Source organism: Sphingomonas sp. GW821-FHT10F09 (assembly GCF_058809195.1).
In genome coordinates this window covers 114,253-167,295 of the sequence record NZ_JBXASI010000007.1, presented here as the reverse complement: position 1 = coordinate 167,295, position 53,043 = coordinate 114,253, and the positions used below count along the sequence as shown (strand labels likewise).

The following is a 53,043-nucleotide window of genomic DNA, read 5'->3' as shown; positions in this document are numbered from 1 at the left end:
CGCGGGGTGGAGCAGCCCGGTAGCTCGTCAGGCTCATAACCTGAAGGTCACAGGTTCAAATCCTGTCCCCGCAACCACTGGTATCACAAAAGCCCCAGACCCCACGGTCTGGGGCTTTTTTGCGCTTGGCGCACACGCTCCTTCCGCGAACGCCAGCATCCGGTACAGATCGCCGTACAGCTGGATCGGGCGGCGTTTGCCGCCACGTGCGCTGCCCGGCTGCACCACGATCTTCTCGATGAGCGGGCGGATGGTCTGCCGGGCGCTCGCGCCGTCGTTCGAGGCGAGGTGCGCGTCGAGTTCGGCGATCGCGCGCGTGTACAGGCTCTCGTAGTTCGCCGGCAGTCGCACGACCGGCGACGCTGGCGTTGCAGCGATGATCTCCTCCAGTCGCCGTTCCTCGGCTTCCAGATCCTTCACCCGCGTCGTCAGCGCGCGCGGCGCATCCTTGTCGTTCTCGATGCGGGTGACGAGGTTGGCGATCCTAGCGCGAGTTTCCGCCAGGGCATGCTCGGCCTGCGCGCGCTCGGCGTTTCCGGCCTGCGCCGCGACGGCGAGTTCCTGCTGGAGCAGAGCGGCGAAGCGCTTGATGAGTGCTGGCGTCAGCAGCCGCTCGCGGATGCCCGCCAGCGCGCGGGTTTCGAGTTCGGTCGTGGTGATCGAGCCGTTGTCGCATGTCCCCGTGCGGTGTCCCTTGCAGCGCCACCAGCCGGCGCCGGTGGCCAGGAACGGGGCGCCGCACGCGCCGCACGTCACCAGCCCGGACAGAAGGTGGGTGGGGCGCTTCGCGCCGCTCAGAGGATTGCCCGTTAGCTTGAACTTCGCGTCGCGCGCGCTGCGGGCTTCGGCTTGCCGCGCCTTCACCTGTTCCCACAGCGGCTGGTCGATGATGCGCAGCTGCTGTTCGTCACGGATGATCCACTCCGCCTCCGGATTGAGGCGCGGGCGGCGCGAGAACCCGCGGCGCTCGTTGGGCACCTCGACCCAGGTGCGGCGGTTGAAGATGCGGCGGCCGATGTAGAGCGCGTTGTTGAGGATGCCTTCGCCGAGCGTCACGTCGCCCGACAGCGTCGAGGGGTTCCAGACCCCGGCATTGTACTTTCCGCGCTCGCGGGCGCGCGGGGAGGGGATGCCGTCGGCGTTGAGGGCGTTGCAGATCCGCTTGAGGCTCCAGCCCTCCGCGTACAGGCGGAAGATCCGGCGGACGAGTTCGGCCTGTTCGTCGTCGATCGCGAGCTGGTCGAGCTCGCGTCCCTGCGCATCCTCGCCGGTGATCGCGCGGCGGTAGCCAAGCACGCGACCGCCCGTGGCGCCGCCGCGCGTCGCCTTGCCGCGCAGGCCGCGCCGGGTCGTGTAGGCGATGCGCATCCGCTGTTGCTCGCCGATGATGCCCTTGAACGCGAGCACGAGGTCGTCGACCTTGCCCGCCACCACCGTATGCACCGCCACCTGATGCAGCCGGAACAGCTTGACCATGTAATGCAGATGCTCGGCGTCGCGGCTCAGCCGGTCGACATCCTCGATGATGAGGTTGCGGACCTGGCCGCTGGTAATGAGCTTCAGGACCTGCTGTAATCCCGGGCGCTCCATCGTCGCGCCGGTGATGCCATCGTCGCCGTGGAAGGCGATGACCTCCAGTCCGCAACGCTCGGCATAGCTCTGCGCGAACAGCTGCTGGTCATCCACCGACGACGTCCGCTCGTCGGGGTCGTCGAAGCTCTTGCGACCATAAGCGACGGCAGCGTGGGTCATCGGGCGGCACCTTGCAGCGGATGGAGGCTCAAGAGTGCGAATCCGGCCGCGCGGAATCAAGCCGCGGTTGTGCGAGCTCCGTCGCCATATCGGCTTCCGCTTCCAGCAACAGCGCACGTGCGAGCCGCTTCGCCAGCAGGAGCAGCAGCGCCTCGTCGACGGCGGTCAGACATACCCGCGGCTCGGCGGTGCTGATCTTCGAAGAGGTGGCGGGACCGGCCATGACGGCGTTTTGGGAGAGGCTTCAAGGCCGTGTGCAAAAACCCGACATTCGGCTGTTCAACTATTTAAGCCGCGTATAGGTGTGGCGCGGTGTCCCAGCCGGATCGTCCCAGCCGCATGTTGCTGCCGCGAGGCGCTGTCCGGCTGCGTGCCGATCTTGGCGAGTTCCTGAAGCGTCATCGTCAGGGCAAGCTGGAGGGTGTGGCATACGGGACCCAAGCCCAGGTCGCCGCACGTGCCGGCATCACGCGTGGGGCGCTGTCCGATATCGAGCGTGGTGCCGCGTGGCCGGGGCCTGCAACGCTCGACGCCTTGCTCGACATCCTCGAGCTCGGCTGGGAGCATGTCGCGCATGCCGTCGAGACGGATGCCGACCCCCGCAACTTCGTCAACGACATGCCGGGGGGAGGGCGGCTCGCCAGCGTGCCGGCCGAGGAGGCGCCGCGACGGCACCGTACCTTCCTTGAAGGCGTCAAAGACAACCAGATCATCGCGCTCGGCGAGCGGGTCAGGTTCGCGCGGCGTCAAAAAGGGATGACGCTGGTGGAAGCGGCGCAGGCCGCCGAAATTTCTGCCGCGCTGCTCTCACGCCTCGAGCGGGGGCAGCTTCGGCGGTCCGGTGTGTTCGCGTTCGTTTCAGCTGCTGAGCCACGCGTCCCGCCGGTGTTGGTGATCTGCAATCCGTGGATCGCAAAGCTTTGTGACGGCGGTGAAGACAACGTAAGTTGACGACCCGCGGCCCCGTCAGCGGTGCGGCGAGCAGGCACCGAAAGCAGCCGGTCCGCTTTTGGTGGTGAGCGGCCTGGCCGCTTTCGGGCATTAGGTTGCCTTAAGCAGCCATCCATTCAGGTATCGATGCTCGGCCGCTAAGGGCTGACCGCCCAGCATTGGATCGGGACCTCCGATCATCGAACCGACCCCAGTTGCCGACGCGCACCGATCAATCGAGTTGCGGGCCAAGCCGGGCCGCGTCTAGCCTGCGTCCGGAGTAGGGGACGGACAAGATGGTAGCGGCGATAGTCGAGGTCGAGGATGGGGTGGACGGCCGCGAGGCGGCCGACCGCCTGGCGAACGACTGGGAGAATCGGGATTGGGTCCCAGCCTCGCCATCGCCGGCGTGGGCACGGGCCGCGGTAATCCGCTTCGGCGAGATCATGGCCGAGCAACCGTCGATCTTCCAGGCCAGCATGAGGCGCGCCGACAAGGGTGCCAGCACGCTGAGCCCGCGGCCCTTCCAGGGCATACTCGAGTGCCTGCAGAACGCCGACGATCTCGGAGCGCGGCACCTTCGCGTCGCCTTCCGTAACCGCGGCAGACCGGAACTGCTCATCGCCCACGACGGCGAGCCGGTCACCTTGGCCAACGTGGGCGCGATGATGATCCCATGGCTCTCGACCAAGGATGGCGACGCGGACGCCGCCGGAAGGTTCGGCATCGGGCAGAGGACGCTCAACGCGCTAGGCGGCCCAATCGAACTCCATGCCTCACCCTTCCACTTGGTGATGGGCACCGACGGGCCGCGACCCTGCGATCCGGAATCGGACGTACCCGGAGTATACGACGGGTCGCGCCGCGACACGATGCTCGTCATACCTTTGTCGCCGAAGGTCACAAGCGAGGCGATCGCCGTGGCGGTGGGGGAGCTCAGCGCAGAGTCGCTGATCTTCCTGACCAGCGTCCGAGAGCTGACCTACGGCGACCTCGAGGATCCCGCCTGCAACCTCCGCTTCGCCGTGGAGGTCGAACACGTGCACAAAGGAAGCGTCGACTTCGACGGCAGGTCCACCGACGTGGCGGTCCACGATGTCCGTGTAGTCGCGGGGGCGACCAGTGGCCTCGCGCCCTCGTTCCGACGCTACTCGACCGGGCGGCCAGTGCCGGATGGCGAGGCGCGGGCCAACAAGGAGACGGGAGCGAGCACGCCACTCGGGATCTGCGCCCCGCTGACCGGCGGGCGTCCACGAGGGCTCTACGACCGAATGCCGCTGCCGATGTCTACCGGGTTGCTGATCGGCCTCAACGCGCAATTCGATCCGGACGCCGCCCGATCGACGCTGATACCGAACGACTGGAACCTCGCCCGCATAAAGGACCTCGGTCGACTGGTCGGGTGGGCTGCGCTCGACGCCTTCGCACGTGAAACCGCGATCGGCTGGACCCACGTCCCGCTCGCAAGCGAGGCGGGCGGCGAGGACGACTGGGTCGACGCCGCGGTGCGCGAGCACGTCGTAGACACATGCCGGCTCCTGCTGCAGAAGGAATTGGCCCTGGAAGTCGGCGGGGAGGCCGTCGACCTCGGCCAACTCGCATTCGAGTCCGAGGGCCTTGAGCGGCTCCTGACCGAGGGGGATGTCGAGACCATCGCGCCGGACGCCGTAGCGCTACCGCGCAGCGCCCGGGATCCAGCTGGACGGTGGCGTCAGGTGCTCGAGGAGCTCGGCGGGCCGGAGGAGATCGGCGCCGAGGAGGCGCTCGGGATCATTGATGGCGACCCATCGCGCGGTATCGATTGGCATGTCGCATTCGCGGCGCTGGCCCACCGCGAGGGCCTGCAGCGACCGTTCCTAGCGAGGCCCGGCATCATGCTGGCGGACGGCACGCTCAGTCCAGGCCCCCGCGCCAACGAGCCGTGGGTCCTCGTCAAGGAGGCATCCCTTACCGCGTTGGCTCCACGTCTCGGCATCGCCAGACGCCTCCACGCCGAATACGTTCGAGCGGGCTCGCCGACCGCCCAGTTCGTGGCCTACCTCGAACAGGCCGGAGCGCTATACCCGAACCGGGACGATCCCGCCGACGTCTTCGCGATCATCGACCGTGGCGACTGGAACTCGAGCGACGCAGAGCCGATTCGCCTGGGTAACGAAGACCTCCTGGCCCTGCGTGACGGCTGGTCGCAGCTACCGCGCGAGCGTCGACAGGGCCTCGGCACCCGCATCGGCCGCAGCGTGGCGATCAGGTCGACCTGGATCGACGATAAGGGTGCCCGCCAACGCGGCTGGGACAGGCCTGCCGATCTATACCTGCCGGTCGCGATCGACCGCGAGGTCGACAGCTTCGCGAAGGCGGCGGACCGGACACCCGGCCTCAGGTGGGTCGACGGCGACTATGCGAAGGTGCTCAAGCAGGCAGCCGGGCGCGCCGCGATCGGCGCTCAGAAGCTGCTGTCGGCCTGGGGCGTCGCCCGTGAACCCCGGCTGGTCAAGCCTGCCGACGAGGCTACGCGCTGGGCGCGCGATACGACTGCCGCGAGCCCCGTGGTCTCAGACATGCGGACGGCCGACCACCTGGCCGCCATCCGGTCTGTCGCCAACTACACGCACCTCATCGACGACCACTGGTCCCCCGACGCCGACGCGGTGGCGGCGGACATCGCGCGCGCGCCGGTCAAGAGCCGTCGAAAGCGCGCGCTGGCCTTCCTCAGCGTGCTCAGCCGCAACTGGGACAAACGCTATTCGGATCTGTCGACGGCCCGCGCGGCGGTGGCATACGCGGGCTGGAACATCGGTGCGGAGGTGCGCGCCACATGGCTTGCGCGTTTGGCCAACATCCGCTGGTTGCCTGACGCTGGCAATGGTTACCAGCGACCGGCGGACCTCCAGCTCCAGGTCCCCGGCAGCCCGCCGCGCCCGTCCGACCGGTCGTCGACGATAGCGAAGGTGGACCCGCAGATCCTGAGGACTGGCGTGCTCACGGCTCTGGGCGTCAAGGCTGGGCCCAGCCAGCGCGACCTGATCGAACGCCTCCGCTCGCTGAGGTCCACGCCAGTCACGGCCGCGGTGACCGAGGAGGTGCTCGACACCTACCAGCTGCTGGCCGCATCGCTCCGTGACAGAAGCGATGCGGCGCCCGACGAGCGCATGCCCCCCGCCAAGCTGCGCAATGCTTTCCGGGCAAGCCCCAACGAGACCGGGCTGCTGCTCATCGATGGCATGTGGCTTTCCCCCGAAAGCGCGAGGCGAGGCCCGCCGGTCCTCGGCCACCGCAGGCCGTTCGCGCCTCACGTCGAAGGCTTGGAGCCGCTATGGAAGGCCCTCAACATCGAGCCGCCGTCAGCTGGGGACGCTATCGCCGTGCTGAAGGAGATCGCCTCGGGCAGTCCGTCGGAAGTGGACCAGGGGATCGCCATCCGCGCGTTCTCCATCATCGCGGACGCCTTGCCGACGATGACCGCGCAGTTGCGGTCGACCCTCCGTCGCCTGCCGCTCTGGACCGGCACCGCCTGGACGGCCGTCCGCCCGCTCCACGCCCTCGACGGCGACGCGCTGCTCCACACCGCGCCGGCGGACCTGCCAGTCTGGCGTCCAGGCATAACCTCCTTCTCGCCGATAGCGGCCCTCCTCGAGCCACTTGGCGTAATCCACCTCACGTCGGCCGACTTCCGGGCGATATCCTTCCCTACATACGGAGTCGCCGAAGGGGAGGCGCTGCGACCGACCTTCGCCCGCGCGATGGCGCTGCTGCGCCAGGAACTGGTGAGGGCGGACCAGAGGCTGCTGGACGCACTGTCCGTCGATTGGGACGAGCTGGCGGCGGCTTCGGTACTGATTGACCCCGAACTGTCGATCACGGCGCAACTCGGGTCGGGCTCGCTCACCCTTCCGGCCCGCGCGCACGTGACCCGAGAGCCGCTCTCTTTAATCGTCCGAGATGCGACCGACGCCGCAAGCGCAGAAGGTGCAGGGGCGGCGATCGCGGCGCTCTTTGAAGGCGACAGGCAGAAGGCGGCATGGGCATGGGCGGCGATCTGGCCGCGCGCCGTGGCGGGCGAGCAGGCGGAAGGCGCCGTGCTACCGAAGACGAGGGCCGAACGCGGGAAGGGATCGGAGCGTCTGTCGAAGCTAGCGCAGCAAGCCGCGAAGCGGACCGGTTCGAAAAAGGAGACTTCCAAGTCCACGGCCACGAATGACAAGAAAAAGGAGCAGCAGGTCCAGATACGGAAGCTGAAGGACCCATCGACACTGAAGCCGTCCGCCGGCGTGATAGTGAACGAGGGTGCGTCGGCGACCGGGAATCCCGTCATCAACCAACGCCGCGTGAAGCAGAAACCGCGCCGCTTCTCGCCCGGGCAGAACGGCGGGGGCGGCCCGGCATCGCCAAGAACTGTCCTGCCACCGACCAGCGACCGGGAGAGGATTGCGCTGGACGCGGTGCGAATTGCGCTGGCGCTCGACGTCGAGCAGTTCAACGACCTGCGCGCTGAGCGTGGAGTGGGTGTCGACGCGATCGACGAACTGCGGCAATGCTACGAGATAAAGATGTGCTCGGGCTCGGCTATGCCGGCCGATGTCACGCTCACCGCATCGGAGATCGTCGCGGCCCGGGATGATCCCGATTTCTTCCTCGTGATCGTAACCGGCCTAGAGGAGGGCGCCGGCAAACTCAGGGTCCGCTTCATCTTTGACCCGCTGCGGCAACTCGACGTGAGGGTACGGACCGACCTCACCCTGACCGGGGTCGACAAGGCCGAGGCACTTGAGTTCGAGTTCGAGGCGACATCTATCGAGGAGGCGGACTGAGCCGCTTCTCGCAAACCCGCCCAGGCGCCTACGGCGGTTCCGAGCGGAACATCTGGCGGCACCGGTCACCCACCGGTTCAAGTCGCGCTGGCACGGGCGGCGGCGCAGTGGCAACCTGCGGACGCCTTGCCCCTCGGGCAGGAGGGAGAACGACGCTGCTTAAGGAGACACCCGAACTCGCCGCACTCGTAGCTGCCGGCCGCGAAGTCATGTCGGTCTTCCCCGTCGTCCCCGGGGCGTGCGTCATGATGAGCGCGCTCTACGCGTCGCGCCTGCGCGCGATGGGTCACGCGGATGCCCGGCTCGTTGGGGGCACGCTGTCCATCGCGGGCAGGCTCGTGTTCGGCCGCCGCGAAGCCCGACACTCGTTCGCTCAGACCGACCTCGAGTGGGACGGTCACGCATGGGTGTGCCTCGGCGGCCTGATTGCCGACGCGTCGCTGCTCCGCACCGGCAGGTCGCCAAGGGCACCGTCCAGCCTGCGCGCGCTAGTCAGCGCCCGCTTCGGACCCAACCAGGGGCTCTACATAGCCACGGCCAAAGCGGCGCTGGAGGACGGCCTCTGCTACGGGCCGCAACACACGTTATCGGACGCCGCGCTCGACGCCTGCGTCCGCGGCGCAACGACGTTTCTGGAGAAATGACGCGGGGCGCGAAGCGCGGGAGCCGCCGCGGCAAGGGACGAGGCGGCGCCCGCGACGGGCCGAGGCGGCCGGACAAGAGGGAGGGGAAGCCGCGGCCACTCTCGGAGGCGATCCTGAGGTTGGAGGGAGCCGATCCGCCGGCGACGGCGGCCGATGCCATGGCGGAAGCGCCAACGATCGCGCAACTGCTTTCCTCGGTCGACGGCAACCGCCTCGCCGATCTACTGAGCGGCCTGCTGACCGTCCCGGAACTCCAGGCGAACGCTGACCGGCTGGAATGGGCCGTCCGGCTTGCGCTGGGCGCGGGGGGACACGGCCGCGCGCCGCGCCGCTGCGACCTCGAGGCGCTACTCAACGCCGCGCTCGTGGAAGCCCGCGTGGATCGCCGCGACGACCCGGTCGAGGACTTTTTCGTCGCCCCCGTGCTGACGCCGTGGGGCGAGTTCCGCACCTTCCCGGGCCGATGGGAGGGGGCCGTCCCGGCGACCGAGGACCTTCTCGCCGGATTCCTCGAACTCCCGGAGTGGCCCGGCAAGCAGCCCACCGTGGTCGAGGCCCTCTCCCTGCTGAGGCTCGGCGACGCCGTGGCCGAGCGGGCGCGGCTCGGCCGGCACGCGGTCGGGTCGGGCGACCCCTGGGCAGCGATACCGCTCCCATCCGACGAGAGGCTCGGGCGGATCGCCGCGAGGACGCGGTTTTCCCCCGCCGACCTCGACCTGCTCGGCATCCCAGTCGATGCCCTTCGGCCGTTCGTGCTGGCAGACGGCGAGCGGGAAGACATGCTGTCCCGCTGGGCGGGCGACACGCCGCTTGAGCAGAGGCCGCTGAGGGAGCGTCACGGCGGATACTCGCTGACGCTGCCGAGCGGCGTCACGACAGCCGTGCGGGGACACCTCGTTTCCGCGGCGTCCGCAATCGGACATCTCGACGAGCTGCACTGGCGCCTTTTCGTGGCCCAGTCGCACCGCGTTGACGACAGCGGATATGCCAGCCTGCCACCGCCGCGACGGCGCGCCGACGGACAGATGATCCGCGAGGCCCTGGTCGTCCTGTCGGCGACGCGCGTCATTCACTTTCTCCATACCACCGCGGGCTTCGAGGGCTGGCCGATCGCCAGGTTCGGGTCACGCGTGGCGATGGACGAGGGGTGGCATGCGGCCGTCAGGCAATCGGTGGAGCGCGCCTGCGAGTGGGCCGAGGAGCGGAAGCCCGGGACCGAGGTCGTCACGATGATGATAATGGGCGGGTGGGGCGGCGGCCGGGAATACGAGTTCGATCACAGGGAGCGGTGTCGGCTCGTGGGCGTGCCGCCGGAGGCGCTCGAGATCCTCGAGATGGGTGATGACGGCGCGCCAGAGGACATCTTCCGTCTCCAGGACCAGCTCGACCGGATACGGGCGTTGGGCTTCGAGGTCACGGATTCCAACGGGCTCGCGAACATGGTGGCCTGGTGGCAGCGGACCGACCACGCACTCGTCCCCGGCGACGACTCAATAGAGCCGCCGTTCACAGTGATGGTGCCGATCGACCTCGTCCTCGCGGCCCGCGTCGAGGCTGCCCACCACCTTGACGCGCGCTCGCTGCCGCGTCCGGAGGGTCCGCACCTTCGCGCGATAAGGTCGGAGCCGCATCCCGCAGCCGGAGATCCCCGCGACACCTACGTTGCGACCGCACCGCTCGCCGCTCGGGTCCTGCTCGGTGCGGCGGTCGCGGCCGACGAATGCTGGTGGATCGATCTCGTCAGCGACGCGGCGGACACCACGGCGCGCGAGACGTGGAAGGCGGCGCTCCAGTGGCTCGGTATTTGCATGACCGCTGTACTGGGGTCAGCGGACGGCGCCCCGGTCGACGCGATCGCGATGAGGCTGGCGGTCGAAACCCCGGAAGAGGCGGTGTTTGACCAGCTCCGCGCCGATCCCTGGGACCTTACCATCACCGATCGGGACGGCTGGGGCGGCCCCCTCCTCACGGTCGGGGCGGGCTGGCAGCGGGCGACGGCGCGCGCGCACAACGACGCCGAGATCGCGCTAGCGGCGACGATACTGTCCATCGCAGCCAGCCTCCGGGACGATCCCCTCGCCATCGAGCAGGCCCACGCCATCGCGCTCGCGGCGGCCGGCTCGCGGGACATGCGGTTCCGGCACGCCCTCCACGCGGAGGGCGCGCTGGGCCTGATCGCAGGACACGAGCTCATCCCCGACCACCGGCGGATCCCGACCTCCGCCGGCGCACTCCTCAAGTGCGGCTCCGCATACCTCGTCCGCGCGCAGGATGCCCCGCGGCGCATCGAAGGCAAGGGACCCTGCCTCGACTTCCTCCAGGCATACATTGCGGAGCACTGGCGGCTCCTTCTCGATGCCGTCGCCACCTTCGACCGCGCGCCACTCGTCGTCGCCGCGCTCTCGCGCTTCCAGGCGGCGGCCAACGAGCAGAGACGCTGGAAGTCGACGGCCGCGGCGCTCCGCGCTGTGCACGGCGCGGACGCCGACCGGGACGCGAGCCACGATGTCATGGTCCATGCAAACGGCACAATGCGCGCCTGCTCTTTGCTCAGCGAGATCGCCGCCTCGCAGGCGGCCGCCAGCGGCGGTCTGGAGCCGGGCGTCATGGACGTCGACGACCTCCTGGCGAGGACGCTGATGCTGTTCCTAATCGAGGACACGGCGGCCTCGATCCGGCTCGACCGCGCGAAGTCGCTGCTCGGCATAGGCCCGACCGGCGAAGTCCTGTTCGAGCACGAATTCGAGACGCGGACACTGCGACACTCGTCGGGCATCCGCCACAAGGAGGCGCGGGACGACGACGTGTCCGCCTACGCGCGGAACTTCGAAGAGCCGCGGGAAGGCTTTGAGACCGATCCAGAGCTGGCGGCCGCGATGGAAGCGGAATACGGCGCCGACTTTCTGGCGTTCGTCGACATGTCGTTCGCGCCGGCGCAGCTGGCCATCGACGCCGGCTCGTCCGTGGTGGTTGGGTTAAGGTCCGCCATCGTCCGGTCGCTCGAGGCGCTTGAGCCGTTCGCTGGGAAGCGCCTCGACGCCCTTGTCTCGAACCTAACCCTGCCGTCGCGCCGGGGATGGCGCGACCACCCCGCCGGCACCAGCGCGATTGACTTCGACATAGCGCGGTTCGACCGCCGCTGGTCGATGTCGGCACGACCCATCGTCGCGCTCGACGACGAGGAGGACCCGATGGTCGCTCTCGCGCCGGGCGTCGTGCAGCGCGCGGTGATGATCGCGCTCGGCGGCGCCATGTCGGGCTCGCTCCAGAACTCTTTCTGGCGGTCGGCGGAGCTTCGGCGTTATGCTGGCGTCCGGGGCGGCGAGGCCGGCATGGCCTTCAACCACAAGGTCGCCGACGCCGCGCGCTCCCTCGGCATGCGCGCCGAGGTGGAATGGGGCGTGGCTCGGAGCACCGACGCGATCGGGAAGCCGGAACTCACCCGCCTCGGGGACTTGGACGTGCTCGCCGTCTCGCCAGACCGACGCCGCGTCTGGGTCCTCGAGGCCAAGGAGCTCAAACTGTGCCGCACGCTCGGCGAAGCGGCGCGGCGGCTTTCCGAATATCGCGGCGTAGCCGACGCCGCTGGGAAGCCAGACAAGCTGCTGAGGCACTTGCGCCGCGTCGCCCACCTCCGCAAAAACGCGGCCGGCCTGATGCGCTCGCTGGGTCTCCCGGCACTGCCGTCAGTGAGCGGCGCCGTCGTGGTCGGAGCGCCGCAGCCGATGCAGCTGGCACCGGCTAACGCGGACCCCGACGGCACCGTCGTCCGCCTCGCCGAGCTCGGCGACGTCCCTTGGAACAGCGGCTGGCCGCCGACATAGTAATCTGAGTTGTATCTGTTGCCGGCCGAGCGCTACTCTCCAAAAACGGCATCAGCAGAATCCCCTGCCTCGTGCTAAATCAGACCTGCGCTCGGTCAACATCAAGCCTTCGCCGTGTCGCTCTTTTCTCTTTCAGGATAGCGAGGGACATGTGCGACTAGCGAAGCTGAGCGTGAGGAATTTCCGGAACTTCGCGTCCGTGGACGTGGCGCTCGACCGCAACGTGGTGCTGCTCGGCGAGAACCGCGTCGGCAAAAGCAACCTCCTATTCGCGATCCGCCTGGTGCTAGACCCGACCCTCCCGGACTCGGCCCGTCAGCTAAAGTTGTCGGACTTCTGGGACGGCTGCGACCTCTCGTCCGGCCCAGCCATCGAGGTCCACGTCGATTTCGCGGATTTCGAAGGCAACGACGATCTCGTGGCGCTGCTTACCGACTTCCGCACCGCTGCGGATCCGACCATCGCCCGCCTGAGCTACGTCTTCCGTCGTAAGGCCACTGTGGCTGGCGCTTTGACCTCTGGTGAGGACTGCGAGTTTTTGGTGTTCGGCGGCGGTGACGAGGGGCGACCGGTGCCGAGCGGGGTGCGACGCCGCATCGCGCTGGACATGCTCGACGCGTTGCGTGATGCCGAGGGACAGCTCGGCTCGTGGCGAAGTTCGCCGCTGCGACCGCTCCTCGAGGACGCGATCTCTACGATCGGCAAGCCCGATCTCGACCAGGTGGCGGCCGACTTGGAGACCGCGACGCGCAGGTTGGAGGGCTTTCCCGCCGTCAAGGAGCTAGAGGACTCGCTGCGCGCTGGCATCCTTTCGCTCGCCGGGACGGCGCAGGACATCGGCGCCAGACTAAGATTCGCGCCCGCCGATCCGCTGCGATTGTTTCGCTCGATCGCCATGTACATCGACGACGGGCGGCGCGGCATCTCCGAGGCCAGCCTGGGCTCGGCCAATGTGGCGCTCGTCGCGCTGAAGCTCGCCGAGTTCGCTTGGCGTCGGGCCAAGAACGAGCGCAACTACTCGCTGCTTTGCATCGAGGAGCCTGAGGCGCACCTGCATCCCCAACTTCAGCGCTCCGTCTTCCGCAAGCTGTTCCGGGACGACGACGTCTCGCAGGCGCTCATCGTGACGAGCCACTCGCCGACGCTGGCGGCGGTGGCACCACTGAGGTCGATCGTGACGCTGAGGTCAGTCGGCGGAGCGACCCACGCCCATTCGCTCGCCTCGATACCGCTCGGTGCCGAGGAACTCGACGACGTCGAGCGTTACCTCAACGCCACCCGTTCCGAACTGCTTTTCGCCCGCGGGGTGATCCTCGTCGAGGGCGATTCCGAGGAGGCGCTGCTGCCTGGCTTCGCCGCAGCGACTGGCCGCGATCTCGACGAACTCGGCATCACGGTCGTGAACGTCGCCGGCACGAACTTCGCGCCCTACGTGAAGCTCGTCGCAAGCCTAGGCCTTCCGTTCTGCGTCGTCACGGACTGGGATCCCCTCGATGGCCTCGCCCAGCCCCTCGGGAAGGCTCGCACTATCGGCATCCACGACGCGGTCTGCCAGGTCACCGCAGCTGTCCCACTGGCTCCCGAAGCCCGCGCCCACTGGCTTGCGGCGGACTTCGCGGCGTTCAGCGCCGGTTGGGCATCGGCGGGTGTGTTCCTCAACGACCAGACATTCGAGGTCGCGGTCGCGGCGACCCCGGGCCTGCAGACAGCACTGCTGAATATCCTCGCCGAACAGGGCTTTGGTCCACGTCGGACCGCTCGGATCGAGGCCTGGCGGTCTGGAACGCCGGTCGACCCCGAACAGCTGTTGGCGATGGTGGCCGACATCGGCAAGGGGCGCCTGGCCGCCAAGCTGGCGCGCAAGGCGCCGCTGCTCGCTCCGCCACCCTACATCGCGGCCGCGATAGAGTTCGTCGCGGCACGTGCCTAATCACGCGGCGCTCGCACAGGCGCTGGAGGACCTGCGTCGCAACCCCGAGCAGCTCGACGCCGCGCGGGCCACGGGCAACGTCGTGGTGCTGGCGGGACCAGGGAGCGGTAAGACGAAGACGTTGACGACGGCCATGGCAAGGACGTTGGTCGAGGACGTCGCCGAGCCGCGCGGCGTTGCGTGCATCACTTACAACAACGAGTGCTCGATCGAGCTGGAGGAACGGCTCGCTCGCCTCGGGATCGAGAGCACCGGGCGCGTATTCATCGGCACCGTCCACGGTTTCGCGCTCTCGCAGGTGCTGTCGCCGTATGCGCGCTGCGTGCCGGAGGTGCTGCCCGCCGAATTCAGGGTCGCGACCACCCAGGAGGCGCGGGCGGCGGTCGAGTTCGCGTATGAAGAGGTGTTCGGCGGCTGGGGCGATCCGCATTCCCGCTGGGGGTTCGCGGCGGAGAAGCGCCGGAGGGATGTCGACCGGAGGCTCCCTGCCTGGCGCGGACGCAATCCCGAGCTCGCCGACTTCATCGAGGCGTATGAGCAACGCCTCCGCGCGCTCGGGCTGATCGACTTCGACGACATGCCGCTGCTGGCCTACCGCTTGATCCGCGACCATGCCTGGATACGCTCGGCGATGCGGGCGCGGTTCCCGATCCTGTTCGTCGACGAGTATCAGGACCTGGGACACGCGTTGCACGAGCTGGTGCTGTTGCTCTGCTTCGACGCGGGAGTCAGGCTGTTCGCCGTGGGCGACGTCGATCAGTCGATCTACGGCTTCACCGGCGCGAACCCCGAGCTGCTGCATGGCCTGACCGAACGTCCGGACGTGACCACCATCAGGTTGCGCTTCAACTACCGGTCGGGCGCGAAGATTATCCGTGCCTCGCTCGGTGTCCTCGGAGAGGAACGCGACTATTGCGGGATCGATGGCGCCCCGGAGGGCGAACTGTCGTTCTGGCCCGTGACGCTCGGTCATTCGGATCAGGCGCGGCACATAGCCGAGAAGGTCGTGCCTGCGCTTCTCGCCAAGGGGATCGCACCTGATCAGATCGCGGTCCTCTACCGAACGGCAGGGCACGGAGACACAGTCGCCGCGGCTCTCGAGGCGGCGGGGCTGCCGCTTGTCCGTTCCGACCGGAACGCTCTGGTCAAGCGGGGGTCAAGGCTGGCGCGGTTTGTCGAGGCGTGCGCCGATTGGGTGACGGGCGGCTGGCGGAACGCGGATCCGCCCTACGGCAGGCTTCTGAGGCAGGCCATCTCGCTGGTCCACACGGGTCGCGTTACCGAGGCGCAGCAGCAGGAGGTCTCTGGCCAGCTCATCGCCTTCCTGCGCGCTGGGATCGACTCCGGCGAGACGACGAACGAATGGCTCCGCCGGTTCTGCCGCGACCTCGCCGGTCCTTGGCAGGCTATTGCAACGAATCAGCAGCAGGAGTGGGAGGTCTGCTCCGAGATGGTCGCGAGGACCGATCCGGCTCAGGGGCGGGACATGCCGCTGAACGTCTTCTCCGGCAGGATCGAGGGCAGTGGCAGGATCACGCTCAGCACGCTTCATAGCGCCAAGGGCCGCGAGTTCGACGCGGTCGTGATGTTCGGTGTCAATGCCGAGGATTTTCCGGACTGGCGGGACCGGAGGACGGAACGCGGGATGCGAGAGGCGCGCCGGCTGTTTTACGTCGGCGTGACCCGCGCCCGGCGTGAGGTCTGCCTTGTCTTCCAGCAGGCGCATCACTCCCCCTGGGTGGCGGAACTGTATCGACGGAGTCAGCAGGTTTAAACCGATCCCGCTCCGACGAGGCTGGTGTAGGACGACGCCTCGTTCTAGCTTCGTTCGCATGATCAAAGATCGCAAGGAAGCCACGCCGGATGCCGCGGCGGCGCAACGCCCGACGCCTTCCGGATTCATGCGCCAGATGCGGCCTGAGCTCTACTCCGACACCGTCGATCGCCCGCTATACGTCCTCGACCGCGCCATGCTGGAGTTCCAGCTCGAGAGCATCACGTCGCGCAACGAGCATCAACGATTCGAGATATTCTGCCGAAAGCTCTGCCAACGGGTGATCTGTCCGAACATCCGGCCACAGAGTGGCCCGGAGGGTGGCGGCGACGGCAAGACGGACGCCGACACCTTCCCGGTGGCGGACGAGATCGCGGACCTCACCTACGTCGGTAGCGGCGGTCCGGGACGGGAGGACTGGGGCTTTGCGTTCAGTGCGATGAAGGACTGGAAGCGCAAGGTCGTCAAAGATGTCGCGGGCATCGCAAGCACTGGCCGGAAACTTGAGCTCATCTACTTCGTCACGAGCCGGCCTGCGCGTGCGGCGGATCGCGCCCGCATCGAGGCCGAATTGGAGCTGGCTCACGGCGTCCCGGTGAAGATCCTCGACCGTGCGTGGATCGTCGAGGAGGTGATCGACAACGAGCGCAAGGACATCGCCCACGACTATCTCGGCGTCGGACAGGTCGTAACCGACCCGATGCGATTGGGTCCCGATGACTATTCCCGAAGGCGACGCCTCGACGATGTTGAACGAGCACTGGAAGATCCCGCCTCGTTCGACGGGATGGAGCGCCAACTCGTCGCTGAGGCGATGGTGGCCGCCCAGCTTTCGCGCAATCTGGAGCTGCCGCGCCACGAGACCGACGGTCGGCACGCGCGGGCGATCCGCCTCGCCCGGAAACATGGCACCACGCGCCAGCAGCTCGAGGCGCGCCACGATGCGCTCTGGACCGCGTTCTGGTGGTTCGACGACGCTGCGGCGGTCTCCGACGGCTATGCCGACATCGAGGGGGAAGCGCTGGGTGCCGACCATGCTCGAAACATCGAGTTCTTGGTCCAACTCCACCAGTTGCTGGTGAACGCAGCGCTCTACCGCATGCTGCCGCCGCATCAGATCGACCTCTCCGAGCGATCGGAGCGGCTCGAGGCTGCGCTCGAGGCGATGACGCGCGACGAGGGCCGGCCCAACCACCGTCTCGAGGCGCGGACGTCGCTCGCGGTCGTCCGGCTCGGGCGTTACTTCGCTGAGGGCAGGACCGATCAGCTGCCCGGGCTTTGGAACGAGCTGGGATCCATTCTCGATGAGGCGGCGGGACTCGCGGAGTTCGACGCAGACCGGCTGGTCAGGTTGATCGATGTCGTATCGATCCCCGCAGGGCGGGATCCGACCTATCGTGCGGTCGCGGAGCGTCTCGCGGACTTCGTCGCCAAGCGAACCTCCGACGCTGAGGGTGCGCTCATCCTGCTGAGGCAGGCGCTCCGCCTCGACCTCGATGAGCGATGCGAGCGCATCCGCCTTTTGGGTCGCGCCGCGGTGCGGCTGGCCAAGCGGGAGCACACCGAACAGCTCGTCGAAGCACATCAGCACCTCGCCATCGCCTATCGCGGGGCCGACTTGCATTGGGCGTCGAGGTCGTCCCTTCTGATGGCGGCGGCGGGCCTCGCCGCCGAGGGAGAGGAGTCGAGCGAGCTGCCGGTCGGCTTCGTGCCGACCGTGAAGATATGGGCCTGGGTCGCGCTGCAGCTGCGGCTGCTCCCGGAGCTGCTTCTCGCATTTCGCCTTTTGCGCATGTCGGTCGCGACGCTGCCGCTAGACGACGCGTCGAAGGCCCGTGTGATGGAGAGCCTCCAGGAGCTGGACGCGGGTCTCGGCAGCAATATTCTCAACATGACCGATGCGGAGGTGGCGTCACTGTCCTCCATGCCCGACGCGCTCGCCGCCGCCGGAATGCCGATTTCTCGCATGGTGCTGCTCCACGCGCTCGGCCACGAGGATGTGCTGCGAGAGGATGAAAAGTATCGGCAGCTCGATGCTGAAGGCGGACTACCAAGATTTCTCGGCCTGCTGAAGTCGCAGCCGGTGTCGCGCGATCTCCTCGGGAGGCTGACCCTGAATTCGCCGGCAGGTCAGGTTCTGGAGACGTGCATTTGCGGTCTCACGGTGGAGGTCGCAACCTCGGGGACCGACGCTGGGATCGTGGCGGGTCAGGCGCTTGTCGCGACAATCGAGGCGATGCTTGCCACGATGATAGAGGACGGGGTCGGCCCCCACACCGAGCGTTTCCGTATCGATATAGTCGAGACGGACGAGACCGTGCCGAACGTCCGGACGGACCATCGGGGGATGCGTTCAATGGTCGAGTGGCCCCGATCGCTTCCGGTTTGGGATTTCCCGCGCCAGTCCGACATCGGTTCGTTCCTGATGCAGGTCGTCGCGGAGATGCTGGCGGCTACGTTCGTGCTCCCCGACCTCAAGACTGCGCTGGAGCGCCTTTTCGCGCGAGGCAACGCGCACGACCGAGTCTCGAGCGTCCTCGCGTCGCTCAGCGGGCTTCAGCGCATCGCTGGTCGGCCGGTGGTACGCGTCGACGGCGATGGGCGAGACTATCCCATGCGGGAGCGCCCGGAGGTGGAGAATGTGGAGCCGTTGAGTCCAGCCGACGAGGATGCCGGAGGATCCGGACGTGGAGTAACGGATGACGGGCGCCCGACCGTCTCGCGGCACCGCAAAGTCAAGGTACAGTCGGTCATCGACATGCACAGCTGGGACGAGGCCGTCTGGAGGGGAGTGCTCTACACGACGCTCGGCGACGACGTGCCGCCGGTCTTCGCGCTGGCGTTTCTCAACGGTGCAGCCGCGCGACGGATCTTCGAGCGATGGCGCGAGCGCTTTGGCACGAAGGACGTAAACCACGAGATCAGCATCTCGATCATCCGCAACCTGCCGGGCCACCCCTCGACGCACTACGCCATCCAGATCACGAGCCGACGGCCGGACGACGGGGACTGGGAGCCGGGCGCGCTGTATCAGACCGTCTCCCGCATCCATGTCGTCGAACCGGACGACAATGTGAATCTGGAGGGGTTCCTCGCACTGCTTGATGCGGCTGGATGCTTCATCCTGGCCCCCGCGGTGATCTCCGGCGCGGAGCCGGACCTCCTGACCGACCTCGTCATCCTCAAGAGGTTCATCAACGTGGTCGATGCAGCGGGTGTTGCGGATCACGACACCGAACACGTCGCGCTGGAGATAATCGCGAAGCGTGACGCAGCATGAGCGATCATGTCGCATCCTACGACGCGCAGGCAGAGCGCCTCGCTGCCGAGTATGAGGCGCTGGACCCGACGGATTACCGCGCGACATACGAGTCGCTTCTCCCGTCGGGAACCGACCTCCTCGCGCTGGACGTCGGTGCGGGTTCTGGCCGTGACGCCGCCTGGTTGTCGGTGCTCGGCTACGAGGTGGTTGCAGCCGAGCCGTCGGCGGGGATGCGTTCGGCGGGCATGGCCTTTCACCGTGATCGGTCGCTCCGTTGGATAGATGACAGGTTGCCGGGTCTGGATGCCACCCACGCGCTCGGTGTCTCGTTCGACGTGGTGCTGCTTTCCGCCGTGTGGCAGCATGTCGCGCCGGGTGACCGGCGCCGCGCATTCCGTAAGCTCGCGACTCTGCTGAAACCGGGCGGCCTGCTGGTGATCACCCTGCGCCTGGGCCCGGCCCCCGTGGATCGGCCGATGCACGAGGTTTCACTCGGCGAGGTGGAGGGTCTCGCTCGCGAGTTCGGCCTGATGGTCGCCAAGGTCGAGCATCGCTCCGGAGATGCAAGGCGACGTCCCGGCGTCGACTGGATCACCGTCGCGATGAGACTGCCTGACGACGGGGCGGGTGCCTTGCCGTTGCTCAGGGGCATCATCCTGAACGACGACAAGTCGGCGACGTACAAGCTGGGACTCCTCCGTTCTGTCGCCAAGGTCGCCGACCTGACGCCGGGACTCGCTCGCCATCATCCGAGCGAGGACGCCGTGCTGCTGCCGCTCGGCGTCGTCGCGCTCAACTGGGTACGGATGTATCTGCCCCTCGTCGCCCGTGGCCTTCCGCAGATGCCGCGCAACAGTGGACCGGACGGCCTCGGTTTCGCGAAGGATGGCTTCAGGGCTTTGATGTCCAGCGGACTCGCACCTCTCGACCTGCGGGTGGGCGCGGTCTTCTCGTCAGAGCGGGCGGCGGCGGTGTCGGGAGCGATCCGTGAGGCTGCGCAAACGATCGCGACGATGCCGGCGAATTTCACGCGCTATCCGAACTCCAGCACCTCGGTATTCGCGGCGACTGCGGTCAGCCCAAGATTTCGAGGTCCGATCGCGCTCGACGCCGAGACGCTGACCGCCTTCGGCACACTGACCGTTCCCGGGCACGTGTGGCGGGCGATGCAGCGGCTCGGCCCATGGATCGAACCGGTGCTCGCCGCCGAGTGGGCACGCATGGTCCACGGCTATGGCGAGCGTCAGGGCCACACCTACGCTCCGGGCGAGATCGAGGCGGCGCTCGCCTGGGTGGAACCCGTGCGCGACGTGAGGCTAGCGCGCGACGTGGCGCTATCGCGGATGGCTGCGGGGTCGGAGGTGTCGTGCGTGTGGTCCGGTCGTCGACTCTCGCCGGATACGTTGGACATCGACCACTGCCTACCGTGGTCCGCCTGGGCTTGCGGCGATCTCTGGAATCTGATGCCCGCACACCGGACGGTCAACCAGCGCCAGAAGCGTGACTTGCTGCCAAGTGCCGCCGCAATGGCGGCGTCGAGGGAGATGATTGTCGAGTGGTGGGATGCGGCATGGCGCGGTCACGGTGCGCTCGGCGAGCGCTTCGGGCGCGAGGCCACGGCGGCGCTGCCGGTGGCGCCGGGAAGCGCGAGCCCCGAGGTTTTCGACGGACTGAGCTGGCGCCGCCTGCGCCTGCAGCAGGACCAACGCCTTCCGGAATGGCCCGGCGTGGCAACGGTCTCCTGACGTCGTGGAGGGCTTCCCGAAGGGCGCGGTATGGCCGGCGGAAGACGACGACTCGGTGCAGATTCGCGAGGTGTACTCCCGCTATGGTTTGGCGATGTATCAGGCGCAGGTGCTTGAGCACGGGATGGTCAATGCCGTCATCATCGCGCGCATGCTCCCAACCATGCGATCGCACCCTGACCGTTCGGCGTGGGAGGACGCGTTCGATCAGGCCTATGACGTGGAGCTGGCAAAGACCTTCGGCAACATGCTGAGGGCGCTCGAGCCGCTGGATCTACCTGCCATGCTTTTGAAGCGCTTGCGGACCGCGAAGGTTGAGCGAGACAGACTAGCCCACCGGTTCTTTCGGGAGCACGACGAGCATTTCCTAAGTGCAAGCGGACGCGCTCTGATGATCGGAGAGTGCGACGATGCGATTGAGCTGTTCTCCAGGATCGATGCCGATCTGGAAGAACTTATGCGCCCGCAGCGCGAACGGTTCGGAATCACAAACGACTGGGTCTATAAACTAATGGCGGCTGCACTTGACGCTGCGGGTGACGATTCAGCCTAGGATCGTGACGCTGTTCTCGGCCTGGAGCAACCTTGCTGACCATGTTCAACGGTCAGCGATCGTTGAACATGGTGTCGCTGAACGAACGGCCGCCTTCGGCCGGTGTAGATGCTACCTCGAATGTCCAATTGTGGGTCGGCTCTATGCGGACATTTGTCGAGCTGCTCCCGACAAGGTAGGGAGACCGCATGACACTTGCAGCAGCCTATCGGATCGGCAAGGTGCCAATCCTATTATCTGATACCTTGATGAGCGGCGTTGGCGATAAGCCGCATCAGCCGATCGCAACCCGGGTGGACTTGGAGGATCCCTTGCCCGGCGATTGGCTCGTTCCCGTAACCGGGCTTACGCGTAAGTCCGTGGTGATTGGGACAAACCTTGCAGTAGCGGTGGCCGGAAACGGGCTGGGTGCCGCCGACGTCTGCAATCGGCTTGAGGCGGTTCTGGACGGACGCGTACCGGATATCGCTATGCTGTCCGAGGGACTTCGCTCGATCAATGACCTGCTTTCGGAAGCGACCTCCTGCGCCCTTGTTGGCTGGCTTGGGGATGTTGACGAGTGCAGGTCGTTCAACTGGGACAGCCGAACGCCTGAGGCGATCCGCTGGGACGAGGACTTCATAACCGGCAGCGGCGAGCAACTTCTTCGACAACTGGCTTGGAATTCGAGGCAGCGTGAGATGCCAATCTCGACCTTCGATCACGCACAACATTACGCGCTCCAGCAGGTATCTAGCTTGTTGTTGAACGAGATCACGAACGGCGCTCCCATCACTAACCTCGTTGGCGGCGGATATGACGTCTGGATATGGGATGGCGCACGCTTCCGACACGGCGCTGAGGTAAGCTTTCTTTTCCTCTCCATAGAATGGCTGCGCTCGCGGGTGAAGATGATGCAAGACCCCGCTCCTGTGCTGATCACCCAAAAGCAGCTTGAGGAGTGCTTGGTCGTGCGGGCTGTGCTGCCGCCTAACCAAGTGGACGCAAAACCTGATCGAGGCGAGCGGGTCGCAATCATCGCCCCGCTGTCAGCCGTAGGCCGTAAGTACCTCTTCTCTCGACCTCACGATCAAAGCGAGACGCCGCACTTTGGCGGCCGCGTGTTCGTGATAATCACCGGCATGGGTCCCAACGGACCGGAGCATTGGTCCGCAGGCGTCGATCACGCCCAGGCGAACCTGTTTAGGCTGGAGAGCGACCCCGCGAACGGAAAAGTTCGGTTCTGGCTGCCCTCCGAAGTTCTGGACGCGATGGCCGCAGCCGCGGAGCGCCAATTCAACCGACAGTAAATTATCCGTCACGTGCAAATGCGACTGTCTCTCGAGCTGAACGGATGTCCGAAGCTGGGTATCGAGTCGGGCGTACTAAATGTCGCCTTCTGGGTCGGTCACCGCGGCGACCGCTTGCGACCAAATTAGGTGGCTCACATTCGTATCGATCAACGTTCGGTCCTGACGGAAGCTGCCGATCGGACAGATCGAAGCGGACGATTGGCAACGCGCCCATACTCGATGTGCGATGCTAGTTTACATGTGCCTTAGAGCAGCCGCCTGCTACCGCTGCGATCCGCTGCCGGTCGCGCGGCGTTGACATTGCGGAGTGTGCCACGCTTACCCGGATGATGGTCCGATCCAAGCACAGCAAATGGCTCCTCCCAGCATTCACGTTGGCCGCCGGCGCGGCGGGTTACCGCCGATACCGGGCCGGTCGAACCTCGATCATTACGCACCTTTACCAGATTGATGTCAGTCAGATTCGGTCTGGCGACATCCTTCTCTACCGAACCAAGAAGACGTCCGTGATTTCCGCCGTGGTAAGGTGGCGAACAAGCAGTCCCTATTCGCACGCCGCCATTTATCTCGGCGACGGACAGATCCTTGAAGCGGTTCATCCCAGAGTCCGGATAACTCCGCTGAAGATTCCCCGCAGCGGTTATATCCGCGTTATTCGGTCGCAACTTGGGTTTGGCCCTGAGCGTCAGGAAGGGTGACAGGCGTACCAGGTATTTCTGTTCGGCCCTCGTGGCGAGAATATGGTGTGTCGTCGGGATCGCCGACGCGAGTGCGTGGCATCTTTTCCTTCAGGATTTGATCTCGCCGGGCGGCATCGTCGGCGATGTCAATTTTGGCTGGTTCCTCGGCTACCTTGTGCCGCCGGGTATGACGGTGCCTGACAGCGACCCGCTGCAACGGGGGACTGCATGGAAGGATGTGGTCGCTGTTAGGCCGGCACCGTAGCCTAATCACCCTTGGCGCTTCACATCCAAGAGTAAACCGAATGCTCCGGCCAGTGGCTGCCATTCCGTTAGGCGCCACGACGTTCGATCTAGGCGCGCGGACGACATCACCAGTCGTCCCGGTCGTCGCCGTAATCGACCTCGACGTAGCCGAAGTCCACGGAGAGAGAGGAGGCGTCGGTCTCTAATTCGATGACATCGGGATCGGGGCCGTCGTCGTCGCGGGCGACGGTCACGACTACTTGCACGTCGAACTCCTCGGACTTGCTCGCCTGTGCCCCACCGATGCCGACGTCGTCCTTGTCGATGCCGTCCCGCACGGTGAACGAAAATGATGCGTGGAACGTAGCCTTGACCCCAACGGAGAATGCCACCGTCACGAAGTCGGCATCCGAAGTGAGGACGTCGAAGCGCGTGTCGGCGATTAACCACTCCTCGATCGTCGCGTGCTCGTCCTCGGATTCGTAGTAGTAGGGTGCATTCGCCTCCACGTCGAAGATTTCGACTGAGCTCTCGAGCGCGCTCTGGATACTGGAGCTCAATGACGCAGCGGTGCCGCCTGCCAGGTTAGCAGCGAGGCGCGCGGCCACGAATGCGTCGTCGCCGTTGAACAGGTTCAGGGCGGCCGCTAGCTGCGGCATGCAAACGATATGCAACGATTGCTCGGCGAAGCGCGCCCAGTCTCCGTCGCCGCTGACAGCCAGCACAAGCCCTCCTTGCTCGGCAGCCCAGTGCTCAAGCGACAGGAGGGCGATCGCGTCGGGGAACTCGCTTTTCTTGTCAGCCTTGGTCGAGAAGGGCGGTCTCGACCCGAAGTATAGGTCGTGCAGCTGGCGGACCGTGGCGCCGTCGTCCACGCGCAGCCGTTCCGCCCCGACGGTCGCGACGTAACCGTCGAGCAGCTCGGTCGAGCGGGCGGTCACGTCTTCGGGGATGCCGACGTCGACCATCGCCTGCTTCGGGTCCAGACCGAGACCGGCGGCCCTGCCGACCTGCCGCAGCGCGCTGCGCAGCAGGTCGGACTTCGCCTTGAGGTCGTCGCTTACGTGACGATGCACTTCGTTGAGAACGACCTCAGAGAAGAGCAGCGTCACGTCGGTCCCGGCAAACTGCCCGAGCGCCTGCAGGATTTTCGACTGGTAGTTGTATCCGAGATGGTGGAATTCGGTGGTGTCGAGGGTGAAGCCGGCGATCTTACCGTCGTGCACTAGCTGCGCGAGCTCCTGTTCGGTCTTCTTGGGCATAGCTGTAGAGTAGCCGTCACGCGCGGTTCGGGCGAGCTCTTTCAACGCGCCCGGCTTGGCCGTTCGCTGCGGCTACGGACGCCGGCTCAAGGGATTCGCGGCCGTCGCGCGCCTTAGGATTAGCTCAAGGCGTTGACTTGACCGAAGCAATGTCCGCTCCTGCCGCACGCTGACCCTCGTCGCTGCGTGCGAATAACGGGTTTGTCCCAATTCTCCCCATTTCACTTGGCGCCGTCGGCACAGATTTGCTTACATGAACAAACGGCCGGAGTTGGGAATAGGAAATTGGCCGGTGAATGGCTGAAAGTGGGTCGAGTTGCTTGTTTACTAGTGTTTAGTCCTGGCATCTGGTGGATCGGGTCAACGATGAACCGGTCTGGCTCTGACGTCCAGATCTTGGCGATGTACTCGTAGGGTGTGAGCCCGCTGAGCGTCTTCAGCCGGCGGGCGAAGTTGTAGGCGGCCATGAAGTCGGCGAGGTGCGTGCGAAGCTGGTCATGGCTATCGTAGTGGAAACGTTTGACGGTCGCCTCCTTGATGGTCCGGTTCATTCGCTCGACTTGTCCGTTGGTCCACGGATGGTTCGGTTTGGTGAGCCGGTGCTCGATATTGTTGGCCTCGCAGATCATGTCGAAGCGCATCTGGCGGGACCAGGCGGTGTTGCGGTTGCGGGGCTGCTCGGCGAACTGGATGCCGTTGTCGGTTAGGATAGTGTGGATGCGGTACGGCACGGCTTTCAGCAGGTGCTCGAGGAACTCCCACGCTGTGCGCCTGTCAGCCTTGTCGACCAGTTGGGTGACGGCGAACTTGCTCGTGCGGTCGATGCCGACGAACAGATAGAGCTTGCCTTCGGCAGTCTGCACCTCGGCAATATCGATGTGAAAGAAGCCAATCGGGTAGCGCTTGAAGCGCTGACGCTTCGGCTTGTCGCCCTCGACATCTGGCAGGCGGGAGATCCCATGCCGCTGCAGACATCGATGCAGTGCTGACCGGGTCAGGTGCGGGATCGACGGCTGCAACGCATAGAGGCAGTCGTCGAGCGGCAGCAGGGTGTGGCGCCGGAACGCCACAACCATCGCCTCCTCCGCCTCGGACAGGGTCGTTGAATGAGGGGCCTTCGGCCCGGTCTTCAGATCCTCGACCGTCGCCCTCTTACGCCACTTCGCCACCGTCTTGGGGTTGATCCCCAGCTCCCGGCTCAACGTCGCGAGCGAAGCCTGCGATCGCTGTATTGCTGCTCGGATGGCGTGCGTGGTCGTGGCGCACCCATGACGTACCTATCCCATACGGCGTCCTTCCATTCCAACGAAAGGATCGCACCATCAAACCGTGGGATCAAACACCTAGGTAAACAGCACCCAGACGGCATCAAGTGCAGCGGGTCGGGACGCGCAGCCAACTGGGAATCTTGCCCGGAGGCCTTCCAGCCCTGTCCCAACCTGGCGATTAGATGGACCGGCTGCCAGACGCGCATAGCGCGATGGCAGGGACGCGAATGAGGTTTATGCCGCCTAGGGGCAAATCTACCAGTCATTGAGTATTTTCGGACGATATGGCCGGGCGTGCCGCAGTGATAGTCACTGATACCATGACCAATGACGATTTCTCGCAAACCGTGCAACAGATCGGCGCCCAAGAGCGAGGCTATCTCCTGAAGCGTGCTGAGGATCATCGTCAACTCGCCGAGGAGAGCGCCGAGCCAGGCGCGCGATCCCTGCACATTCGCTTCCAGCAACTCTATCTGAAGCGCGCCAACGGCGACTTGGGTGGTACTTTCGAACCAGACGTGCCTGCAAAAATACCAGGAACGCGGCCTCCTATCGAAGGTTGAGACGCCCGAGCCGGTCGCACCCAAGCGGATCCGGCCAAGGGAAAAGCGTATGAAGATGTTGGCTGTGGCGTTGACGGGCGCCCTGACTTTGACCGCATGCGCTGCCCCTGCGACCCGCATTTCAACGGGTCTTCAACGCTATGGCATGGATGCGCAACGGGCGGACTGCGTCGGCACCCGGTTGCAGTCGGATCTGTCGCTCGGCCAGCTCCAGCAGTTGGGCCGCGCTGCGGCGGCCTATCGCAAGGGCGACACCGCGCCCGGCGTGTTGACGGTCGGCGATTTCCTACGGGTCGCGGGAGAGCTGAAGGATCCTGCGATCGTGCTGGCGGTCGGCAAGGCTGCCGCAGGCTGCGGTGTCGCGCCGTAACCTTCATTTCACCAAGGAAACGATCATGAACAAGGATGAATTTCAGGGCGGCGCCCGCTATGTGGGCGGCAAGGTTGAGAAGGCGGTCGGCGATGCCGTCGACAGCCGCGACTGGAAGGTCGACGGCGTGGTCGATCAGGTCGCAGGCGGCGCGCAGCATAGCTACGGCCGTGCCAGGTCGATCGTCGGAGACGCGATCGACAGCGCCCCCGAACTGGCCGAGGAAGCGCGTGAGCGTCTGAAGGCGGCCGGCGAGCGGGTTGCCGACGGTGCGCAAAAGGGTGGCAAGATCGCGGCCCAGACCGTGCAGGATCAGCCCGTGATCTGGGCCCTTGCCGCGGCAATGGTCGGCTATGGCCTTGCCTGGCTCGTCCACGGTCGCCGCGACTGATCCGTCATGGCCGAGGCTTCGTTCAAATCCCTGCGCGAGACCGCGGATCTGCGCCACCTGCGCCAGATCATCGTCGGTCTCGACGAGGGCGTGATCCTGATCGATCCCGACCAGAGCCTGCTCTGGGCGAACGACGCCGCCTTGGCCATGCACGGCGTGCAGGACATCGTCGATCTCGGCGCGACGGTGGATGAATATCGTTCACGGTTTCAGCTGCGCTACCGCAACAATCACCGTCTCGAGGCCGACGATTATCCCATTGAACGCGTGGTCGCCGGCGACGCCTTTTCGGAAGTCGTGGTCGAAGTGACCGTCGCGGGCGAGGATGCACCGCGCTGGGTGCATCAGGTGCGTAGCCTCGTCCTCAACGATGCCGACGACGCCGAACCGGCCTGCCTTGTGCTCATCATGCAGGACGTGTCGGCGCGCTTCGAGGCGGAAGACCGCTTCGAGCAGTCGTTCAACGCGAACCCCGCGCCTGCGGTGATCTGCCGCCTGAGCGACCTGCGTTTCGTGAAGGTCAACCAGGGCTTCCTCGAGATGACCGGGCACGACCGTGATCAGGTGCTGGGCAGGACGGTGTACGACATCGACGTGCTGCGTGCCGCGGACCAGCGCGATCTGGCCAAGGAACGTCTCGCCGAGGGGCGGACCATCCCGCAGATGGAGGCCGAACTCGACTTGCCCGATGGCGGAACCAGGCTCGTCATCGTGGCAGGGCAACCGATCGACATGGGCGACCAGCCCTGCATGCTGTTCACCTTCGCCGACCTCGAGCCACGCCGGAAGGCGGAAGGCGCGCTGCGGCATAGCGAGGAGCGGTTCACGCGCACCTTCCAGCTCGCGCCCGTGCCGATGGCGATCGGCGTGCGCGATGGCCATCTGCTGTGCGAAGTCAACGCCAGCTTCACCGAGATGACCGGCTACGATGCGGCCGAGATCATCGATCGTCCGCTCGGCGAGATCGAGCTATGGGAAAGCGACGCCAAACGTCGCGAGATAGAGGCGTCGATCGACGGTGGCCATGACCTTCGCGGCCACGAAGCGCGCGTTCAGGCCAAGGACGGCACCACGATCGACTGCATCGTCTCCACGGAAGCCATTCGGCTGGGTGACGACGCCTGCGTCCTCTGGGCGTTTCAGGACATCACGCAGCGAAAGGCGACCGAACTCGAACTGGTCGAGGCGATCGAGGCGGTGATGAAGGATACGAGCTGGTTCAGCCGCTCGATCATGGACAAGCTGGCTCGGCTCCGCGCCCCCCAGCCCGACGTCGCGGGGCCCGGTCTCGATGACCTGACCACACGCGAGCGCGACGTGCTGGCGCTGATCTGCCGCGGCTACGACGACAAGACGATCGCACGGACGCTCGACGTGGCTGGCAATACCGTGCGCAACCATGTGGCGCGCATCTACGCCAAGATCGGCGTCAATCGTCGCATCGCCGCGGTCGCCTGGGCACGCGCGCGTGGCTTCGACGGCGAGGGCGTTCGACACGAGAAAACCGAACAGGAGACGGCAGCTTGACGGCTCGACATAGCGGCCCGCAAAAGCCGACCGAGGACCGAACGAAGGCTGCCGCGACCCGCGAGGCCAAGGGGTCGGTGCAGGAGGCGATCGGCAAGCTGATCGGCGACGATGCCGTGCGCAGACGTGGCACGGCCGAGAAAGAGGCCGGTGCGGCCGATGCCTCCGACATTCCGGAATCATCGCGGCCCTGACCGCGGCGACACATTCGTTTCAACAGGAGATACTATGGCGACCCGCGTAACCACCGGCCTCGCGCCGGTCGATGAAGCACGTCCCGGCAAGACCCCGACCCGCCTGTCATGGGGCGCGATCTTCGCCGGTGTCGTGATCGCCGTCGCGGTGCAGCTCGTCCTCGGCATTCTCGGCGCCGGGATCGGCCTGACGATGGTCGATCCGGTCGACGGCACGACGCCCGGAGCGACGGGGTTCGGCATCGGCGCCGGCATCTACTGGCTCATCACCACGATCGTGGCGCTGGGCGCGGGCGGTTATGCCGCGGCGCGGGTCGCCGGCGTCCACGAGCGGTTCGATGCGCTGGTCCACGGTCTCGTCGTCTGGGGCGTCACCCTCATCCTGACGCTGTATCTCCTGACCTCCGCCGTCGGTGGGATCATCGGCGGTGCCTTCCGCACGGTCGGCGCGGTCGCCGGCGCGGCGGGGACGACGGTCGGCGTGGCGGCGCCCAAGGCGGCGTCGATCGCCGGCATCGACGAGGGCGACGTGCGCAGCGAGGCTGCGGCCTATCTGTCGGACGCGCCGAGCGATCCGGCGCAGATGACGGCGGAACAGGCGCAGACGGAAATCGCCAGGCAGCTCCCCGCGCTCGCGCGTGGCGGCAGCGACGGCCGGCAGGCCGAGAGCCGCATCGTCGATATCGTCGCCGCGCAGCGCAAGATCAGCCGTCCCGAGGCGCAGGCCGAGGTGACGCGTGCCAAGCAGCAGTTCGTCCGGACCAAGAACGACACGATCGCGACCGCCAAATCGGCGACCGACAAGGCGGCCGGCGCGGCGGCCGGCACCTCGTTCGTCCTCGTGCTGGCCTTGCTGATCGGCGCAGCGGCTTCAGGTTTTGGTGCAACCGCAGCGACCCGCCGCCGGCTGCGCTGAGCGTCCGCGGCGGGTCCAGCGTATCGGATCCGCCGCATCCATTGTCGTATGGAAGGAGAATGCCATGACAACGAAGAAGATCGGCCTCGCGCTCGTGCTGGCCGGCATGGTGTCGCTCGCGGCCTGCAATACGGTCAACGGCGCGGGCAAGGACATGAAGTCGGCTGGATCGGCCGTCTCCGAAGCGTCCGGCCAGAACAAGAAGAAGTGACCGGTTGCGGCGGGGCTTTTCCTCTCGATGCGTCACGCGGGCCGATGATCGTCGCTCGCAGGCCCATCGCGGGAACGCTGCCTCCGCACATCGGTTTAGATCGCAGCCGTAACGATCGGCGTATCAAAATGGAGATTGGCGATGGGTGAGTTCACCGACAAGGTCAGCGCTGCTGCCAACAAGGTTGCCGGCAAGGTCAAGGAAGAGATTGGCAAGGCGACCGACAACGAGCGGCTGGAAGCCGAGGGCGAGGCCCAGCAGTTCAAGGGCACCGGCCAGGACGTCAAGGGCAGCGTCAAGGGAGCGTTGGGCGACAAGATCTAAACGATCGGGACCGCTTACCCGGGCGGTCCCATCGCCTTCGCCTCGGAAAAACTACCCGCATGAACATCCTTGAGGCGATCCTCATTCTGCTCGCGGTGGCGTTGGCCCTCACGCTGCTCGCGCGTACCCTAGAGATCCCGTCGGCGGTGATGCTCGTGCTTGGCGGCATCGTGTTGGCGTTCGTGCCGGGCACGTTTCACATCGCCTTGAAGCCGGAACTGGCGCTCGCGCTTTTCCTGCCGCCGCTGCTGCAGGCGAGCGCCCTGCGAACCGACTGGACGATGTTTCGGGCGAACATCGTGTTCATTGCGTTGTTGGCCTTCGGAGCCGTCCTGTTCACCGCTGGTGCGGTGGCGCTGGTCGCCCGCCATCTCATTCCAGGGTTGGGCTGGCCTGCCGCGATCGCGCTGGGCGCGATCGTCGCACCGCCTGATGCGGTCGCTGCGGCGTCGGTGCTCAAGCGCTTCAAGCTGCCCAAACGGATCGTCGCGGTTCTGGAGGGCGAGAGCCTCATCAATGACGCATCCGCGTTGGTGCTGTACCGCTTCGCGCTCGGCGCGGCGGTGGCGTCGACGGCCAGCTTTGGGGCGATGGCGGGCGGTTTCGCGCTGATCGCGCTGGTCGGCACGGCGGTCGGCATTGCAACCGGCTTCGGCGCGAACTGGCTGATGCGCCGGCTCAAGGACAAGCATCTCGAGATCGTGGTCTCGTTCCTCGCCGCCTTCGCCGCCTATCTGATCGCCGAGCGGATCGAGGGATCCGGCGTTCTCGCCGCAGTCGCCTGCGGCGGGTTGATCGGCCGGGCGCAGGTGAAGCTCGCAGCGACCACACGGCTCGAAGGCGCAAGCGCTTGGCAACTGGTCGAATTCGTCCTCGCCAGCCTGGTGTTCTTGCTGGTCGGCCTGCAGCTGCACGGCATCCTGGCGCGCCTCACTAACTATAGCGGCTGGCAACTCGCGGTCTTGGGCCTCGGCCTGTCGGCGACGCTGATCCTCTCGCGGTTCGTCTGGGTGTTCGCCACCTTCTATCCTGCAACGGCGCTGGTCGCGGTGATACGCGGTGGAAAATTCACCCCATCGCTAAGCTATCCGACGATCATCTCCTGGACCGGCATGCGCGGCGTAGTGAGCCTCGCGGCCGCACTGGCGCTGCCAAGCGATTTCGAGGCGCGCGATCTCATCGTCTTCCTCGCTTTCTGCTCGATCCTGTCGACGCTGGTGCTGCAGGGGATCACGCTGAAATGGCTGATCCAGTGGTTTGACCTGCGCGAACCAGAGATCGAGCGCGCGAGTCCCGCGCTGGTCGCGGCCCGCGCAATCGTGGCGGCAGCGATCGCCGGTGTCGGCGCGCAGGGCAGCAAGACTCGCGACATCTTGGAACAGGTCCGGCATTCGGAGGAAGAGGGCGCGCGCGCCGGCCACGCCGTCGATCCCGAACGCCTGCGCAGCGTGATGGAGAACCGTCTGGCCGCGCTCGATGACGCTCGCGCTCGCCTCCGCGAGCACCGCGACGAACTCGACGGCGAAACGCTGGCCACGCTCGTCCGAGAACTTGACCTCGAGGAGGAGCAAGTCCGACTCGCGATTGACGACTCCGCGCCGGCGAAGGCTTGAAAGTTGAAACAACCTGTTAGCTGGTCATGCTTGTAACCGTGCAGATGGGGTTAAACTTAATGATCTCATCGCACCATGCAACGCATTCTTGATGTCGAGGATCGTTCGATCGCCGGTATGAGCTTGCTTGAACGAATGTCCGAAACCGGGAAGTGCATATCGCGCACATGATGTCCGTAGCTGGGTCTTACCGCTTCGAGCGTAGAGCTATTGGTGTGGTCTCATGCAGGGTAAGCGATCTCACCATCTTCGCGGTGGCGGTCTTGTATTTAGCAAAGTGAGGTGATTTCAGGTGCGCTTCATAAGCGGACTGATCGGCGTAGATCTCCATCAGCCGAACGTGACTGGGAGAGTCTTTCAAGGCGACCGCGTTGAGCGTCAGAACGCCAGGCTCAAGACGCACGGAAGCTTCGATCTCCTCGCGCAGTAGCACCAGGTAGGCGTCGAGCTGCGCCGGGACGATCTGAAGTTCGGCAAGCCGGACGACCGGTGGCGAGTGCGTCATCTCTTTCCTCTTTTTCGGCGGGGCCGCCGCGATCAGCAGTAATTCCAGCGCCAACGTCGCGACCCTGACAAGTTGATTAAAAGCCCTCGGCATAGGTATCGGCCGTAGCAGCACGGCTCAGTCGCCGTCCCGAGCGCGGGCGTATTGCGCATCCGTAACCGGCTCGAGCCATTCGACGTTTTTGCCGTCGAGCGCCTCCTGGACGGCGATGTGCGTCATGGCTGTCGTCGGGGTGGCTCCGTGCCAGTGCTTATGGCCTGGTGGGCACCAGATCACGTCACCGGCGCGGATCTCGACGATCTCCTCACCCTCGCATTGCGTCCAGCCACAGCCAGCGGTGACGATTAGCGTCTGGCCAAGCGGGTGAGTGTGCCAATGCGACCGCGCACCAGGTTCGAAGGTGACCGCTGCGCACGAATGTCTTGCTGGTGCAGGCGGGGCGTTCAGTGGGTCGATACGCACCGTACCGGTGAAGTAGGTGGACGGTCCGGGCTGCGAGGGCTGCGATCCTGCGCGTTTGAGTTCCATATGGCTGATCCTTGCACGTTTTGACGTGACGCTCCTGAGTGGCGGCTGGTGTGCCTGGATTAGGCGTCCTTCAGTGCGTCCCGAGCGACGTTGACCGCCGTCATTGCACTCGGCCAACCCGCATAGAATGCGGTGTGGGTGATCGCGGCGATGATTTCGTCCCGGGTCAGGCCGTTCTCCAGGCCCTTGCCGAGGTGGAAGCCGAGCTCGTTGTGGCGGTACAGCGCGACGAGGGTGGTGATCGTCACCAGACTCCGGTCGCGGGGGGAAAGCGTGTCGTCGGTCCAGACATTGCCGAACAGCACCTTGTCGGTAATCTCGGCGAGCTTCGGCGCGATATCGCCGAAAGCTTCGCGGGCGTTGGTGGGTTCGTCAGCCATGAAGATGCTCCTTTGTCGGTGCGAGTAGGCAAGTGGTGGGTCGAAATTAGGCGGCGGCCCAGTCTGTGCGGCAGAAGAACGCAATTGCCGCCGCCGCCACAAGGATCGTCGCGCTGCCGAGAAACTCGGTCCTTGGCCCAACGGCGTCATAGGCCAGGCCGCCGAGGGTCGCGCCCGACATGATCGCGAACTGGACTACGGCGACCATCAATCCGCCGCCAGCTTCGGGATGGTCGGGTGCTGCTCGCGTCACCCAGGTCCACCAGCCGACCGGTGCCGCGGTGCCGACCAGGCCCCACACGGCAAGCAAGGTCGCAACGATGGGGACCGACGTGCCGAACAGTGCGAGAGTGATCGCGGCAAATGCCATGATCGCAGGGATCGCCGCGAGCAGAAGGTGGAGCCTGCGGCCGATCAGGCGGCCGATGAGCGTCGTGCCGATGAACCCGGCGACACCCACGATCAGCAGCAGGGTCGATAGCGTGCCCAGCCCGACATGCGTCACCTGCTCGAGGAACGGTCGTAGGTAAGTATAGAGCGCGAACTGGCCCATGAAGAGAAACGCCGATGCCGCCAGACCGAGCAGGACAGTTCGGCGCTTGAGGAGAGCCAGCATACCGTCGCCGCCGTTGCGCCGCTCAGTAGGCAGCGCCGGCAAGCCCAGAGCCTGCCAGACAGTGGCGGCAATCGCCATTGGCACAACGCAGAAGAAGGCGCCGCGCCAGCCGATCAGGCCACCCAGAAAGCTGCCGAGCGGCGCCCCGATCACGGTGGCGAGCGCGTTGCCACCGTTGAGCATCGCGAGCGCCTTCGGCACGGACTCCGAGGGCACCAGACGCATCGCAATCGCCGCGGACATCGACCAGAAGCCACCGATAGCGATCCCGAGGACCGCCCGGCCCAGCATCAGCATCCCGTAGCTCTGCGCGAAGGACACCAGCGCGCCCGACACGATCAACAGAGCGGTGAGCCCGAGCAGCACAAGGCGGCGGTCGACACCGTCGATCAGGCGACCGAGCGACAGGCTGGCAATCATCGCGAATAGGCCGGAGATCGCGATCGCCTGACCCGCCTGGCCTGCCGACAGGTGAAGGCTGTCCGCAATCGGGCTGAGCAGGCTGACGGGCATGAACTCGGATGCCACGAGCACGAACGTGCAGAGCGTCATGGCGTAGATCGCGCCCCAAGCTGCCGGCTGCGCGGCATGGGAGTCGTCGGTGGCGTCCGCCAGGGCGACTGTCGTCACGGAAATCTCCTCGAGCCGAGCGCAGGGGCGCGTCGTTATACTCGAGGTAGGCCTCCCGACCGGCGGGGATTAGCCCCGCTGTTCTCCATGGGCTTGTGAGCAGCGCTCAACATGGCGGGTCAGAGCCCGAGTGGTCGCAGCTCCTTGATCAGGTCAATCAGCGCCCTGAGCCCAGTCGGCACATGGCGCCGGCTGGGATAGTAGAGCTCATAGCCCGGACCGGTAGTCGACCATGTCTCCAGCACCAGCGACAGCGCGCCAGATGCTACATAGGGAGCGAAGAGCGGCTCAACGCCATAGACCAGCCCCGTCCCGCTGAGCGCCATCGCCAGCATGGCGCGGCCATCGTCGGCGGTGATGCGGCTGGCAACCTGTACAGCGAACTCCCCGTCTGGTCCTTCGAACTCCCACCGGTAAATGCGATCGTCACCAAGCCGCACGCCAATGCAGCGAAGTCCGGCAAGGTCGTTCGGACTTTCCGGGGTGCCAAACCGCTCCAGATAGGCTGGCGAAGCGGCGACGACCCAGCGCAGATCAGCGGACAGCCGCTGCGCAACCATGTCTTCCGGCACTGTGCCGCCGTGGCGGATGCCTGCATCGAACCCGGCATCGACCACATCGATGATGCGGTTGCTCGCGACGATGTCGACCTCGACATCCGGATAGCGGTCGGCGAACGTCGCCATCACCGGCCCGAGCAGCAAGGTCGCGGCGTCGGCGACGACGTTCAGGCGGATCCGACCGGCCGGCGTGTCGCGGAAGCGGTTGAGGCTTTCCACCGCCGTGCCGATCTCCGCGAACGGTCGCTCCACTGCATCGCGTAAAGCCTCGCCAGCCGCGGTGAGCGTGACGCTGCGGTTCGTGCGGTTGAGCAAGCGGACGCCGAGCCGGCTCTCCAATCCCTTTAGCGCATGGCTCAGACCCGAGGCCGTGACACCCAACTCCAACCCCGCACGGCTGAAGCTGCGATGCCGAGCGATCGCCAGGAAGTAGGTGAAGTCGGCGAGATCGGATCGGTTGGGTGGCACTGCGTAGGTGTGAGATGCTCGCACGAAGAAGGCAATTGCCCTTCACGGCAGCACTCTGAAATCAACGCCATTCTTGGATGAACGGATGACCGGAATCGGGTGAGCCAACCGGAGGTGTGAACGTCCGACTTTGGGTCAGTTCGCTGCAAGGGAAGCGCAGGAGGCGACCAGATCACGTCATTCGAAGTGGTGCTATGAACGGAAATTTAAACCGACATCTGTCAATCCGCGCACCTTGAGACTTTCGCTCATTTCGCTGTGGCCTTAGCCTTTTGCTCGGCAAAGACCTTCTGAATCACTTGATCTATCATTTCATGACGACGAGGAATGCTTTTGTACTCCTCATCACTCTGACGGGCGAGTGATGCATGCTTAGGAAAATAGTTCATTCCGTCGGTTGTGGCCGTAAAATCTAGGCAGTTGTCGCCAGCTCGCGAAACATCGAGCCAGGCCACGGTGATGGCCTTCCCATCTATCCAGTCGACGACGCGCATATGTGCGGTTGGCCCGACAGCGTGACCGATCATTGCAACTTCTGGCGTCACATAACCGGTTGCCAGTTTGTCCGTCATAATATCGCCGCTTACGACCTGCCCATCGAAGGTAAGCTCCAGATCCAGTCCGTGGCTTTTGGGCTCCGGTTTCTCGTCGGGATTGTCCAGATCGCCGACTTCGAATGGATCGTTTTTGCATTGTGGCACCATTTTCCAAGCGCCGGCGAAGCGCTTGTCTATCGGCGGCCAAATGCCTGTGTTTTCTTCCGCTTGAGGAAGTTCCTTGTAGAATTTATTGATCTTCTCTGGAAGGTCTAGCAATCCAAGGCCAAATGCGGTCATCCAACCGCTAACTCCAAGGAAGATGCCGAGCCAGTTGCGGTTGCCTGAAGGCCGAGACGTTGGCGTGCTTGTCATCATAGCTCGGGATGGGCTGGAATTGGATAGGCCCGCCCACAAAGGGGCGGTTGCAGCAGCGCTGCAATGCGACGTTACTCATTTCACATACGTCCTAAAATGGGCAATCGTTCATTCTCTCCGTAGATCGGCGAATGCCGGGATTTATCACAAAGCCGTCGTCCAAGTTGTGCGCCAGAAAAAAGGCGGCGTCGTCGCAATTCTTTCAGTTCCAAAAGCTCAGCAGGATGACAACGCAAGGCTGAATGAACGTCGGAAATTGGAGAGGCGGATAGGTGCCGGGAATGGCTGGGATTGGGTTAGATGCAGTATATTGTCCTTAATACCCTTATCTTGGCAATCCCGGGCTCTGATGAAATATCACCGTTAGCGCCGTCTCGTGCTCCAGAAAGTTGATGATCGCTAGGTGCCGCAGCCATTTTTCGGCAGGGTGGCGTCAATTCCGACCTCTACGGCATCGGCATCATTGCAGACGCCCCGCGTAGCATCAGTTAAAGGCCGACAAGGCCTCGACTAGACGGTCGACATCGTTTGCTGAGTTGAACAGGGACGGCGTTACCCGGACACATGCTCCGCTGGCGGCTCCTATCCGATGAACGGTGAAGATGCGATGCTGTTCAAGAAGACGCTGGGCAATGGCGGCGTTCGCCTGCGGGCTGCTTATCCCCCGGAACCGGAACGATGTGATCGCGCCATGCGACATCGGATCGTCCGGCGTCAGTATTTCGATGCCGGGTATCGCCCGCGCCTGTCGGACCCAGCGATCACGGAGCGCGCGCAGCCGCGCGGCGCGGGCGGCGCGATCGATCCGCTGCTGGAAGGCCAGCGTAGCGGGTACGGTAAGCCAGGAAGCATAATCAAGCGTGCCAGTGTGAATGCGGGCCATAACGGTGTCGGGGCCGCTTGCGTCTTCGGCGGGATCCCGGTCGATGCGGGACAGCGCACCTTTGCGGATGTGGAGGATCCCAACGCCGAGCGGCGCACCGAGCCATTTGTGTCCGTTCAACCCGACGAAATCGCAGTCGAGGTCCGGCAGCGTGAAGTCGAGCTGTTGCCAGCTGTGCGCAGCGTCGACGATGACGTCGATCCCACGCGCGCGCGCCATCGCGGCGATCTCGCGGACCGGGATGACCAGGCCGGTGCGGTGGCTCATGTGGGTGAGGAGGATCAGCTTCAGCTGCGGTTCGTCCACCATCGCCTGCGCATAGGCGTCGATCAGGCCGGCGCGGGTCGCGGGCTCGGGCAGCGCGATACGGCGGACGCGGACGCCGCGGCGCTGCGCGAGGCTCTCCATGCACGCCTGCATGCTGTCGTAATCGAGATCGGCGTAGAGGATCGCGTCGCCCGGCGTCAGGCGATTATAGCCGAGGATCAGCGCCTTGAGAGCCTCGGTGGCGTTGCGGGTGAAGGCGATCTCGTCCGCCGGCACGCCGAGTTCGGCGGCGACGGCGGTGCGGGCGGCGGCGAGGTCGGCGAGCATGCCGCGGCGGGCGTAGTAGCTGGTGTCGCGGTTCACGCGCGCGACCGCCTGTTCGTAGGCGGCGCGCACGGGGCGGGGCATCGCGCCCCAATTGCCGTTCTCGAGCTGGATGACGTCCTGCGGTACGTCGTATTCCGCGGCGACCTTGGCCCAGAATGCCTCGTCGTCGGCGGCCGGATGTGCCGATGCGGCGCGCGCGGGCAGGGAGAGGGTAGCGGCCAACCCGCCGGCCAACAGCGCGCGCCGATCGATCATCAGAAGCTCAACCCCAGCCGGACGTAATAGCGACCGCCATCGGTATCGTAGGGCGCGTTGCGCGAATAGATCAGGCCGCGATTGGCCTGGTTGGTCGCCTCCGCCGGATAGGTGCCGAAGATGTTCTCCGCACCGCCGCGGATCGAGATGTTGGGCGTCATGCGATAGGTAAGCGAGGCGTCGAAAAGCGCGAGGCCGCCGAAGCGCTGGAACAATTCGCCGGTCGCATTGCCGGTCACGTCGGTCCACGGGCCGTAATAGCGGCCGCGCAGCATCACGCCGACGGGGCCGATGTCGTAGCCCAGCGTGCCGGTCGCATTGTGCTGCGGCAGGCGTTCCTGGAAAATGCGGCGCTGCGTGTCGTTGGCGATCGCCGCGCTCGTCCCGCTGCGCACGCTGGTGCGGTTGTAATTGTAGGCGAGCGTCGCGCTGGCGCGGCCGCCGCCGAGGGTGCGGGCGTAGCTGACCACGACGTCGACGCCGCGCGTGCGGGTGTTGAAGTCGTTGGTGAAGTAGCTGATCGAGGTGAAGCGGTCGGGATTGGCAAAGCCCGCGGGGATCGTGATCGTCGCCGACTGGCTGAAGCGGTCGTCGACGTCGACTTGGTAGAGGTCGACGGTCGCGCCGAGGCCGATGTGCGTCTGCGCGACGAGACCGGCGCTAATGTTGCGCGAGATTTCGGGGCGCAGCGGCTTGGCGCCGAGCGCGACCGCGAGCGCGTCGGTGGGGGCGAGGCGGCCCTGGTTGAACACCTGCAGCGTGCGGGTGTCGAGGCCCTGGCTGACCACGCGGGTGTTGAGCTGTGCCGGGGTCGGCGCGCGGAAGCCGGTGGAATAGGTGCCGCGCAGCGCGAGCCATGCGACAGGTTCGATCCGGCCGGAGATTTTGTAGGTGAACTTGTCGCCGAAGCTCGAGAAGTCCTCGTAGCGGCCCGCCGCGCCGAGCGTCAGCATCGTGATCGGATGCCAGGCGAGGTCGACGTAGCCGGCATTGCTGGTCTGCTTGAAGTTGCCCGCCTGTTGCGGGCCGAAGCCTGGGAAGCCGTTCGCGTTGGGGGCAAGGCCGGTCGCGGCGCCCGCGCCGATCGCATAGGAGGCGGCATCGCCGACACCGACCGCATAGCGCTCGATCCGCCGTTCGCCACCGAAGGCGATGTTGAGCGGTTCGACGCCACCGACGGGCAGGCGATAGACGAAGTCGGCGTTGAGGTTGGTTTCCCGCTGCGTCAGGCGGCCGAGGTAGAAGCTGGTCGGGCTGGCCGAACCGAGCGAGGCGTTCAGCGTCTCGGCGAGCGTATAGTCGATGCGGCTGCGCCCCGACGACGCGCTGAGATCGTAGCTCAGTGCGTCCGACAGGTTGCCGCGCAGACCGCTGGCCAATTGCAGGTCGGTGAAGGTCGTGCCGAAGCGCGGCGTGAAGCCCGCGGGGTAGATGCTGCGGAAGCTGAAGCCGGGAAATGCGCTGCTGGCGTTGTACACGCTGCCGGTGTTCGACGGATTGCGCCAGTTGAAGTCGGTCAGCCCCTCGCCCTGCTGCACCGTGCCGAAGACATAGACGGTGGCGGCGGGCGCGAGGTCGTAGTGCATGTCGATCGCCCCGCGGACGCGCTCTTCATCGGGTTGGCCCCAGCGCTGCACCGGGTTGGGGACGGCGAGCGTCGGGTTCGCCGCCTGGAAGGCGATGGCGTCGGGGCGCTGGCGGGTGCGCGAGGTCGCCTCGCCATGTTCGAACTGGCCGGTCAAGACGATCGCGCCCTTGTCGCCGAGCGCGATGCCGCCGCGGGCGCCCGACTGGTAGTTGTTGCCGTCGCCGGCGTAATATTGGCTGAACTGGCCGTACGCCTCCATCCCCGGCTGGTCGTCGAGGATGATGTTGATGACGCCGGCGATCGCGTCGGAGCCATATTGCGCCGAGGCGCCGTCGCGCAGCACCTCGATGCGCTTGATCGCGAGGCTGGGAATACTGGCGAGATCGGGAGCCTGCGCGCCGCGCGTTCCGAGCAGCGCCGAACGATGATAGCGTTTGCCGTTGACGAGGACGAGCGTCTGATCGGCCGACAGGCCGCGCAAGGTCGCCGGACGGACGAACGCCTGCCCGTCCGCGGCCGGCAGGCGCTGGACGTTGAACGACGGCAGGAGTTGCGCGAGCGCGTTGTTGAGATCTCCGGATACGCTGGATCGCACCAGAGATTCCGGCAGCACGTCGACGGGTGCGAGGGTGTCGAACTGCGTGCGGCCTCGCTCGCGTGTGCCGGTCACCACGATGTCATCTCCACCAACAGCGTCCGTTGCGGCCTGGCTGACCTCCGAACCCCCTTGGGACGCGGTGGCTTGCGCCGAAACGGCAGGCGCGAACAGAACGTGCAGCGCCGCAACGGCGCTAGCGGTAACGAATTTCATGATGACACATTCCCTGAAGGGCGGCTCTCTCGGCGCCTGTGGACTGCGCGCTAGAGCACCTTTGTTGCAGTGCCGTTGAGTTTCGAATGCAACGACGGGTCAGACCAATGACCATTATGTGTCACGTCCAACCGACAGCCTTCTTGGCGATGCGAAGATTGGCGCCAGTTGGTCTGCAAACGGACCCGTTCGCCGCGGGCCGCCTCGCTACTTTTCTTATCGATAGCGAACCGCGCGTTCGGCACAATCAGGCGCATGAACCAACGTCGGATGTCGGACAGCAAAAGAGCCGTCTTGAATGACCGCAAGAGGGTCGGCTCAGACCTCAGTGCGTTCGGCCAGTTCCAAAGCGTCCTCCACGTCAACGCCCAAGTAGCGGACCGTGCTGTCGATCTTGGCATGGCCGAGAAGGATCTGAACGGCGCGGAGATTGCCAGTCGCCTTGTAGATGATCGATGCTTTCGTGCGCCGAAGCGAGTGCGTCCCGTAATCCTGAGCTGGAAGGCCGATGCCGACCACCCACTCGTGCACGAGGCGGGCATATTGCCGCGTGCTCATGTGAGCCATGTAGTCGTTCCGGCTCGGGAAGACGAAGTCGTTCAGTGTCCCGCCGCGTCGCTCCAACCATGCCTGCATCGTCTTTCGTGCCGTATCCATCAGCTCGAACTGGACCGGACGTTTGGTTTTCTGCTGAACCACAACGGCGCGGTCACGGACGCGCCCGCCGGAAACTACATCGCCGATCCGCACCTTGACCACATCACAGCCGCGCAGCTTGCTGTCGATGGCGAAGTCGAACAGCGCTCGGTCGCGCAATCGTCTATGCTGGTCGAGCCAGAAGCGAATGGCCCAGACCTGTTGCTGTTTCAGCGCCCGCTTCGCACCGATAAGCCGGCCCTCGTTCCAGGGTCGAAGTTCGTGAAAGGCGGGGTCCATCGACGAGTGCCCCATCGATCATCTCCATCGGGACGGACCGGCCAATCGAGCGTACGCAGGCGCGGTAAACCGACGGTTCGGAAATGTGGTTGATCGGCCGTCGGTGATGCTGAACGACGGCCGGTTTCGGGCGGCGCCTCGTAGGCTCTGAGTGGCCGAATCTGGGTCGCCATTACCTTTGCCTAGCTCAACCGCTCAAATCGCGATTGGCACTCGAAATACCGTCGTCAGGCGCCCACCATGCCCCGAAGCGCGCGTAGAGCGTCGGCAGGACGAACAAGGTCAGGAGCGTCGCCGAGATGAGTCCGCCGATGACGACCGTCGCCAAGGGCTTCTGCACCTCCGCGCCCGCGCCATGGCCGAGCGCCATCGGCACGAAGCCGAGGCTCGCCACCAGCGCGGTCATGGCGACGGGCCGGAGACGGGCCAGGGCGCCGTCGTGCGCCGCCTGCACCCGATCCATGCCGCGCGCCATCAGGTCGTGGATCGACGACACCATGACCAGGCCGTTGAGGACGGCGATACCGGACAGCGCGATGAACCCCACGGCCGCAGAGACCGAGAACGGCATGCCGCGCAGCGTCAGCGCCAGCACGCCGCCGACCAGCGCCAGCGGCACGCCGGTAAAGACGATCACCGCGTCGCGCACCGAGCCGAGCGCACCGTAGAGCAGCAGCACGATCACAGCGAAGCAGACGGGGATGACGAGCAGCAGCCGGTCGCGCGCCGACGCCAGGTTCTCGAACTGCCCGCCCCATTCCACATAGGTGCCCGGCGGCATCTTCACCTGCGCGTCGATCGCGGCACCGGCGTCGGCCACCACGCCGGCGACGTCACGATCGCGCACGTTCGCCTGGACGACGACGCGGCGCTTGCCGTTCTCGCGGCTTATCTGGTTCGGCCCGTCGACGACGGCGATGTCGGCCACCGTCGACAGCGGCACGAAACCGCCGGCCGAGGTCGGCACCGGCACCTGCGCGACCTCGGTCAGGTCCGACCGGGACGCCTCCGATAGGCGAATGACGACCGGGAAACGGCGGTCGCCCTCGAAGATCACGCCCGCCTCGCGACCGCCGATCGCGGCGGCGACCGTGTCCTGCACGTCGCCGGCGGTGACGCCGATCCGCGACATCGCCATGCGGTTGGGGCTGATGTCGAGCATCGGCAGCCCTTCCGTCTCTTCGACCCGCACGTCGACGGCGCCGCGCGTCTTGCGCAGGATGTCGGCGATGCGGTCCGCGGCGGCGTTCATGCCGCCGAAGTCGTCGCCGAACACCTTCACCGAGATATCGCCCCGGACGCCCGCGATCAGCTCGTTGAAGCGCATCTGGATCGGCTGGGTGATCTCGTAGGCGTTGCCGGGCAGCGTCGAGAGCCTTTTCTCCATCCGCTCCACCAGCTCCTCCTTGGCGAGGCCAGGGTCGGGCCACTCGGCCCGCGGCTTCAGGATGACGAAGGTGTCGGTGGCATTGGGCGGCATCGGGTCGGATGCGATCTCGGACGTGCCGGTGCGCGAGAAGGCGAAGCGCACCTCGGGCTGCCGGGCGAGCATCTTCTCGACCTGGAACTGCATCGCCTGGCTCTGGTCGACCGAAGTCCCGGGGATGCGGACCGCCTGGACGAGGATGTTGCCCTCGTCGAGCTGCGGCAGGAACTCCTGCCCCAGGGTCGTGAACGCGACGCCCGCCAATGCGAGCGCGCCGACCGCGACGCCGAGCGTGACGCTCGGCCGCCCCATCGCCTTGCCGAGACCGGGCTCGTAGCGGCGACGCAGCCAGCCGATGATCCGGCTCTCCTTCTCGTCGACGGGGCGGCTGAGTAGACAAGCGATCGCGGCGGGCACGAAGGTCATCGACAGGATGAAGGCGAAGACGAGCGCGATGATGACGGTGAGCGCCATCGGCTCGAACATCTTGCCCTCGACGCCGGTGAAAGTGAGCAGCGGGGCATAGACGAGGATGATGATCGCCTGGCCATAAACGGACGGGCGGATCATCTCACGGGCCGATGCCGCGACCAGATCGAGGCGCTGCCGGAGGGGCAGCGGTTCGCTGCGAACGTGCTGCGCCTCGCCGAGCCGACGCAGCGCGTTCTCGACGATGATGACCGCACCGTCGACGATCAGGCCGAAGTCGAGCGCGCCGAGACTCATCAGATTGGCCGAGACGCCGGCACGCAGCATGCCGACGCTGGTCAGCAGCATCGTAATCGGGATGACGAGCGCCGCGATCAGCGCTGCGCGGAAGTTGCCGAGCAGCGCGAACAGCACGACGATGACGAGCAGCGCGCCTTCGGCGAGGTTGCGGGCGACGGTAGCGATGGTCGAGTTGACCAGCTCGGTGCGGTTGAGCACCGGCTCGACCACGATGTCGACTGGCAGCGCCCGGCCGATCTCCTTCAGCCGCTCTCCGACCCCGGTGGACACGGTGCGGCTGTTCTCGCCGATCCGCATCACCGCGGTGCCGACGACGACCTCGTGCCCATTCTCCGATGCCGAGCCCATCCGGAGTGCCTGTCCGGTGCGGACCGTGGCTATCTGGCTGAGCAGGATCGGCACGCTCTCGCGCGTGGCGATCACGGTCCGCGCCAGTTCGTCCGCGTTACGGACACGTCCGTCCGCACGCACCGCGAGACCTTCGCCGTTGCGGTTGACCACGCCCGCGCCGGCGCTGGTGTTGTTGCGTTCGAGCGCGGTGGCGAGATCCTGCAGTGTGATCCTCATCGCGGCCATGCGCTGGATGTCGGGAACGACGAGATACTGCTTGGTGTAGCCGCCGAGGCTGTCGACGCCGGCGAGGCCCGGGCTGCTCTTCAACTGCGGCGTGACGATCCAGTCCTGGACCGTGCGCAGGTAGGTCGCCTTGTCGGCGGCATCGACGAGGTGGTCACCCTCGGGCGTGATGTAGCTGCCGTCCTTCTGGAGGCCGGGCTCGCCGTTGCGATGATTGACCTGATCGAGCTCGCGATACTCGACCGTCCACATGAAGATGTCGCCAAGCCCGGTGGCGATCGGTCCCATCTCCGGGTTCACGCCGTCGGGCAAACCCTCCTCCGCGGTGCGCAGCCGCTCGGCGACCTGCTGGCGTGCGAAGTAAATGTCCGTCTTCTCGTCAAAGACGGCGGTGACCTGGGCAAAGCCGTTGCGGCTCAGCGAGCGCGTGTACTCGAGGCCGGGGATGCCGGCGAGCGCGGTCTCGACCGTGAAGGCGACCTGCTTCTCGATCTGGTCGGGCGAGAGCGCGGGTGCGACTACGTTGATCTGCACCTGGTTGTTGGTGATGTCGGGGACGGCGTCGATCGGCAGCCGTTGGATCGCGAACGTCCCGGCGAGGGCTGCAGCGACGGTCAGCAGCAGGACGAGCCAGCGCCTCTCGACGGCGAAGGTGACGATGCGGGCGAGCATGGCCTAGTCTTCGTTCTTCGCTTGCGCCTTGCCGAGTTCGGCCTTGAGCGTGAAGCTGTTGGTGGAGGCGATGCGCTCCTCGCCGGTCAGGCCGGCGGTGACGGTCACCGAGCCGCCGTTGGTCCGGCCGAGCGTCACGGGCGTCGCCTTGAAGCCCGACGGCGTGCGGACGAAGACGTGCGGCCTGTCGGCGATCATCTGCACGGCGGCCGATGGCACGGCGATGCTGCGATCGCCCGTGGCCGGCAGTAGCACCGAGACGCTGACGTTCTCGCCGACGCGCCAGGTGCTGCCAGCGTTGTCGATGGTGGCGATCACGGGAACGAGGCGCGTGGTCTCGTCGAGGATCGGCGAGACGAAGGTCACGCGGCCTTCCTGCCGGCGTCCCGCCGAGGCCACCTCGACGCGCGCGCCCGGCGCGACGCGTCCGGCATCGGCGGGCACCAGCGACATCGTCACCGACACCTTGGAGAGGTTCGCAACCCGGAAGATCTCGGCGTCGGCAGCGATCTGCTGGCCGAGCGTAGCCGAGCGGGCGATTACCTGACCGGCGATCGGCGAGCGCACCGTGATGCGGTTGAGCGCGCCGCCTCCGCCGCCGGTAGCCGACAGCTGCTGACGGGCGAGCCGCAGCGCGATGGTCGCCTCGGTCGCGGCGGTGCGGGCGGCCACGAGGTCTTGCTCGGGCGAGACGCGCTCGGCGAACAGGCGCTGCTCCCGACGCAGGTGCGACTGTGCGAGCGCCGAGCGCGCGCGCGCGGCTTCCACCTCTGCGTTGAGGCTTGCGGCCTCGCGGCTCTCGATGACGGCGAGCGTCTCGCCGCGCCGGACCGGCTGGCCGAGATTGCGGGTGAGCGAGACGAGGCGTCCGCCGATGGCGGCCGACACCACCTGCACGCCCTGCGGATCGCCCTCGATCGTGGCGGGCAGCTCGATCGCACCGGCGACGCCGCCGACCGTCGGGCGCGTCACTTCGATGCCGGCGTCGGCGATCTGCTGCGCGGTCAGCGTGGCGGTCGTCGGATCGCCGGCGGGACGCTCCTTCGCCTCTCCGCCCTCGGCGGTCCTCTCGGCGGGTTGGGCGGATCGGCCGCAGCCGGATACGGCAAGGACCAGCGCTGCAGACATCGCGGCCTTCATCAAGCGGTTCATCGTTGATCGTCCTTGGGTAGCGGCGCGGCGGCGGTCAGCCGTTCCAGGCGAGCCTGCGCGTCGTGAAGGGCGGCCAGCGCGTCGATCGCGGCCGTGCGGGTCTCGAGCAGCGTCCGTTCGGCATCCAGCAGGTCGAGCTGGCCGAACTTGCCTTCGCGATAGCCGATGCGGGCGATCCGGGCGGCCTCGATCGCGGCGGCGAGCGCTGGTCCGGTCGCGTTGCGCGCCGTGGTGGCGGCGTTCTCGGCTTCGGCCTGCGCCGTCGTTACGTCCTGCTCAACGTCGAGCAGGGCTACGCGTCGCTGTGCATCCGACTGCTGGAGCTGCGCTTCTGCGACGGCGATGCTCGCTCGGCCGTTGTTGAAGACGTTCAGCGGGATGGAGATGCCGAACACCGCCGCGACGTCGTTGGTCTGCTCCAGCCGCCGTGCGCTGGCGCTGACCGTCAGGTCCGGTACCCGTTGACTGCGGGCGAGGCGGACCTGTGCCGAGGCGGTGTTGAGGTCGGCGCGCGCCGCTGCGGCCGTCAGGGTTCCCGATGTCGTAGGGGGCGACATGCCAGTGGACGGCACGAAGTCGAACCAGTTGCGATCGAGCTGTCCCACCGGCATGCCGAGCAGCCTGGCGAGATTGCCGGATGCAGCTTCAGTCGACCGACGTGCCCGTTGGAGCGTTCCCTCGGCGGCGATGCGGGCGACGTCGGCGCGCTGCTCCTCGAGCGGCGAGGCCCGGCCGGCCTGCACCCGCACGCGGGCGGCGCGCAACACCTCGGCGGCGATGACCACCTGACCTTCCGCGATCGCGACCCGGCGCTGGGCGGCGACGGCGGCGTTGTAGGTCTGCGTCACCCGTAGCCGCAGGTCCGCGCGTGCGATCTCGGCCTGCAGACCGGCGCGTTCGATCTGCGCGTCGGCCACCGCGATGCGGGCGCCGCGCTTACCGCCCAGTTCGAGCGGAAGAGCGAGGCCGACCGTCGTCTCCGACGACCGCAGTCCCTGATAAATGCCGGTGCCGGCGACGTTCTCCGCCTCGCCGACGATGGAGGGGTTAGGGCGAAGGCCGGCGACGCGGCGCTGCGCCTCGACCGCACGAATGCCGGCCGCCGCTGCGTCCTGAAACGGCGACGAGGCGCCTGCCCGGTCGAGCGCCTGCCCGAGGGTAAGCACGGGCGTCGTAGCGGTAGTAGGGTCGGTCTGCGCTTGCAGCGACGATGCGCAAGCGCCTGCGGCCAGGACGGCCGCGATGATGCGATGCATGAAATGCTCCTGACGGTAGTGACGCGGACGCGCGTGAACGCGCGCCCGATCGACGCGTCAGGCTTGCGGAGGGCGGAGAACTGCTTCGGTGTCGTGACCGCTCAGCGCGCGGCTGCGTACGGGCAGGGGCACCGCCGAAGCAACGGAGGCCGGGATCGTGACCGCCCGGACGGTTGGCGTGTTCACGTGGTGCTCGTGGCAGCTCGCGTGATGGTGCGGATAGCCCTTGTCGGCGTCGGCCGGGACCTCGTCGCCGTCGCCCGGCGCATGGGCGGCCATCTCGGTCCTGCTTGTCTCGACACTGCCTGCTTCCGCGGCATGCGCCATCCCGGCCCAGGCCGTCAGGACCAGCATCAGGCACGCCAGGAAGGGCAAGAGCTTGCGCATGCGTTTGCCTAGCATCCTGCCGGCACCGTGTAACCCCGTTCCACAGGCATCCTCTGGTTCGAGGTCCTGCCGCAATTGCCACAAGCCATGGCCCGTCGTCCTTCGCGATGTGCGTTCGACACGCTATATGCACCCTGTAGCAACTACAGGGTCAAGAGCATGATGTGGTTCGTCGTGAAGTCGCTGCTCTCGGGTCTGATCGTCGCCGCTGTCTCCAAGGTGGCACGTCGCAGCCCAGGCTTCGGCGCTCTCGTCGCCTCGCTGCCGCTTGTCTCGATTCTCGGCATGATGTGGCTGTGGCACGACACGGGCGATCCCAATCGCCTTGCGGCTCACGCGGGCGCGACCTTCTGGTATGTCCTGCCGTCGCTACCGATGTTCCTCATCATCCCGCTGCTGATGCGCAATGGCATGCACTTCTGGTGGGCCCTGGTGGCTGGGTGCGCAGTGACAATGCTGCTCTACACGGTGATGACGTTGTTTGCCTCACGGCTCGGGATCGCGCTGTGACCCACTTAACGATCGGCAAGCTCGCCAAGGAGACCGGTACGACGGTCGAGACGATCCGCTATTACGAGCGCGTCGGTCTGGTCGCCGCTCCAGCGCGGACCAACGGGAATTACCGGTCTTACCACCCTGATGACCTTGAGCGGCTCCGCTTCATTCGGCGCACACGTGAGCTAGGTTTCTCTCTGGATGAGGTCCGCGCGTTGCTGGACATGGCGGTGGAGCAAGATCGGGACTGCGGCCAAGTGGACGATCTGGCCAATCGGCATTTGGTAGCAATTGACCGCAAGATCGCGGATCTCACCGCCTTACGACGCGAGTTGGCCGGGGTGATCTCGAGTTGTGCTGGAGGCACAGTGGCAGAATGCCGGATCCTTCAAGCCTTCTCGCCGCAGCTTGCCGCCGACGAACGGTGACTCGCGGCGACGTGAATAGTTCGGTTAGCAATTCTGGTGTGAAGATCGTCCGTCGGGGACCGTAGCCACGCCAACTGTTTGACGCAGTCACCACCGCGAAGAGCATGAACGAACATGGGGTAATCGCGGGAGCGCGCTACCTGGATCGCCGACGATGTAGAGGAAGGTAGCTGTTCCCCGATAGATGAAGGTGCGGGCTGACGACTGGCAGCCGGGCCCATACATCGGACGGAGAACAGCCATGGGTGAGTATACCGGCTCGACGTATCGTTGAAAGAGACAGCCGTTTCGATCCGGCGCGGCGGCAAGCGGGTATGGCGCGGCAAGTGTTTGTCGGACCCGCAGGTCATTGCAGCTCTGATCCGCAAGCATGCACCGTCCGCCGAGCGGGTGGTGTTCGAGACGGGGTCACTGTCGGTGTGGTTCTACCACGCACTCATGGCGGAGGGGTTGCCGGCGATCTGCATCGACGCGCGCCATGCCAAGGCGGCGCTCGATATGGCGGTCAACAAGACCGATGCCAACGATGCAGACGGCCTTGCGCATTTAGCCGAGGTTGGGTTCTTCCGCGAGGTGCGGGTTAAGGGCATCGACAGCATGCTCTCGCGAACGCTGATTGCGGCGCGCATGAAGCTCATCCGCGCGACGCTGGATGCAGCGAGCCAGATCCGCGGGTTGATGAAGACGTTCGGACTCATCGTGCCGCGTGGCATCGGCGGCAAGTTCGAGACGAACGTCCGCTCCCTGCTTGTCGACCATGCCGAACTCGCCCGTATTATTCTGCCCCTCCTCGAGGCGTGGCGGGGTCTGCGCGTCCAGGCGACCGAACTGGGGCGCCAACTCCTCGCCGAGGCACGCAGGAGCCAGCAAGGTCAGCTGCTGATGTCGATCCCTGGGGTCGGCGCAATTACCGCTACCGCTTACCTGATCGCGGTATAGGATCCCGCCAACTTCAGTCGATCACGTTCGGTCGGCGCTTGGCTCGGGCTGACCACCAGGCGATACCAGTCGGGGGAGGTGGACTATGACGGCCACATCTCCCGGCGCGGCGACAGCCACGTCCGTTCGCTCCTGTACGAGGCGGCTGTCGTGATTTTGACCCGCAGCCATGCTGACAGCGATCTGCGCAGCTGGGGCGTGAAGCTTCGCGAGAAGATCGGCTTCAAGCGTGCCGCCGTCGCTGTTGCTCGCAAGCTCGCGGTCATCATGCACGCCATGCTGCGCTCCGTCGAACTATTCACCAGGACTGCAGCTACCGCCCGATCCAAGAGCTCGGCAGCGCCTATGGCGTGACGAGGCGTCCCTGCCGGGACGTAGGCTGGTTCATTCCGCTTCGGACGTTGCACCGCGAACCCCGGTTCCATGCGTGCGGAACGAACATTGGAAGGAGCACCCCGCGAAGCCCCATGATGCGGCGGCTCATGTCGACCGCGAAGACGACCATGCCCCGGCAAATAACGTCCCGTACACAAAGGTGCTTGCAAACCCCGCTATTAAACGACGTCCGCTTTTAGCAAGAGGGAAGGGCGGTCTCAACGGCCGAGTATGGGTCTATTCCGGCGAACGTATCGACAATAACGGCACCGCAGAGTGCGCTTGAGCCTTCCGATCTAGACTTTAATACAAAGCGTATGTCGAGGCTGGCTTGTGCGGCTCCCCGCAACCATACACCAGACAACCAGACAGTCTCAGAATTTCCCGAGGCGGTTTTTTTGTACCTTTTTTCTGCGACTTGTATCCGGTTCAGGGCGCCTCCGATTGTCCCGTCCCGACACTCCGGATGTCAGGACGTCGGTTTGCATTCGGGGGTATTTTTAGGGGTATTGCCCGGCATCACTGCCGGAGTACCCCCACATGGCCTGACGTCCTTCCTGTTTTTTTATCCATGCTGAGTGAGAGTTTTCCGGCCTTTTGAAGCCTGCGGGCGAGGAGCTGGGACATGAAGAAGACGAGGCACACCGAGGAGCAGATCGCGTTCGCGCTGAAGCAGGCGGAGACGGGTACGTCGGTAGCGGAGGTGATCCGCCGGATGGGGATCTCGGAGCAGACATTCTACCGCTGGAAGAAGGTGTACGGCGGGCTCGGCGTAGGCGAGCTGCGGCGCCTGAAGCTGCTCGAGGAGGAGAACCGTAAGCTCAAGCAGCTGGTCGCGGACCTGAGCCTGGACAAGCACATTTTGCAGGATGTCCTGGCAAAAAAGCCCTGACGCCTGGACGACGGCGCGAGCTCGTCGCGCACGTCCAGGCGTCTCACGGTGTCAGCGAGCGACGCAGTTGCCTGGCGCTCGGCGTCGACCGGTCGTCGGTGCGCTATGTGTCGCATCGACCGGACCAGGCGCCGCTGATACTGCGCATCCGTGATCTGGCGGCGACGCGGACGCGATATGGTTACTTCCGCATCTACATCCTGCTGCGCAGGGAAGGATGGGCCGTGAACCACAAGCGCTTCTACCGGCTTTACCGGGATGATGGACTGAGCCTTCGGCTCAAGAAACCTCGGCGCCACGTCAGCGCTGCCAACCGCGACCGGCAACCTGCGGCTGCGGCGGCCAACGAGATGTGGTCGATGGACTTCGTCTCCGACGCGCTGTTCGACGGCCGGCGGTTGCGGGCGCTCACCGTAGTTGACGCGTTCACGCGCGAGGCGCTGGCCATCGATGTCGACCAGGGCATCAAGGGCGAGCAGGTGGTCGAGGTGATGGCACGGATCTCGTCGATCCGCGGCGCACCCAGGACTATTCGCGTGGACAATGGGCCGGAGTTCATCTCGAAGGCACTCGACCGCTGGGCCTACGAGAACGGCGTCACGCTGGACTTCAGCCGGCCGGGCAAGCCGACGGACAACGCCTTCGTAGAGTCGTTCAACGGCCGCTTGCGGGACGAGTGCCTGAACACGCACTGGTTCCTGTCCCTGGAGGACGCCAGGGCCAAGATCGAGGCATGGCGACGCGACTACAACGAGAGCCGTCCTCACACATCGCTTGGCTGGCTGACGCCGGTCGAATATGCTGCTGCCGCGGCCAAGGTCGCGGCCGAATGAACGCCGGAAACTCACCCTCGATTTGGATGAGAAACCGGGGGACCCTCAGCCACTCGGAATATGATTACTGGTCAATCCGTCGCTTCAGGTCGTTAAGGTCGGTGACCAGATGCGCGTAACGCGGCATCGTATAACGAACCTCCAGTTCCAGGGCCGCGGACGTCGACGCCGTGATGCAGTCGCTCACCACAGTGGTATGAATGTCCCGTTGCGCAGCGTCGCGCAGCGAGGAGTCGAGGGTCAGGTCCGCAAGCGGTCCGGCGAAGATCAGATGCTCCAGGGCGCGCCGCTCCATCAATGCGTCGACCTCTGGTAACCCGAATATGCTGAGGGTCTTGCGATCCGGCAGCACGATATCGCTCGGCGACAGTTCGACGGCGGGTGCGATATCGGATGCATTGGGGTGCTTTGCGAGCGTATCTTCGATCTGGCGATGAGCGGGCGTCTGGAAGAGGGCACCAGTGTTCGCCGTTATGGGCGAGTGGATCACCAGAAAGCCCCTGGACCGTGCCAGACGGCCGAGCCCGGTCAGGGATCGGGAGAGAGGCTGCTCCGCACTTACGAAACCGCGTTGGACGTCGATGAAGATGACGGCCGTCTTGTCCGCGGGGTAGTTGTGATAGCCGCGTAGGCCACGCCTTACGTACCAGCCGGTGGCGGCGTTGAGTAAGCGATTGAGCATGTGTCAGGCCTTCAGTGTTTCGAGTAGCCGCGACGTATCGGTCACCGAATGCCCGATACGGGGGTAGGTTTCGCGAATTGCGAGATCGTGTTCGAGGGGAGAGAATGCGGCGACGGCATCGGTCACCAGGGTAACATGATACCCAAGGTCGACAGCGCTGCGCGCGGTCGCCTCGATGCAGGAATTGGTGATCAGACCGATGATGATGAGGTGGGTGATCCCCCGACCCTGTAACTGGACATGCAGATCGGTGCCGGCAAAGCCGCTCGAACATGAATGTTCGCTCGATATGATGTCGCCTTCCACCGGAGCGAGTTCGGGAAGGAACCTGCCGCCAAACTTTCCTTCCGCGAAAATGTGGGACTTTTCCTGCAGGAACTGGGTCGGGTGCAGGTATTTCCGGCCTTTGAGGCCGTTCGGTCGCCAGCGATAGTGTGGAGCGTAGGCGACGGTC

General features: G+C 65.7%; 41 protein-coding genes, 1 tRNA gene and 2 pseudogenes (1 of these 44 only partly in view). 24 read left to right on the top strand and 20 right to left on the bottom strand.

What is annotated here, in order from left to right; genetic code table 11:
- A tRNA-Met gene (locus AC1RTO_RS17930) sits at nucleotides 1–77 on the top strand.
- On the opposite strand, the gene AC1RTO_RS17925 is transcribed toward AC1RTO_RS17930, so the two are convergent.
- Together AC1RTO_RS17925 and AC1RTO_RS17920 are read right to left on the bottom strand one after the other, a co-directional pair.
- Nucleotides 34–1,752: a recombinase family protein gene (locus tag AC1RTO_RS17925; protein WP_493162170.1), complete on the bottom strand. Its 1,719-nt coding sequence runs from the start codon at nucleotides 1,750–1,752 to the stop codon at nucleotides 34–36. The two genes, AC1RTO_RS17930 and AC1RTO_RS17925, sit on opposite strands and share 44 nt — an antisense overlap.
- Before the next feature lie 28 nt (nucleotides 1,753–1,780).
- Complete coding sequence (locus AC1RTO_RS17920; protein WP_493162169.1) at nucleotides 1,781–1,975, bottom strand: hypothetical protein; 195 nt, start codon at nucleotides 1,973–1,975, stop codon at nucleotides 1,781–1,783.
- Nucleotides 1,976–2,091: 116 nt separating this feature from the next.
- Between AC1RTO_RS17920 and AC1RTO_RS17915 the strand changes: the two genes are divergently transcribed.
- From AC1RTO_RS17915 to AC1RTO_RS17870, 10 genes are all read left to right on the top strand, one after another.
- Nucleotides 2,092–2,703, top strand: a complete 612-nt coding sequence (locus AC1RTO_RS17915) for a helix-turn-helix domain-containing protein (protein ID WP_493162168.1) — start codon at nucleotides 2,092–2,094, stop codon at nucleotides 2,701–2,703.
- A 275-nt stretch (nucleotides 2,704–2,978) separates the two neighbouring features.
- Nucleotides 2,979–7,490, top strand: a complete 4,512-nt coding sequence (locus AC1RTO_RS17910) for a sacsin N-terminal ATP-binding-like domain-containing protein (protein WP_493162167.1) — start codon at nucleotides 2,979–2,981, stop codon at nucleotides 7,488–7,490.
- Between the two features lie 245 nt (nucleotides 7,491–7,735).
- Nucleotides 7,736–8,134 (top strand): hypothetical protein, encoded by a 399-nt coding sequence (locus AC1RTO_RS17905; RefSeq protein ID WP_493162166.1) that lies wholly within the window; start codon nucleotides 7,736–7,738, stop codon nucleotides 8,132–8,134.
- Between the two features lie 119 nt (nucleotides 8,135–8,253).
- A complete protein-coding gene (locus AC1RTO_RS17900) occupies nucleotides 8,254–11,958 on the top strand; it encodes an anti-phage protein Upx-like protein (protein ID WP_493162165.1) in 3,705 nt (1,234 codons plus the stop codon).
- Between the two features lie 151 nt (nucleotides 11,959–12,109).
- Nucleotides 12,110–13,888, top strand: coding sequence for an ATP-dependent nuclease (locus tag AC1RTO_RS17895; RefSeq protein WP_493162164.1), 1,779 nt, complete (start codon nucleotides 12,110–12,112; stop codon nucleotides 13,886–13,888).
- Nucleotides 13,881–15,662, top strand: a complete 1,782-nt coding sequence (locus AC1RTO_RS17890) for an ATP-dependent helicase (protein WP_493162163.1) — start codon at nucleotides 13,881–13,883, stop codon at nucleotides 15,660–15,662. Before AC1RTO_RS17895 ends, AC1RTO_RS17890 begins: the two co-directional genes overlap by 8 nt.
- Nucleotides 15,663–15,720: 58 nt before the next feature.
- Nucleotides 15,721–18,942, top strand: a complete 3,222-nt coding sequence (locus tag AC1RTO_RS17885) for a hypothetical protein (RefSeq protein ID WP_493162162.1) — start codon at nucleotides 15,721–15,723, stop codon at nucleotides 18,940–18,942.
- On the top strand, nucleotides 18,939–20,669 hold the full coding sequence (locus AC1RTO_RS17880) for a class I SAM-dependent methyltransferase (RefSeq protein ID WP_493162161.1): 1,731 nt from the start codon (nucleotides 18,939–18,941) through the stop codon (nucleotides 20,667–20,669). The genes AC1RTO_RS17885 and AC1RTO_RS17880 overlap by 4 nt, the downstream gene beginning before the upstream one ends.
- A 4-nt stretch (nucleotides 20,670–20,673) precedes the next feature.
- Nucleotides 20,674–21,222 carry a hypothetical protein gene (locus AC1RTO_RS17875; protein WP_493162160.1) on the top strand — a complete coding sequence of 183 codons (549 nt, stop codon included), beginning with the start codon at nucleotides 20,674–20,676 and terminating at the stop codon, nucleotides 21,220–21,222.
- Between the two features lie 188 nt (nucleotides 21,223–21,410).
- A complete protein-coding gene (locus tag AC1RTO_RS17870) occupies nucleotides 21,411–22,511 on the top strand; it encodes a hypothetical protein (protein WP_493162159.1) in 1,101 nt (366 codons plus the stop codon).
- A 248-nt stretch (nucleotides 22,512–22,759) separates the two neighbouring features.
- Here AC1RTO_RS17870 and AC1RTO_RS17865 read toward each other — a convergent pair whose 3' ends face one another.
- The 3 genes and pseudogenes from AC1RTO_RS17865 to AC1RTO_RS17855 form a co-directional block, all read right to left on the bottom strand.
- Nucleotides 22,760–23,113 carry a hypothetical protein gene (locus AC1RTO_RS17865; RefSeq protein WP_493162158.1) on the bottom strand — a complete coding sequence of 118 codons (354 nt, stop codon included), beginning with the start codon at nucleotides 23,111–23,113 and terminating at the stop codon, nucleotides 22,760–22,762.
- A gap of 452 nt (nucleotides 23,114–23,565) precedes the next feature.
- Nucleotides 23,566–24,702, bottom strand: coding sequence for a PIN domain-containing protein (locus AC1RTO_RS17860; RefSeq protein ID WP_493162156.1), 1,137 nt, complete (start codon nucleotides 24,700–24,702; stop codon nucleotides 23,566–23,568).
- A 332-nt stretch (nucleotides 24,703–25,034) separates the two neighbouring features.
- Nucleotides 25,035–25,946 (bottom strand): annotated as a pseudogene (locus AC1RTO_RS17855) (IS481 family transposase); the annotation flags it as partial.
- 344 nt (nucleotides 25,947–26,290) lie between these two features.
- On the opposite strand from AC1RTO_RS17855, the gene AC1RTO_RS17850 reads away from it, so the two are divergent.
- The 9 genes from AC1RTO_RS17850 to AC1RTO_RS17810 all read left to right on the top strand — a co-directional run bounded on the left by AC1RTO_RS17850 (nucleotide 26,291) and on the right by AC1RTO_RS17810 (nucleotide 32,079).
- The gene (locus AC1RTO_RS17850; protein ID WP_493162155.1) at nucleotides 26,291–26,533 is read left to right on the top strand and encodes a hypothetical protein; all 243 of its coding nucleotides are present in this window, start codon (nucleotides 26,291–26,293) and stop codon (nucleotides 26,531–26,533) included.
- Between the two features lie 49 nt (nucleotides 26,534–26,582).
- Nucleotides 26,583–26,903: a hypothetical protein gene (locus AC1RTO_RS17845; protein WP_493162154.1), complete on the top strand. Its 321-nt coding sequence runs from the start codon at nucleotides 26,583–26,585 to the stop codon at nucleotides 26,901–26,903.
- A gap of 25 nt (nucleotides 26,904–26,928) precedes the next feature.
- On the top strand, nucleotides 26,929–27,294 hold the full coding sequence (locus AC1RTO_RS17840; RefSeq protein ID WP_293876900.1) for a CsbD family protein: 366 nt from the start codon (nucleotides 26,929–26,931) through the stop codon (nucleotides 27,292–27,294).
- A 6-nt stretch (nucleotides 27,295–27,300) separates the two neighbouring features.
- Nucleotides 27,301–28,821 carry a helix-turn-helix transcriptional regulator gene (locus AC1RTO_RS17835; protein WP_493162153.1) on the top strand — a complete coding sequence of 507 codons (1,521 nt, stop codon included), beginning with the start codon at nucleotides 27,301–27,303 and terminating at the stop codon, nucleotides 28,819–28,821.
- Nucleotides 28,818–29,015 carry a CsbD family protein gene (locus AC1RTO_RS17830; protein WP_293876897.1) on the top strand — a complete coding sequence of 66 codons (198 nt, stop codon included), beginning with the start codon at nucleotides 28,818–28,820 and terminating at the stop codon, nucleotides 29,013–29,015. Before AC1RTO_RS17835 ends, AC1RTO_RS17830 begins: the two co-directional genes overlap by 4 nt.
- Before the next feature lie 34 nt (nucleotides 29,016–29,049).
- Nucleotides 29,050–29,931 carry a hypothetical protein gene (locus tag AC1RTO_RS17825; protein ID WP_493162152.1) on the top strand — a complete coding sequence of 294 codons (882 nt, stop codon included), beginning with the start codon at nucleotides 29,050–29,052 and terminating at the stop codon, nucleotides 29,929–29,931.
- Between the two features lie 64 nt (nucleotides 29,932–29,995).
- Complete coding sequence (locus tag AC1RTO_RS17820; protein WP_493162151.1) at nucleotides 29,996–30,142, top strand: entericidin A/B family lipoprotein; 147 nt, start codon at nucleotides 29,996–29,998, stop codon at nucleotides 30,140–30,142.
- 141 nt (nucleotides 30,143–30,283) lie between these two features.
- Nucleotides 30,284–30,466 carry a CsbD family protein gene (locus AC1RTO_RS17815; protein ID WP_493162150.1) on the top strand — a complete coding sequence of 61 codons (183 nt, stop codon included), beginning with the start codon at nucleotides 30,284–30,286 and terminating at the stop codon, nucleotides 30,464–30,466.
- Nucleotides 30,467–30,525: 59 nt separating this feature from the next.
- Entirely contained in the window at nucleotides 30,526–32,079 is a 1,554-nt protein-coding gene (locus tag AC1RTO_RS17810) for a Na+/H+ antiporter (protein WP_493162148.1), read from the top strand.
- Nucleotides 32,080–32,266: 187 nt separating this feature from the next.
- On the opposite strand, the gene AC1RTO_RS17805 is transcribed toward AC1RTO_RS17810, so the two are convergent.
- From AC1RTO_RS17805 to AC1RTO_RS17745, 13 genes are all read right to left on the bottom strand, one after another.
- Nucleotides 32,267–32,638 carry a putative quinol monooxygenase gene (locus tag AC1RTO_RS17805; protein WP_493162147.1) on the bottom strand — a complete coding sequence of 124 codons (372 nt, stop codon included), beginning with the start codon at nucleotides 32,636–32,638 and terminating at the stop codon, nucleotides 32,267–32,269.
- A 63-nt stretch (nucleotides 32,639–32,701) separates the two neighbouring features.
- A complete protein-coding gene (locus AC1RTO_RS17800) occupies nucleotides 32,702–33,112 on the bottom strand; it encodes a (R)-mandelonitrile lyase (RefSeq protein ID WP_493162146.1) in 411 nt (136 codons plus the stop codon).
- Between the two features lie 59 nt (nucleotides 33,113–33,171).
- The gene (locus tag AC1RTO_RS17795) at nucleotides 33,172–33,492 is read right to left on the bottom strand and encodes a carboxymuconolactone decarboxylase family protein (RefSeq protein WP_493162145.1); all 321 of its coding nucleotides are present in this window, start codon (nucleotides 33,490–33,492) and stop codon (nucleotides 33,172–33,174) included.
- 46 nt (nucleotides 33,493–33,538) lie between these two features.
- Nucleotides 33,539–34,738: an MFS transporter gene (locus AC1RTO_RS17790; RefSeq protein WP_493162144.1), complete on the bottom strand. Its 1,200-nt coding sequence runs from the start codon at nucleotides 34,736–34,738 to the stop codon at nucleotides 33,539–33,541.
- A 119-nt stretch (nucleotides 34,739–34,857) separates the two neighbouring features.
- A complete protein-coding gene (locus tag AC1RTO_RS17785) occupies nucleotides 34,858–35,766 on the bottom strand; it encodes a LysR family transcriptional regulator (RefSeq protein ID WP_493162143.1) in 909 nt (302 codons plus the stop codon).
- 248 nt (nucleotides 35,767–36,014) lie between these two features.
- On the bottom strand, nucleotides 36,015–36,680 hold the full coding sequence (locus tag AC1RTO_RS17780; RefSeq protein ID WP_493162142.1) for a hypothetical protein: 666 nt from the start codon (nucleotides 36,678–36,680) through the stop codon (nucleotides 36,015–36,017).
- A 484-nt stretch (nucleotides 36,681–37,164) separates the two neighbouring features.
- Nucleotides 37,165–38,412, bottom strand: coding sequence for an aminotransferase class V-fold PLP-dependent enzyme (locus AC1RTO_RS17775; protein WP_493162141.1), 1,248 nt, complete (start codon nucleotides 38,410–38,412; stop codon nucleotides 37,165–37,167).
- Entirely contained in the window at nucleotides 38,412–40,811 is a 2,400-nt protein-coding gene (locus tag AC1RTO_RS17770; RefSeq protein WP_493162140.1) for a TonB-dependent receptor plug domain-containing protein, read from the bottom strand. The genes AC1RTO_RS17775 and AC1RTO_RS17770 overlap by 1 nt, the downstream gene beginning before the upstream one ends.
- A gap of 318 nt (nucleotides 40,812–41,129) precedes the next feature.
- A complete protein-coding gene (locus AC1RTO_RS17765; protein ID WP_493162139.1) occupies nucleotides 41,130–41,747 on the bottom strand; it encodes a tyrosine-type recombinase/integrase in 618 nt (205 codons plus the stop codon).
- Between the two features lie 187 nt (nucleotides 41,748–41,934).
- Nucleotides 41,935–45,150: an efflux RND transporter permease subunit gene (locus AC1RTO_RS17760; RefSeq protein ID WP_493162138.1), complete on the bottom strand. Its 3,216-nt coding sequence runs from the start codon at nucleotides 45,148–45,150 to the stop codon at nucleotides 41,935–41,937.
- A gap of 3 nt (nucleotides 45,151–45,153) precedes the next feature.
- Nucleotides 45,154–46,302, bottom strand: a complete 1,149-nt coding sequence (locus AC1RTO_RS17755) for an efflux RND transporter periplasmic adaptor subunit (RefSeq protein ID WP_493162137.1) — start codon at nucleotides 46,300–46,302, stop codon at nucleotides 45,154–45,156.
- Nucleotides 46,299–47,558, bottom strand: a complete 1,260-nt coding sequence (locus AC1RTO_RS17750; RefSeq protein ID WP_493162136.1) for a TolC family protein — start codon at nucleotides 47,556–47,558, stop codon at nucleotides 46,299–46,301. Before AC1RTO_RS17750 ends, AC1RTO_RS17755 begins: the two co-directional genes overlap by 4 nt.
- Before the next feature lie 57 nt (nucleotides 47,559–47,615).
- On the bottom strand, nucleotides 47,616–47,945 hold the full coding sequence (locus AC1RTO_RS17745) for a hypothetical protein (protein ID WP_493162135.1): 330 nt from the start codon (nucleotides 47,943–47,945) through the stop codon (nucleotides 47,616–47,618).
- A 159-nt stretch (nucleotides 47,946–48,104) separates the two neighbouring features.
- On the opposite strand from AC1RTO_RS17745, the gene AC1RTO_RS17740 reads away from it, so the two are divergent.
- From AC1RTO_RS17740 to AC1RTO_RS17725, 4 genes and pseudogenes are all read left to right on the top strand, one after another.
- On the top strand, nucleotides 48,105–48,455 hold the full coding sequence (locus tag AC1RTO_RS17740; RefSeq protein WP_493162134.1) for a DUF3147 family protein: 351 nt from the start codon (nucleotides 48,105–48,107) through the stop codon (nucleotides 48,453–48,455).
- Nucleotides 48,452–48,868 (top strand): MerR family transcriptional regulator, encoded by a 417-nt coding sequence (locus AC1RTO_RS17735; RefSeq protein WP_493162133.1) that lies wholly within the window; start codon nucleotides 48,452–48,454, stop codon nucleotides 48,866–48,868. The genes AC1RTO_RS17740 and AC1RTO_RS17735 overlap by 4 nt, the downstream gene beginning before the upstream one ends.
- A 241-nt stretch (nucleotides 48,869–49,109) precedes the next feature.
- Nucleotides 49,110–50,161 (top strand): annotated as a pseudogene (locus tag AC1RTO_RS17730) (IS110 family RNA-guided transposase).
- 646 nt (nucleotides 50,162–50,807) lie between these two features.
- Nucleotides 50,808–51,907, top strand: a protein-coding gene (locus AC1RTO_RS17725) for an IS3 family transposase (RefSeq protein WP_493162132.1) whose coding sequence is annotated in 2 segments (ribosomal slippage) — nucleotides 50,808–51,060 and nucleotides 51,060–51,907 — 1,101 coding nt in all. Because the reading frame shifts where the segments join, the coding sequence is not laid out codon by codon here.
- A 64-nt stretch (nucleotides 51,908–51,971) separates the two neighbouring features.
- On the opposite strand, the gene AC1RTO_RS17720 is transcribed toward AC1RTO_RS17725, so the two are convergent.
- Both AC1RTO_RS17720 and AC1RTO_RS17715 read right to left on the bottom strand, forming a co-directional pair.
- A complete protein-coding gene (locus AC1RTO_RS17720; RefSeq protein ID WP_493162131.1) occupies nucleotides 51,972–52,589 on the bottom strand; it encodes an isochorismatase family protein in 618 nt (205 codons plus the stop codon).
- A 3-nt stretch (nucleotides 52,590–52,592) separates the two neighbouring features.
- Nucleotides 52,593–53,043, bottom strand: the 3' portion of a protein-coding gene (locus AC1RTO_RS17715; protein ID WP_493162130.1) for a cysteine hydrolase family protein. The gene runs 158 nt beyond the window's last position; the window shows 451 of its 609 coding nt (coding positions 159–609); its start codon lies off the right edge, out of view; the stop codon is at nucleotides 52,593–52,595.

Bases quoted from the DNA above. Each gene is read 5' to 3' on its own strand.
- AC1RTO_RS17925 (WP_493162170.1), bottom strand. From the start codon at position 1,752: ATGACCCACGCTGCCGTCGCTTATGGTCGCAAGAGCTTCGACGACCCC.
- AC1RTO_RS17920 (WP_493162169.1), bottom strand. From the start codon at position 1,975: ATGGCCGGTCCCGCCACCTCTTCGAAGATCAGCACCGCCGAGCCGCGG.
- AC1RTO_RS17915 (WP_493162168.1), top strand. From the start codon at position 2,092: ATGTTGCTGCCGCGAGGCGCTGTCCGGCTGCGTGCCGATCTTGGCGAG.
- AC1RTO_RS17910 (WP_493162167.1), top strand. From the start codon at position 2,979: ATGGTAGCGGCGATAGTCGAGGTCGAGGATGGGGTGGACGGCCGCGAG.
- AC1RTO_RS17905 (WP_493162166.1), top strand. From the start codon at position 7,736: ATGATGAGCGCGCTCTACGCGTCGCGCCTGCGCGCGATGGGTCACGCG.
- AC1RTO_RS17885 (WP_493162162.1), top strand. From the start codon at position 15,721: ATGATCAAAGATCGCAAGGAAGCCACGCCGGATGCCGCGGCGGCGCAA.
- AC1RTO_RS17880 (WP_493162161.1), top strand. From the start codon at position 18,939: ATGAGCGATCATGTCGCATCCTACGACGCGCAGGCAGAGCGCCTCGCT.
- AC1RTO_RS17870 (WP_493162159.1), top strand. From the start codon at position 21,411: ATGACACTTGCAGCAGCCTATCGGATCGGCAAGGTGCCAATCCTATTA.
- AC1RTO_RS17865 (WP_493162158.1), bottom strand. From the start codon at position 23,113: ATGAACCGCTTCAAGGATCTGTCCGTCGCCGAGATAAATGGCGGCGTG.
- AC1RTO_RS17860 (WP_493162156.1), bottom strand. From the start codon at position 24,702: ATGCCCAAGAAGACCGAACAGGAGCTCGCGCAGCTAGTGCACGACGGT.
- AC1RTO_RS17850 (WP_493162155.1), top strand. From the start codon at position 26,291: ATGACCAATGACGATTTCTCGCAAACCGTGCAACAGATCGGCGCCCAA.
- AC1RTO_RS17845 (WP_493162154.1), top strand. From the start codon at position 26,583: ATGAAGATGTTGGCTGTGGCGTTGACGGGCGCCCTGACTTTGACCGCA.
- AC1RTO_RS17840 (WP_293876900.1), top strand. From the start codon at position 26,929: ATGAACAAGGATGAATTTCAGGGCGGCGCCCGCTATGTGGGCGGCAAG.
- AC1RTO_RS17835 (WP_493162153.1), top strand. From the start codon at position 27,301: ATGGCCGAGGCTTCGTTCAAATCCCTGCGCGAGACCGCGGATCTGCGC.
- AC1RTO_RS17825 (WP_493162152.1), top strand. From the start codon at position 29,050: ATGGCGACCCGCGTAACCACCGGCCTCGCGCCGGTCGATGAAGCACGT.
- AC1RTO_RS17820 (WP_493162151.1), top strand. From the start codon at position 29,996: ATGACAACGAAGAAGATCGGCCTCGCGCTCGTGCTGGCCGGCATGGTG.
- AC1RTO_RS17815 (WP_493162150.1), top strand. From the start codon at position 30,284: ATGGGTGAGTTCACCGACAAGGTCAGCGCTGCTGCCAACAAGGTTGCC.
- AC1RTO_RS17810 (WP_493162148.1), top strand. From the start codon at position 30,526: ATGAACATCCTTGAGGCGATCCTCATTCTGCTCGCGGTGGCGTTGGCC.
- AC1RTO_RS17800 (WP_493162146.1), bottom strand. From the start codon at position 33,112: ATGGAACTCAAACGCGCAGGATCGCAGCCCTCGCAGCCCGGACCGTCC.
- AC1RTO_RS17795 (WP_493162145.1), bottom strand. From the start codon at position 33,492: ATGGCTGACGAACCCACCAACGCCCGCGAAGCTTTCGGCGATATCGCG.
- AC1RTO_RS17780 (WP_493162142.1), bottom strand. From the start codon at position 36,680: ATGATGACAAGCACGCCAACGTCTCGGCCTTCAGGCAACCGCAACTGG.
- AC1RTO_RS17775 (WP_493162141.1), bottom strand. From the start codon at position 38,412: ATGATCGATCGGCGCGCGCTGTTGGCCGGCGGGTTGGCCGCTACCCTC.
- AC1RTO_RS17770 (WP_493162140.1), bottom strand. From the start codon at position 40,811: ATGAAATTCGTTACCGCTAGCGCCGTTGCGGCGCTGCACGTTCTGTTC.
- AC1RTO_RS17765 (WP_493162139.1), bottom strand. From the start codon at position 41,747: ATGGACCCCGCCTTTCACGAACTTCGACCCTGGAACGAGGGCCGGCTT.
- AC1RTO_RS17760 (WP_493162138.1), bottom strand. From the start codon at position 45,150: ATGCTCGCCCGCATCGTCACCTTCGCCGTCGAGAGGCGCTGGCTCGTC.
- AC1RTO_RS17755 (WP_493162137.1), bottom strand. From the start codon at position 46,302: ATGAACCGCTTGATGAAGGCCGCGATGTCTGCAGCGCTGGTCCTTGCC.
- AC1RTO_RS17750 (WP_493162136.1), bottom strand. From the start codon at position 47,558: ATGCATCGCATCATCGCGGCCGTCCTGGCCGCAGGCGCTTGCGCATCG.
- AC1RTO_RS17745 (WP_493162135.1), bottom strand. From the start codon at position 47,945: ATGCGCAAGCTCTTGCCCTTCCTGGCGTGCCTGATGCTGGTCCTGACG.
- AC1RTO_RS17740 (WP_493162134.1), top strand. From the start codon at position 48,105: ATGATGTGGTTCGTCGTGAAGTCGCTGCTCTCGGGTCTGATCGTCGCC.
- AC1RTO_RS17720 (WP_493162131.1), bottom strand. From the start codon at position 52,589: ATGCTCAATCGCTTACTCAACGCCGCCACCGGCTGGTACGTAAGGCGT.